This window comes from Pirellulales bacterium (genome assembly GCA_036267355.1).
Taxonomy (GTDB): domain Bacteria; phylum Planctomycetota; class Planctomycetia; order Pirellulales; family DATAWG01; genus DATAWG01.
The window spans coordinates 1-57,671 of record DATAWG010000130.1 but is presented as its reverse complement, the minus strand read 5'-3'; the positions used below and the strand labels follow the sequence as shown (position 1 = coordinate 57,671).

Genomic DNA, 57,671 nt, shown 5'->3' with positions numbered 1-57,671 from the left:
ATGGCCGATCGGGAAGGAAGATGCTTTCGAAGGCGTGATCGATCTGATCACGATGGAAGCTGTCTACTTCGACGGCTCGAATGGCCAGACGGTCCGCCGCGAAGCGATTCCCGCCGAACTGCTCGACGACGCCAAAACCGCTCGCCACGCCATGCTCGAATCGCTCGCCATGTATAGCGACGAGATGATGGAATTGATGCTGGCGGAGCAAGACGTTCCCGCGGACCTGATCCACACGGTGGTGAAGGAAGCCGTGCAGGGGCAGGATGTGACGCCCGTGTTCATGGGCTCGGCCTATAAGAACAAAGGTGTCCAGCCGCTGCTGGATGCGGTCGTCCGCTATTTGCCCTCGCCGCTCGAACGCCGCGTCGTGGCCAAGGCCTACAACAATCCGAGCGAAGAAGTGCCGCTGGTGCCCGACGTGAACAAGCCGCTCGTCGGCATGGCGTTCAAGATCGTCGACGATCCGCACGGCCAACTGACGTTCATGCGGATCTATCAAGGCCGGGCCGGGAAGGGCGAAATGTATTTCAACCAGCGCACCGGCCAAAAGCAGCGATTCAGCCGCATCGTGAAGATGCACGCCGATAAGCGAACCGAAGTGGATTCGGCCGATGCGGGCGATATCGTGGCCATCATGGGCATCGATGCCGCCAGCGGCGACACGTATGCCGCGACGCCGAAATTCTGCACGCTCGAAAGCATGTTCATTGCCGAACCGGTCATCAAGAAGGCCATCAACCCGGTCAGCCGCGACGGGGCCGACCGCTTGAGCAAGGCCCTGGCCCGGTTCATGCGCGAAGACCCGACGTTCCGCTGCACGGCCGATGAAGAAACCGGCGAAACCGTGATCGCCGGCATGGGCGAATTGCACTTGGAAATCTATGTCGAACGGATTCGCCGCGAATACAAAGTCGAGGTCGAAGTCGGCGCCCCGAAGGTCAGCTACCGCGAAGCCCCGACCGCCAAGGCCGAATACAACTATCGCCACAAGAAGCAAACGGGCGGTTCCGGCCAGTTCGCCCATATCGTCGGCTATCTCGAGCCGCTGCCCGAGGATGCGGAAGAAAACTTCGAGTTCGAAAGCACGGTCGTGCAGGGCCGCATCCCGAAGGAATACATTCCCTCGGTGGAAAAGGGCTTTGCGGCCTCGGTCGCCAAGGGGCCGATCGCCGGGTATCCGATCGTCGGCGTCAAGGGCGTGCTCGAAGACGGCTCATACCACGATGTCGATAGCTCCGATATGGCGTTCCAAACGTGCGCCCGCAACTGCTTCCGTGAAACATTCTTGCAAACCAAGCCGGTGTTGCTCGAACCGATCATGAAAGTGGAAATTGAAGTGCCGGCGAATTATCAGGGCCCCGTGGCCGGCGAATTGACCAGCCGCCGCGGGCTGATCGTTTCGACCGAAGTGCAGGGGGTCAACGCGGTGATCGAAGGGGAAGTGCCGCTGGCCGAAACGTTCGGCTACTCGACCGATCTGCGCAGCATGACGCAGGGGCAGGGCACCTTCACGATGGAATTCCTCAAATATCGCCGCGTTCCCAACGCGATCCAGCAAGAAATCATCGCCGAGAAAAAGAAGCGCGAGCTCGTCGGGGCGAAATGACGAAAAGCCATTTCAAACCGTCGGGGAGTGCCCCCTTTTGCGGAGTCTTCGGAGCAAAAGGGGCCTGTCCACTTCTCCGCGGACGGTTCTGAGACTGGCTCGAGAAGGCCGTGAGGACGCGCAAGCGTCCGCCACGGGCTCGCGTGTTTTTCGGCGCCGCCCGCTTGCATCCGTTTCCTTCTCGCCCTTCGTCTTCTCCGCATCCCCCGCGTCTCCGCGTGAGCCATCTGCCGTTTCAGACCGCGCGGCCTCCCGCCACCGCGTCCTTCGTCTCTCAAAGCCGCACAGCCTTTTTTTGCCGCTTGTCGGCCCCGGGCGGGCTCGTTATATTGCACGATTCGCAACAACACCTGAACCCACGACCCCCCTGTTCCGCGGCGGATGAATCATGACCACGATGTCGACGAAAACGTATATGGCCAAGCCGGGCGAGGTCGAGCAGCATTGGTGGCTGGTCGATGGCTCCGGCAAAGTGGTCGGCCGGCTCGCGAGCCAGTTGGCAATGGTGCTGATGGGCAAGCATCGCCCGACCTACACTCCGCATGTCGACACCGGCGATTTCGTCGTCGTTTTGAATGCGGAAAAGGTGGTCCTGTCGGGCAAGAAATGGGATCAGAAGGAATACACCTGGTACACCGGCTATCCCGGCTTGCGGCGTGAAACCGCCGGCAAGCGGCTTGCCCGCCGTCCGGAATTGATCCTCCGCGAGGCCGTGCGCCGCATGCTTCCGAAAAATAAACTGGCGGTCCACATGCTCGACAAGCTGAAAATCTATGTCGGCGATAAGCATCCGCACCAAGCCCAGCAGCCCGAGCCGCTGGAGATCAAGGCGAAGTGATTGGTAGGTCAGGCCTTCCAGCCTGACGCGAACCGCCGCCCGGGCTCGACCGCCGCCAAAAAACTCTAAACCAAACGCAACGCAATTCCACGCAAGGTCAACGAAATGTCCAGCGACGCAACGCCCGAAACGGAACATGCAATCGCCCCCGCCACCGCCGAGCCGCCAGCCCACGCTCCAGAAGCTGTGAAGCCTGCCGCCGAGCACGCCGCTCCGGAGCGGCCGAAGCCGGCCGCCGAGCGTAGCAAGCCACGTGGCGATGACGAAGAAGTGTTGGGCACCGGGCGGCGCAAGACCGCCGTCGCCCGCGTCCGGCTCCGCGCCGGCAATGGCACGATCACGGTCAATGGCCGTGAGTTAGAACGCTATTTCCCGTCGGAAAAAGATCGCGGCCAATTGCTCGAAGCGCTGGTGAAGGCCGATCGGCGGCAATCGGTCGACGTGATTATTCGCGTCAACGGCGGCGGTCCAGCCGGCCAGGCCGGCGCGTGCAAACATGGCATCGCCCGTGCTTTGCGGAAATACGATGCGTCGCTCGACGAACTGTTGCGCCACTCTGGCATGCTAACGCGCGATGGCCGCATGAAAGAGCGCAAGCACTACGGCCTCCGCGGTGCCCGCCGTGGAACGCAGTTCTCGAAGCGTTAAACTCGCACGCAATCGTCCCCAAGCCCAGGGAAGGCTGGCAAACCGCATTGCCTCTGGGCAAGTTCGTTGCCAGCCTTCCCTGGGTTTGCCCGCCGCCCGCGCCTGCAATTTCCGTTGCATCCACTCCCACCCCAGCCACTTGCCATGACAAAGCGCGTCTATAATTTCTCCCCCGGCCCGGCTGTTCTGCCATTGCCCGTGTTGGAGCAAATCCAAAGCGAGATGCTGTCGCTGCCCGGCATGGGTGCTTCGGTGCTCGAGATCAGCCACCGCAGCGCTGCATTTGACGCGATTCTGGCCGAGGCCCAGGCGCTCCTTCGGCAACTGCTCGGCGTGCCTGAGAACTATCGCATCGTGTTCATGCAGGGCGGCGCCCATCTGCAATTCACCACCGTCGCGCAGAATTTTCTCCGCGGCGCCGGCAAGACGGCCGAATACATCATCACCGGCACCTGGGGCAACGCGGCCCTCAAGGAGGCCCAAAAGGAAGGGCCGACGCGAGTCGTCTGGGACGGCAAGGAACACAACTATTCGTATCTTCCAGAGTTCGGCGAATTGAAATTGAGCCCCGAGGCTGCGTATGTCCACATGACGTCGAACGAGACGATCCAGGGCGTGCAATTCGTCGGCCAGCCCGACGCCGGCTCGGTTGCGCTCGTCTGCGATTCGTCATCCGATTTTCTGTCGCGACCGATCGACGTCGCCCGATACGGTCTGATCTATGCCTGTGCCCAAAAAAATGCCGGCATCTCGGGCGTGACGGCGGTCGTGGTGCGCGACGATTTGCTCGAGCGCGTGCCCAAGAATCTTTCGGCAAGCCTCGACTACGCGAATTTCGCCAAGAACGATTCGCGGCCCAACACTCCGCCCACGTTTGCTATTTATGTGTTGATGCTCGTCGGCCGCTGGATTCGCGACACGATCGGCGGCCTCGACCAGATGGCGGCTCACAACGAGCGCAAAGCCAAGCTGCTCTACGATGCGATCGACACCAGCGGCGGTTTTTATCGACCCCACGCCCGCACGGACTGCCGCTCGAAGATGAATATCACGTTCCGGCTGCCCAGCGAAGACTTGGAAAAATCGTTCGTCAAGGAAGCGGCAAAGCTCGAACTGACCGAGCTGAAGGGCCATCGCTCCGTCGGCGGCATCCGCGCATCGATCTACAACGCGATGCCGATGCCGGGCGTCGAAACGCTCGCCGAATTCATGGCCGACTTCGCGAAGCAAAGCGGTTAGGCATTTGTCTCACGCCGCGGCGCGGCGAACGCGGAGACGAAGAAGGAGGAATTCAGCTTAGAAAGCGGACGCTCGACAACATGGACAGGCGCTTTTCGACAAAATCGAAGAGCGACGCGTAGCATCAAGGCCAATTCACAACCGGGGCCGTTTCCGCCTGCGTCATGCCTCCGCTTCCTCCGCGACTCCGCGTGAGAACTCTTCGTCTTGCACGTCTTCGTCTTGGCCTGAGAACAACTGGCAGCCTGCGGCGGCGGGGCTTAGAATTGGGTTTTGGTCCAACGTGCGCTTTCCGCGACGATTTGGCCATTCTGTCAGGCTCGAAAGCCTGACCTACGGAGCGCGACCATGGGATCTGCTTTGCTGATGATTCTCGCGCTGGCCGCTGGGGCGGACGGCTCGCAGGCGGAATTGAAGGCCGAGGTGAGGCATTGGGTGTTGCAACTCGATGCGCCCCAATTGAGCCGCCGCTCTGAGGCCGAGGCTAAGCTCTTGAACCTCGGCCCGAAAATTCTCGATCTGCTGCCGCAATACGACGAAAAATCGCCGGCCACCGAAGCACAGCGCCGCGAAGCCGTTGGGCGGATTCGCGACCAGCTTGAACACCGCGCCGCCGAAGAATCGACGGCCGCGACAACCGTAACCCTCAAAGCCGCCAATCGCCCGCTGTCGGAAATCCTCGCCGAGATCACCAAGCAAACCGGCAACAAATTCAAAGACGTCCGGGCGCAGATGGGCCAGGAGGCCGACGATCCTCAGCTCTCGGTGGACTTCGACAAAACGCCGTTCTGGCAAGCCCTCGATCAAACGCTCGACCAAGCCAAGCTGACGGTCTATCCATACGCTGGCAACGACGAACTGGGAATCATGGCCCGCGAACCCGGCGCGCTGCCGCGCGCGGATCGAGCGAGCTATGCCGGTCCGCTGCGGGTGGGAGCGACGCAATTGATCGCCCAGCGAAATCTGACCGCCACCGGTCCTGGTTCGCTGCGGCTCGATTTGCAAGTGGCCTGGGAGCCGCGGCTGCGGCCGATCATGCTGCAGCTTCCGCTGGCAGGCGTGAAAGCCGTCGACGATCTCGGCTCGCCGATCGCCGTCGAAAATCCTGAAGGCGAACTCGAGCAATCCATCGACCAAGCCGGCTCGGCCATCGAATTTCAACTGCCGCTGGTGGATCCGCCGCGATCGGCCAAATCGATCGCCTCGATCAAGGGAAACCTGCGGGCCCTCTTGCCCGGCAGCATCGAAACGTTCGAATTCACGGGCTTGAAAGACGCCAAGAAACTCGAGCAGCATCGAGCCGGGGTCACCGTGTTTGTCGACGAAGTGCGCCAGGATGGAGATGTGTGGGAAGTGCGGATGCGGGTGCGATTCGAAAACGCCGCGAACGCGCTCGAGTCGTTCAGGGCGTGGGTCTACAACAACGCGGCGTATCTGACCGGTCCGAAGGGCAAAATCCCCAATGGCGGCTCTGAAACCACTTCGCAAGAAAAAAACGAAATCGGCATCGCCTACAAATTCGATCTGCCCGACGGTCCGGCCGGCCTGACGTTCGTTTACAAAACTCCGGCCGTGATTACAAGCGTGCCGCTGCCGTTCCAGTTCAAGAATCTTCCTCTTCCCTAGCGCGACCGAGCCGCAAACAGCAAAGCACACTTACGGCAGAGTAGTCGCCCTCCCGTGTGCCACTGGCTCTGCCAGTGTCAGCCGCGAGTTGACATCGCCGCAACGAAGACACTGGCAGAGCCAGTGGCACACTCGAAGAAGTCCCAAAAATTACCCGTATCTTACGGAGTAGTTCACAGGTAAGAAACGACGTCCACCCATGCGATTTTCATTGGTTTGCGGCCGAACGAGTCGAGTCTTCTTTTCGGGCATCGGCGGGTGCATCCTGGCGACGGTGCTTTTAGCCGCGGATCCGCCGGCGAAGCCGAATCCTGCGGCGCAGCGCGGCGATCCGTCGTCCGACACGGGCGCAATCGCGGCGACCGTCGGCGGCAAGCCGATCTTCGTGCGGCAAGTCGATCAGCTCGAGGCGGCGGCAGCCCATGGCCGGACGTTATCGGAAGGATCGGCCGAGCGCGTGAAAGCGGCCGTGTTGTTGGAATTGGTCGATCGCCAGTTGGTCGAGGAGTATCTTGAAAAGAACCACTGGGGAGCCACGCCCGAGGAAATCGACGCGGAACTGGCCCACCTCAAATCCGAACTCGAACACGCCAAGAAGACGCTGCCGGAATTTCTCGCCCGCAGCCATCAAAGCGAAGCCATGCTGAGGGCCGAACTCGGCTGGCGATTGAGCTGGCAAAAGTATCTCAAGCAGCAAGTGACCGACGAAACGCTGGAAGCCTATTTCAATGCCCATCATCGCGAATTCGACGGCACGGAACTGCGCGTGAGCCATATTCTGCTGCGGCCCACCGTGGCCGGCGACGACTCGGCCGTGGCTTCGCTCGTCAAAGAAGCCGAGCAGATTCGCAAGCAGATCGAATCGGGCGAAATCACCTTCGAGGCGGCAGCGGAAAAATATTCGGCCGGGCCCAGCCGGCACCGCGGCGGCGATCTCGGCTTCATCCCGCGGCATGGCCAGATGGTCGAACCGTTTGCCCGGACGGCGTTCGCACTCGAAAAGGGCCAGATCAGCCAGCCGGTGGCAACGGTGTTCGGGATTCATTTGATCCGCGTCACCGATGTAAAACCCGGCGACAAGAAGTGGACCGACGTGCGCGACGCGGTGCGAACGGCCCTGGCCGAGCATTTGTTCGGGCAACTGGTTGCCCGCGAGCGCGGCACGGTGGACGTGCGGTTCACGGGGAAGGCGCCCTATTTCAAGCCCGGCACGACGGAAGTTGTTGTGCCGAAATAGGCAGATTTCCGTCTACCGCAGACGCGCAAAACCGCAAGCGAGCATCCAACTCCGAACGCTGTCGAATCGCGCTTGCGGTTTCGCGCGTTGTTACTTCCCGGGCGCCTCGTTGCAACCGCCGCCGTCGCCCGTGTGAACGCGCCGCAGCGCAAGCGGATCGGAGGGATCACAACTTATCAGAAACGCCACGACCTCGGCCGCCAAATCCGTCTTGCCCAATTTCGACAAGCACCACGCCAGCCCCTTGCCCGACTCGTGAAATGCTTGGTTGCCCGGCAGGGCATACGGCACCGGCCGCGGATCGCCCGCCCGGCGAATCGCTCGCTGGCCGACGGTGAATGCCGCCCCGAAATGCCCTCGGGCAAGCGGCAGATCTTCGTCCGCAAGCGCCAGTTCGCCGAGCAGCCGATGAGCGTCGATATACGCGTGGCATCCGTCGAGCAGCCAAATCAGTTCGTCGCGGGCGATCTCGAGCTCACCGGCCGCCAGCATCGCGCGAATCTCGGCCATGTCGTCGTCGCGCTCGCGGGCGCAGCGCGGATGCGCGAGTTCCCAGCCCGCGTCGCCGGCGCGGCGCAATTGCACTTCTTGGATCGAGGGCCGTGGTGGTTCCGCTGCTCGCGGCGGCTTGCGGCCTGGTTTGCGCTGCGCCAAGTGATATGCCTCGAATACGACGGATGCCCGATTGCGACATGGCCGCGCGTCCCTCGCCGGCGCTTCGGGCTGCCATGCCCGATTCTCGATCGAACACTAGCCCGAAGCGTTAGCGAGGGAGGGCCTCGCCACGAAACGGATTTTTCATGCGGCCATCAGCAGATTATCGTATGGACCGCCGCACGGAAAGCGCTGATCGCCCGCCGCCGCTTTTAGCTTTGTCTCAAAACACCAGCCCGCAGCTCAAGCAACGCGGAGCAGGTCCGGTCTGTCAAGGATTCCCTCGCTAATGCTTTCGGGCTCGTGTGCCGCGCGGCGAGTTTTGAGGCAAAGCTTAGCGTTGAAAGATCGGCAGGTAGTTGTTCGGGATTTGCAAGATAATCAGCGCCATGCTCGTGCCGTATTCGGATCCGATGGGGTCGGACCAGGAGCCGTCGTCGTTTTGTCGCTTGAGGAGCGCATCGCGGATGGCGGGAAACCAATGCTTCCAGTAATCGCCCCCCGCTTGCCACATGGCTTGCACGGCATAGTAGTGGCCGTAGAAATAATGCCCTTCGCGGACAATGTCGTCGGTCTGCGGCGATTGGAGGATGTATTGCAGGCCCTTTTCGAGCTCCGGGCCCTCGTAGATTCCCGCGCTGTAGAGGGCCACGACCGCGGCCGCGGAGCGCGGGAAGGCGCTCGGCCCGCCGCCGCTGAGCATATACATGAAGCCGCCGTCTTCGTTTTGGCTCTTCTTGATATACGCCACGGCCCGGTCAACGGTGTCTTTCGGCACATGCAAACCGGCATTCCGCGCGGCCCGCAGCGCCATCACTTCGCAAACCGTAACCGAGATGTCGGCGAGTTGATCGCGCGTGGGCTGGTAGCGCCAGCCCCCTTCCTTGTTCTGCGTGTTGATGATGAGCTGGACGGCGCGAGTTAGTTTTTCGCGGAGGTCGGTGCGCTGCGTCATGCCATAACACTCGGCGAGAAACATCGTGGCGAAGCCATGCCCATACATCGGGCCGTGGCTCGACGCCGAGGAAACGTCGATGAAGCCGCTCTCTTCGGCGTGCGAAAGGATGTAGTCGACACAGCGATCGACCTGTTTGCCATAGGGTCCGCGGCTTGGCGTGCTCCCCGAGCCGATAAACGCCATGCCGGCCAGGCCCACCACGGCCACATTGCGGCCATAGCCGCCGGAGCCGAAAGCGCCGTCGTCGTGTTGCCGCGCGGCGAGAAAATCGAGCCCCTTTTGGGCCGCATCGACCGTTCGCGGCGTGATCATTTCCGCGCCCGATTTTTCGGTATCGCTTCCCGGATCGCGGGCCGGAGCAATTCGCAATCCCACCGCGACCAAGCCGCAAACTATCGCCGCGACGATGCCACGGCGAACAATGCGACCGATCGACCGCCTGCGTCTTGCGGAATGCCCCGATCTCTTGTCGCTGCCAGTAATCATGCTCGCCCCTCCTACCTCAAAGCCTCAAAGCCGCCTCATAGCCTTTTACCTCACGGCTTCTCTTCTTCTTGCTCCACCAGCCGCTTGAAATATTCCTCGATCGATGTTTCGTGACCGGGTAGAAATTCATCAGGCGCGCCCTGCAGCATTTCCTCGCGGTCCTTGGCCGGCAGATGCAAGCGATCAAGTTCCTTGGCCAACGCCTCGCGGGCCACCGCCGGGTCGGGCCGGTCCGAGTGGTTAGGCCGCACCTTATTCGAGCTATCCCGTGAAGGTTCTTTATTGGGATCGCCGGGCGGGGCCTTGCCGGCCTGGGCGTTGCCGGCCTTCGGATTGCCGCGCGACGATTGCTGCGAAGCCGACGGGTCGGCTTGCGATTGCTGCTGTCGCTGTTGCTCGGCAAGTTGGTCGACCAGCGACTTCAGTTCATCGGAGATTCGCTGCTGCTCGTGCTGCGTAAGTCCATCGGATTTGCTTTGGGCAAGCCGCTGCTGCACTTGCCGCATGTGCACCACGATTCGCGCCAGCGGATTCTTCGAGTCTTCGCCGGGGCTACCGATGTCTTCGCCGGCCGACAGCGAATTCTCCAATTCTTCGTCCAGCGGATCGAGCAGCGGCGACGGTTTTTTCAATGGTCTTTCCTTCGCCGGAGCGGCTTGATCGGCGGCCTTGCCGGCTGCCGGTTTTTGATCGGCGGGCGGTGTGGCGGCAGGTTTTGCCGGTTTGTCGATCGGCTTTTTGCCCTCGTCGCCGAGCAACTGGCCGTCGAGACTATTGTCCAAACCTTGAAGCAATTGGTCGTCGAGAGAACCCGCAGCGGGCTTGCTTGCCGCCGGTTTTTCCGAGGGAGACGCCGGGTCGGCGGCCTGGGCCACGCGCGAAACCGCAAGCGCGAGGCAGACCGCAAAGCAAGCGGCAAAGCAAAAAGCGATGACAGTGCGGGTCATGGCGTCGCGTCTTTCTTGTTCGGCGGAGCATCGTCGCTGCTGTCGCCGACCAACTTGATCGTGAGTTCGGCCAGGCGGCCTTGTTCGGTCGTCAGCGCGGCAAATTCTCGCCGCTGGTCGTCGGTCGGCGTTCGACCGCCGCCGACCGCTTCGTCGAGCCGGCGGGTGCGGCGATTCAAATCGTCTTGCATCAAGCGGATCAGGCGAACTTCGGCCAGGGAGCGGATTTGCTGCTTATCGGATTTTCCGCCGCCGCCGTTGGGCCCATTCTTGCCGCCGGGCCGTGGATTCGGCTGCGGCGGGTCTTGCTTCATGGCCGCGATCAATTCCTGCAATCGCTCGAGCACGTCTTGCTCGAGTTGCTGCGTGGCGGCACTCGTGTCGCGATCGGAAAGGCGGGCGGCCGTGCGCGTCATTTCCGCGGCAGATTCCTGCAGCACATACTGAAACGCTTCTGCTCCGACCAGTTTCGCGGCCAACTGCTCGGTCTCGCCGGCCAGCGATTGTTGCTGGCGGCCCAAATCGAGCACCGATTGCGCTTGAGCGCGAGTCAGCTCGCCTTCGGCATTGCGCAGCTTTTCCAATCGGATGGTGTCGTCGAGCGTGCGCTGCTGGATGTCAACCAATCCCTTCAAGGAATCGTCGAGCTTGGCAAGCTGCTGCCGGGCAAGATCGGTTTCTGCTTTGCGGCGGACCTCGGCCAATTGCCGTCGGGCGTCGTCGAGATCTTTTTGGGCCGCGGCGGCGTTGTCGCCCGCTTCGCCGGCCTCGCCCTGTTCAGCCGCTTGCCCGGCGCTTTTCATCGCTCCGCCGGCCCGGGCGGTGGCGTCGGCGGCACGCTGGGCTTGCAAACGCTGGAGCTGGCGGACCAGCCGCTCGGCCTGCTCTTGCAAATCGTGCTGCTGCCGGGCCAATCGCTGCAGCTCGGCCTTTCGCGCCGCGCCGCTCGATCCGGAATTGCGCGGATCGGAATTGCCCGAGTGCGAATCGTCTATTTTCCCGCTATCGGCGGCCAACTCTTTCAGTCGCTTTCGCAATCCGTCTTGTTGCTTTCGCAGGCCAGCGAGTTGCTGCTCGGCATCGCGAAGCTTCGCGACGAGATGCGAAAGCTCTTGATCGCGGCGATTGGCCAGGATGTCGAGCATTTCATCAATGGTGGCGCCGGCAGCCGCCTGTTGGGCGAGCGCTTTACCAAGCCGATTCTGGGCCACGTTGTCGGCCGCGCCGAGCATTTCGCTGCCTGGGGTTTTTTGCCGGGCCAGGTCGAGAGCGTCGGCGAGCGACTGAGCCGACAAGGGCTCGCTTTTCGACAATTGTCCGCCGACTTGTTCCATTCGTGACACCAGCTTGTCCAACTGCCGAGCCAGATCGGCCTGCCGATCACCGAGTTTCTTCAGATCGGCCTGTTGCTGCGGGCTCAGATCGTGGATGTCGTCGGTCAGCGTCGTTGCGCCGATGTCCTTGGTGCCCTTTTCGAGATCGGCCTGATCACGGCGAAGCTGAGCGAGTTGCCGCCCCAAGCCGCGGAAGCTATTCCATTCGGCGAGATCCCCCAACATCGCCTCGAGCGCCGCGGCGATCGATTCTTGCGACCGGCCCGCATCGGCCAGCGAGCGACGACCAGCGACGGGAAGCGGCGCGGGCTCGGGCGCGTCTTCGGCGTCCTTTAGCGCGGCGGTAAGCGATTGTTCGGCGGCCGGCAGCTCGTTCTGATCGAGCCGCGCCAAGCCGTCGGCGATCCCCTGCATGCGGCGTTGCAACACCGAATTGTCGACGTGATTGCTCGCCAGCTCTTCTAGCAGAGCAACGACCGACGACCGCACGCCCTCCGCCGAACCGACCAGTCCACGGCGAATCTGCCGCTGGTTCAATTCCTCGGCGCGAAGTTGATCGACGTCGGCCTTGGTCAGCCGGCCGACCTTGCTCGTCTGTGTTTCCAGCGCAGCCGTTTCCTGGCGCGACGATTGCTCGAGTTTGAGTAGCCGGGCTAATTCGTCGAGAATCACCGATTCGCGGGCCGACAGATGATCTTCGAAATCGTCGGCCGTGATGATCGAAATGCGCCGCGGCGAACTAGCGGTGATTTGCGCGGCGTAGTCGGAGGCGGTCGCGGTGAGCAACACGTTCGTGCCCGGCTTCAAGCCCAAGGGGCCCAATTGCCAGGCGAAATCCAGCGTGCGGCCGTCGCCGGGCAGCATGCCGACAGACACGGGCGCGGTCGCCGGTGGTATGGGTTCGGGCCCGGCGAAGAGGGCCGGCATCGCGACTTGTCCCAGGTCGGTCCGATCGGAGCGCGTGTACATCAGCGCGACGGCGTGGAGTGCCAAATCATCCTTCGCGGCGACCTTTATTTTCACCGTTGCGCCGGGCGTCACCAACAGATTTGCCGCCGGTTCGTTGATCGACACCGACGGCGGCCCATCGACGACCGCCTGAATGTCCCAGCGATCCGCATCACCGCCGGCAAGCCCTTCCCGATCGCGCAGCTCGAACCAATACGGCCCCGAGCGATCCACGACGAACGGCTGCGGCGAACCGGCTGCCGCGCTGCTTTCGCTTCGGGCCAACCTGCCCGATGGCTTGAGCGGGATGACGAACGTCGATCCATCGCCAGAAATCTCGGCTGCGATGGTCTGTCCGCCCGGCAGATTCAGCGTCGCGGATGCGAGCGGCTTACTGGCGCGGCCCGACATCCCGACCGCCGTGCCGCGGAGGGCGACGATCCGCCGCTGGCCGGGCTGATCGGGCCAGCCTGTATAGCGCGGCGGATGCAACGTGATGGCCAGCGAGTCGATGCGCGGCGGCTGCACCACGTCGACGTGAATCCAGGGCATTTGGCGATCGTCGCCCCCTTCCGCCCGATAGTCGAACGGCCGATCGACGCGCTCCCGCCGGGCCACCATCAGGTCGCCGATGCGCTGCATGGCGTGGGTTTCGATTTTCGGCGAGCCGTCGGCGGCACTTCGTTCTGCGGCGCTGCCGGTTCCAGCAATGCCTTCCGCGGGTGGAATGCGGTATTGGATTTTTACCACATCGGGCAAATTGCCTTTGCGATCTTTGAGCTCGACTTCGAACGGCTGGCCGTATGCGACCCGATCGACGCGGTGCGTAAATGCAAGATCGTTCGCCGACGGCCAAACCGCGTCGCTGAGCGGATTGAAGAGCCGAGCGATCGCGAGCCGGGCGTTGGCCGGGCTGGCGGCGCCCACGGCTCCAGCCACGATCGCGACCGCGCACAGCGCCGCCACGGCCCGGAATGCCGGTCGGCGATCGATGGCCCTTTGCCAATCGAGCGGCGCAATTTCGGCTTCGGCCTGGGCCACCGCCGCACGCCGCAACTCGGCCGAGCCGGCGAGCGGATCGTCTTCGCGCTGGTGGAGAAACTCGATCGTGCTGGAAAGCTGATCCCCGAGACCGGCAAAGCGGCGTTCGATCCGACCGGCCACGACCACATCGCGAAGCGGTTGGCGAATTGCCGGGACCAGATACCGCACAACGGCCCAAATCGCCGTTGCGATCAAGGCCAGCAAGCAGATCCAGCGCACTCCCCGATCGTCGAAGCGAAGCAGGAAATCGGCAATAGCAAGCAGCGCCGCGGCCGCGATCACGACGCTCCCCACCCGCGCAACTCCAAACAGCAGCAGCAGCCGGCGAATCCGCCGACGAGCCGCGGCAAGCTGCTGCTGAAGTGGATGCATCGGGGGAAGGGTGAGGGTGAGGGTGAGGGATTAGGAAGACGAACGCCGGTTCGTCATTCGGGCTTCGTCATTCATTAGACATTCGAGCTTCGGCATTCGTGATTTGCCCGCCCGATTATATCATTCCGCTTCGCTTTCGAAGCGTCCATTCGGCGACTAGCACCATGAGCAGCAACAGCAGGACCGGCCAGCGGTTCCAAAGTTCCATCGGCGGGCCCGTCGGCTTCATCGGCACATGCCGGCCGGCTGGCAAATCATCGAGCAGCGTGTGGACCGTTTGCCAGGTATAAAAGCGGCCCTTCGTTTTGTCGGCCGCTCCTTGCAGCTCCGCCGCATCCATCTGCGTGCGCTCGAATTCGACCTCCGACACGCGCACATGAAAACTGGCCGACGGCTCGCCGGCGAGTGCCGGATTGACCACCACGGCTTGATAGTTTCCGGCGGCCAACGGGTCGAGCGTCGCTTGGAAGAGATCGTGATTCGCCGGGCTGCGGGCCAGCTTCAACTGCCGCTCGGCCTGATCGGAGTGGCGCAGCAACACGGTGACATCGCGGCCATCGGCGGGCGACTGCCGCGGGTCGGTGAATTCGAGTCGCAAGCGGACCGGCTCGCCCTGATCGTATTGCTTGCGGTTGGTCGTAAGCCGGGCTACCTGATCTTTCCCCAGTAGTTTCGTGCGGCTGAGATAGCGAATCGTTTGAATCCAATACCGCGCAAAGAACACATCGCCGACCTGATAACGCCAGCGCCATGTTTCGTCGGTTGCGTGGAACAGCACCATGCCCGCCCCCGCGCGACGCTCGAGGATGACCGGCAGCGGCCGGCCATCGGGCGCATGGCGTGTCGGATGCTCGGCCAACACCTCGGCTGATTCTTTCGGTTGCGCTTCGAGCAGCCAGTAGAGAGGCGGCAGTTTTTGCCAGATTTGCACGGTATCGGCCGGCGTGTCGCCGAGCTGCATATTCGGCTCGTTGAGGCCGTCGGTCGTCGGCCGCATGACGAAACCATCGGTGATCGCTCGGCGCGGATCGGGAGCCACGGCGGTGCTCAAATCGATCGGCACCAGCGGCGCAAGCGGAGTGCCGCGGTAGGCGAGCGGATCGTAGGCCGGCCCGGCGATCATCACCAATCCGCCCCCTTTTTGCACGACGAAATCGGAGAGATTGCTTAGGGCGGTCGCGCTCAACAGGGCCGGATTCACGTCGCCGAAGATCACCACGTCGTAGTTGAATAAATCCTCGCGCCGCACCGGAAACACCGCAAGCGCCGACTTGTCGGCCGACGCGTATTCCACGTCGGCATCTTGCAGCAGCGAATGGAGCTCGATCGTGTTGTCGCGCTCCAAAAGATTCTTCAAATAGCGAAACTCGTAGTTCGGATAGGCCTGCACTAAAAGGACGCGAATCTGCGCCTTGCGAACCGTGACTTGACGTTCGAGCTGATTGTTGTCGTCGCGCACTTCGTCGGGCAGGCGATCGACTTCGACGACATAGTCGAACTGGCCGACCTTGTCGGGCCGATGCGACAGCGTCAGCTCCTGCGGCTTGTGGTCGACGGCGAGCGTCACGGTTTGGCGGGCCAATACGGCGCCCGATTTCTTGTCCATCAGCCGCACTTCGACCTGCTTGCCGGCGTAGCCCGTCGCTATGAGCGTGAAACGGAATGTGAGCATGTCGTCGACAAATGCGACATCGGAAACCCGCAGGTCGGAGAGTTCCAGATCGTGCAACGGCTGTTCGCTTCCCAGCCCGACGGCGAAGATCGGGACGCCTTTGGCCCGGGCGAGATCGGCGGCCCCCCCTTCGGCCGCGAGGCTATCGGCGGCGCTTGAATCTCCGCCGGCGGCCACCTGCCCGACTAGCCGCTGGCCGTCGGTCGTGATGCCGTCGGTCATGAGCACGACGGCTGCGACTCCGCTCAGGCCTTGATCGCCGAGGACGGTTCGCAGGCAATCGCCGAGGCGCGTCGCCTTGCCGTTCGGTTCGAGCCGGCGGATCGCGTCGCGAAGTTGGCCGACGTTGCCCGGCTGAAGCCGAGCGAGTTCGGAGCAGAAATAGACCCGCAATTTGTAGCGGCTATCGAGCGTTCGCAGCAGCGCGGCGTCGTCTTCCAACAGCAGCGTTTTCGCCTGATTCAGCCGCGTCAGGCCGTCGAGCCCCGCGGCCTTGATTCGGCGAGCCATGTCCGCGCGCAGCGAATCCTTGTCGTAGTGATCGGCGATCCGCATGCTTTCAGAATCGTCGACCAGCACGACCAGGTAAGGAAGCTGCGTCGGATTCATTTCCAACACCCACTGGCCAATCATCAGCAGCACCAAGCCGATTGCCGAGAGCCGCAGCGCCGCCAAAAAGATGCGGCGAAACCGGCCCGCCGGACCGATTTCAAACGCATACACGATCGCCACCAGCGCGATCATCGCCGCGATGGCCAGCAGCGTGACCCAAGCCTGCCACGGCCAAGAATGCCCGAGCCGCCACAGCGTGCCTTCTCCGCGCGCGCCGCTGTCGACGCCGAAGTAGGGCTCGAGCCAAGTTGGGAGCGTGCCGGACATGGGCTTAGGAGTGAGGGGCGAGGGGCGAGTGAAGGAGCAGGGCGGAGCCGAATTAAGATTGACGGTTTTCCTAAGCGGCTCGGTAGCCGAACCACCAGGCGACCACCGTTTCCAGGAGCAATAGGCTCAATGCGATATAGAGGAACAAACGCGATTCATTGCTTTGGGCGCCGAGTTGCGTGGTGGGCTGTTGTTGCGCGCCGTCGACGGCGGGGACAACGGTGAGTTGCTCCGGCAGCAGGGCGGGATCGATTTTCACCAGCGCGCTTTCCGTCGGATTGATGTTCACGGCATACAAGCGACCTTGGCTTGCGGCGGCAGGCACCTCGGCCCGATAGATGCCGCTTTGCCACGTGTCGGCATACGACCAGCGATTCGATGCGTCGCGTGCCGCAATGCGGATCTGTTCCTTGCGGCCCTCGGGGTTTTGCAACACGACCGCGGCGCTCGCGCCGCCGGTCGGCAGCGCCGATTCGAGCGGCTGGCCGACCGACACAGTGCGGTCCGCACCTTGGGGACCGATCGCACCCAGCAGGAGATTTTGCATCAGCGGTTGAAAGCTGGCCTTCAACGGCCAGTTCGACCAGGGTTCCTTCGTTGCCGGATCGACCGATGCGAACGATGCCGGCAATGCGACGAGGATCGATCGGCCGCCGGATGGCGGATGCTTGGCGGCAACGGAAGACGGGGCGGCGGCAGGAGGAGGGGAGGATTCGGCAGCGACTCCCTTGACTTGCGACGCAGGCTCCGAGGCTTGCCTGTTGTCGCCATTGATTCGCGCGGCGACGATCGCCGGATCGCCGGTCGGGCGAAACGCCATTGCTACGTGGGAGGAAGGGCCGGGCTTTTTCAGGCGGAAATAACGGCTCACGATCGTGCTCAGCAAGCCGGCCCGTTCGTTGCCGGCGAATTCATGAACCAGCGGATCGGCGTAGTCGAGCGGATCGAAATGGTAGGCGCCCGGCTCCGATCGCCCATCCAGCAGCGCCGGCAGCAGGCGCGGCCACCCCGGCCGAAGGCCACCAAGTTGGTCGTTGTAAAGCGAGGCATCGACGCGATCGCCGAGAAAGAACACCAAGCCGCCGCCGCCGCCAACGTAGGTCGCCAGATCGTGGGCCTCGCCGGCGGTAAATTGAGCCACGTTGCTCAGGAAAATGCAATCGAAGCGCCGCAGATCCAAATCCAACAAGCCGCCATCCGGCACTTGCTCGACCTGCACAGGCATCGATTCCGAACCGTCGCGATACGGATTCAATGCATCGACCAAATAGCGGGCATGCTGGGCCGCGCCTTCGCCGTTGACCACCAGCGCCGAAATCGAATCCTTCACCGGCAGCACCAGCCAGCGATGATTGTCGACATCCAAGGCGTCCGACGGATCCCCGACCAAGCGTACCTCGAGCGAATGATCGCCGGGGGAAGTGAATCGATAGGCGAAATCGACGCTTTGCTCATTGCCGGCCGCCAGGTTGAGCGATCGATCTTGCACTCGCAGCGAATCGACCAACAGTTCGGCACGAACCGAATGCGACTGGCTGCCGAAATCGTGCACTTCGGCGGCAATATCGATCGGTCCTTTGGTCGTGTAGATCGATTGCCCGGCTTGGGTCGCTCGCAGGCTGGTGACGGCGAGATTTTCGCAATGCTGCTGGCCCAGGTCGGCGACCGACAGCCGCGCCGATGCGGCGAGGCGCACGAGCCGCTGCCGAACTGGTCCGCCGGCCGCGAGGCCGGGCTCCCATTTCGTGCGGCCCAGATCGGAAAGAAAATAGACTTCCGTGTTGCTGAGCCGCGGAAATTCGCGTTTGGCGCGGGCGATGATGTCGTCTACGCGGTCGATGGCGCCCGCCAGATCGCCGCCTCCTTGCGGCAGCTTCAGATCGCGCAATTCCTTGAGAAAATCGTCTTCGTCGACGAGCCGTTGGGCCGCGGCGACATCGGATGCCGAGGAGTTTTTGAGCCGCCGCAGCGCATCGCGAACTTCGTCGGAAACGAATGCCGGCGTGCCCACCACGGTCCGGGCCGGGGCGCTCATCAGCACAAGCGTGAACCCATCGCCTTGCACGCTGCGGGCGACGATATCGCGAATCAAATCCTTGGCTTGTTCGAAGCGGCTGCGGTCGCCGGGCTTGTAGGCCATCGAGTACGATCCATCGAGCACCAGCACGCGATGCACCGAATTGCCGGCGGCAACGGTTCCACCGATTCGCTCGACATACGGCCCGGCGACGGCGATCACGACCGCCACGATCAGAGCCGTGCGAATCGCCAGCAGCAACCACTGCTCGAATCGCAGCCGCCGCGATCGCTTCTGCAGCGCGGCGAGCAAATATTCCATCGCCGCCCAGCTCATCTCGCGATAGCGCCGCCGGCTCAGCAGATGGATCACGAGCGGCGCAGCCGCCGCCGCCAACCACCAGAGCATGCCGATGTGGGAGAACATGGGGATTAGGGGCGAGGGGCGAGGGGCGAGGGGCGAGGAACGAAGAGACGAAGCGGAGCCGTATGGTGGCAATGGCGCGGTTGGTAGAAACTGATTGTCGGTTGCACGATGGCTTTTCCTTACTCGCCCCTCGCCCTTCGCCCTTCGCCCCTCGCCCTTCGCCCCTAGCCCCTCGCCCCTAATCTCTGCGTCAAATACGCCGATAGGGCGAGGTCTACCGGTTGGTCGGTGCGGACTTGCACGTAGTCGATGCGGTGTTCGCGGCAGCCTTCGCGGACGCTCCGCAAAAACTCGCCAAATTGTTCGAGATAAGCGCGCCGCAGGCCTTGCGGATTGGCCAGCAGGTTCGGGAATTGTTCGAGCCCCTTGAAAAGCGTCATCTGCCGGAAGGGAAAATCCAATTCGGCCGGATCGAGCACGTGGAAGATCACCACTTCATGCCGCCGATGGCGAAAATGTTTCAATCCGGCAAGAATCGCCGGCACCCGGTCGAACAAATCGCTGAACACCAGCACGATGCCGCGTTTCTTGAGCCGCTCGGCCAGATCGTGGAAAATCGCTCCCGCCGCCGTTTTGCCCTCCGGCTTCATCTGCTCCATCACGTGCAGCAGTTGCTTCAAATGCGACGGATTGCTGCTCGGCCGCACAAGCGTGCGCACCTGCTCGTCGAACGTCACCAGCCCGACGCTATCCTGCTGGTTCAAAATCAAATATCCCAGCGCCGCCGCCAGGCATTGCGAATATTCGAGCTTCGAGAGCCCGGCCTCGTTGCTCCGATAGGCCATGCTCTGGCTGCCGTCGACGAGCAGATAGCTGATGAGATTGGTTTCTTCCTCGTATTGCTTGAGATAGTATTTGTCGGTTTTGCCGTAGACCTTCCAATCGACATAGCGCACGTCGTCGCCGGGAACGTATTCGCGATGCTCGGCGAATTCGATCGAAAACCCATGAAACGGGCTGCGATGCACGCCCGACACATAGCCTTCGACGATCAGCCGTGCGCGCAGCTCCAAGCCGCGCAGCTTAGCCAGCGTCTGCGGATCGAAATACTTGGGGAAGCTTTCCACCGGCGCTCTCGTCGTAGTCGTCGAAGGGAATGGTGGCGATCAGGCGGGCGACCAGATCGTCGGGCTTGATGCCCTCGGCCTCGGCGTTGAAATTGGTCAGGATGCGATGCCGCAACACGGGCGGGGCGACCGCTCGAATGTCGTCGCAATTGGCGAAATACCGGCCATGCAACACGGCCCGGGCTTTTGCCGCAAGTACCAGGTATTGGCTGGCTCGCGGCCCCGCGCCCCAACTGACGTATTTGCGAATGAACTCGGGCACGTCGCCTTTTTCCTTCCGCGTCAGCCGGGTGAATTGCAGGGCATAGCGGGTCACATGATCGGCAACGGGCACACGTCGGACGATCCGCGCGAGGTTCGCGATTTCGTCGGCATTGAGCGTCGGCGTGATCGAGGGCTGCACGTCGGCCGTCGTGCGCTTCACGATCTGGAACTCTTCCTCTTCGTTCGGATAATCGACGCGGATATTGAACATGAAGCGGTCCAACTGCGCTTCGGGGAGCGGATAGGTCCCTTCCTGCTCGATGGGATTCTGCGTGGCAAGCACGAAAAACGGCTCGATCAGCCGATGCCGCGTGCCGCCGACGGTGACTTGGTATTCCTGCATCGCCTCCAAGAGCGCGGCTTGCGTTTTCGGCGGCGTGCGATTGATTTCGTCGGCCAGGATCACGTTGGCGAAAATCGGACCGCGCAGAAATTTGAACGCCCGGCTCCCCGTCGATTTGTCTTCTTGAATCACTTCCGTGCCGGTGATGTCGCTCGGCATCAAGTCGGGCGTGAATTGGATGCGGTTGAAATCCAGCGACAGCGAATCCGCCAGCGAGCGGATCATCAGCGTCTTCGCCAATCCCGGCACGCCGACCAGCAAACAATGCCCGCGGGCAAACAGCGCCACGAGCAATTGCTCGATCACCTCGTGCTGGCCGACGACCACCTTCGCTAGCTCGGCAACAATGCGTCGATAGGCTTCGTTCAGCTTCTGAACGGCTTGCAGATCATCTTCGGGGGGCATGGGGGGAGGACGGGTGAGGGTGAGGGGAAGCGGGGTAGGCGAGACGCGCGAAACCGCTAGCGATGTACAGAGCCGATTGAGTTGGCGGCTCGCTTGCGGTTTCGCGCGTCAATATTGTTGGTTGCGCGGCGAGCGCGGATGGTTCATTGTTCGGCGGCGGGGTGGGTCGGTTCGGGGGGATCGGCGCGAGATTGCGCCCCCGCTTGGGTTACTTCGCGTTCGATCGGCGCGGCGGCGGCATGCGGGCCCAAAGCGAATAGCTTGTCGGGCGTGGCGATCAATAAATAGCCACCGGCGACGACAAGATTGCCGCCCGATTGCGGCGGGTTGCGGGTATCGAGCCGGATCGGTTCACGAACCTCGGCTTGGGTTGGATCAATTGCGGCCGAACCGTGCCCCTCGGCGTCGGCATGATGTCCGAGAGCTTGACGAAACACGTGGATTTCCGAGCGTGTCGGGAAATAAACTTCATCTCCCACGAGGGCTCCGCGGCCGTAGCCGTGGACGGTGGTTTGGTCGGGCCAGCGATAAATCACTTTGCCGCCATCGACGTTGAGCCACCACAGGCTCTGACCGCTGGCGATCAAGTTTCCGCCGCCGACGCCCAATAGATGTACTACGTCGCGCGGCAGGCTGCTGGCCCAAAGCAATTGGCCGGTCGAGCCATCGAGCGAAAAAATTTCCTCGCAATCGGTCGGCGCCGCCAGCACGCTGCCGCGATAAAAAACGCACGGATTTAGATCGCGGTAGAAATTGTCGCCATGGTCGCTGCCGCTGGAGTGCTTCGCCCGTGGATATTGGCTCAACCAGCGAATTTGTCCGTCGGTCGAGATCGCGGCGATGGCGCCGAGATTGGTGTTCAGATACAGCGTGTCGTGGTCAAGGGTGAGCAGGTTGTTGGTGATTTCGTCGGCCAGTCCGCGGGCGGGGGATTCGGCGGAGCAGACGAGCCGCCGCCAGCGCTCGACGCCGGTCTGAGCGTCGTAGCAAGCGACGTGTTCTTGCGGCGCGACGCTATCGTTGTATCGCAGGGCCACATACACATTGTCGCCATCGCAAACCGGCGAACCCTCGAATGCCCAGCGATCTTCTTCTTGCGAGGTTTGCGGAATTCGCCACACCAGTCGTCCTTGGGCCGAGAGGTCGAGGCACACCAAATAACTGCCACCGGTGGAAACGCCCGACCCGAGCTGCCGGCCGGTAATCGGCGAGCCAAGCCGGGCATACAACCGCTGGGCGACGACCGACATCGTAAACCGCGGCACTCCGAACGTGTGGAATTGATTGCCGGCAGTGTCGCCAACAAACGTATCCTGCCGCGCTCGGCCGGAATAAATCTCGCCCATTTCAGGCTTGGTCTTATCAGGCCAAGCCGGTTCGCCCGTCCTCAGATCGAACGCGTAAATCTTGTCGAGCGAATTCAGCAACACCAGATTGCCAACCACCAGCGGATGGAAGCACATCAGGCTTCGCTGATCTTCCGCCGGCCGCCGCTCAGGCAGGCCGAACGGCTCGCGGTTAATATTGACATCGGCACGAAACGGGCCGGCATGGTTCAACGGCAGATCGATGGGCCTCGACCAGGCCGTGTGCGGCCCGGGATCGGGTGCGGCACTCATGGTTCGGTCGAACGAATCGGCGAATGTCAGCCAATCGGTTGGCGGCTTTGGCGCGGGCCGCTGTTCGGCCGTCTTCAACATGCCAGCGAGCAAATCCGCATAGGCGCCTTCCCGGCCGGCGATCTTTCCGCGAGTTTCCGGATGGCGCCGCGCGAAGTCGGCCAACTCGATCCGCGCCCGAACAAGCGAACCTTCGAGAATCGACGCCAAGACAAGCCGCGCGCGCACCTCGGCAAGATTCAGTCGCGTGTCGGGATAAGCGAGCCATTGCGGCGCCGACGCGACACCCTTGGCTTGCGCCGCGGGCTCCGGCGGTTTCGCGGCAATCGCAGCGGCGCCCGTTTCGCGCGCCGCGCGCAAATCGAGCCAGAGTGGTCGGCCGTCGGGTGTGCGTAGGGCCGGACTGATCCGCTCCCAGCACCAGCGAGCCCGGGAAAAAGCTCCTTCCTCAAGGGCCATGTCGCCGAGCGCAAGCAGTGCCTTGTCGGTCCAACTGCTCAAAAACAATTGATCCACGACACGGCGGAGCGGTTCCGCATTGTGGGCGGCAAGTCCTTCGTCGTACCATTGCTTTGCCAGTGGATCGACTCGGCTGCGGTAGAGCGCTCGCGCCGAGTCGGGCAACTCGGCCAATCGGATTTGGCAATACTCGCGAACCGGGATAAACCGAGTTTCATCGAGGCGAATCAGCTTCGTCCCCTGCTGCTCCATCACCTGCCGGAGGGTGTCGACGGCCTCGTCCCACTGCTTCTCGGCCACGTTGGCTTTAACTCGCTCCAGCAGCGCCCTGGCGGCGGGATCGATCTCGTCGACCCGAATGGTCGGCGAAAGGTCGCCGGCGACGGTTTGCCCCCATTGAGCTCGTACTGGAGGCGCGATTTGGAAAAGCCAGATCGCCGACACACCGCATACCAATGCGGCAGTCCGCCGCCAAAAGCGAGACCAGCCGGAGCGCAAGGAAGGTTTTGACGGAAGTCGCTGCACTGGGCTGTCTTGAATGAGAACGATGTGTTGCAGCCCGATGCCGGGGCGGGACTGGCCGACCAAGTAAGTAGTTGAGGCACCCATGTGCGGACAGTTCAGTATAGGAACATGGTAAAGGTGCTGAAAAGATGGGTTATGCCAGGGAGGCCGGCTTGGTGCGGGATTGTCTGGGCGGTCGAGGTGCGGCAATCGGTCTACCTAGGGCCCTTCCGCTTGTCGCGGCTTCGAAACCGAACCATAATGGTTTGTAGCCTAAAGGGTGGCATTCTGTCGCCCGTTTTCGACCGCCGAGAAGCTGATCCATGTCACATGTTGGCGGGCTCACCACCGGAATTTCGCGAGAATCTTCCGGTGAGGAGAGCCAGGACGGCATCCAAAAGCTCGGCCGGATGACGCCGCGCCTTGGATCGATCTCGCAGTGCGGCAACGTTTTTGCGCAGCGATTGGGGCTCGGTCTGCGGTGGCTCGGCGGCGCTGTCAGGCCGGTGGGCTATCTCGCACGTCCCTTCGGCCTCGTTACTCGGCCGCTCCGAAGCTTCGCCGGCCAGCAGTTCGATCGGCATCCAGGGGCTCGGGATGCATTGTCCGACATGTGGGAGCAAACGCGGGAGCAAATTCATTGGTATGCCGCCAGCACAGTGGTTCACATGCTCGTGTTTGCCGCGGCGCTGTTGATCCTGGGGGCGATTCATTTTCCCGCCCCGGCGGCGCCGAGCGGCTTCGTGCCCGTCAACGACGATGTGCGCGTCAGGCCGCCGCTTGAGCCGATCGAATCGTTCGTCGCTCCGCTGGATACAAGCCAACTCAATACCGACGATCTGAACAATCCGCAATTCAAAGTGACAAGCCAGGGCAACGCCGGCAACGACGCGTTGAGCGATCGCGGCGGCGGAAGGCAAAATGCCGCCGGGCCGGATGGCGGCGGATTCGGCGGATTCAATGTGCAGGCCACCGGTCCCGGGCCAATTGTTCGCGGCGGCGGGGGCATCGGCGCGGGCCACGGCTTCGGAGATCAACCCGGCAGCGGCGGCGATGGAACCGGCTTCGGCGGCCGTGGCCGCAAGGGCGAAATGCTCGGCAAATACGGCGGCACGAAAAACACCGAAATGGCCGTGATCGCGGCGCTGAATTGGTTTGCCCGCCATCGCAATGCCAATGGCAGTTGGAGCCTGTCGCGCTTCGCCGCGCATTGCGTCGGCAATCCTTGCACGGGCCCCGGCAGCGCCGAATCGGATGTCGCTGCCACGTCGCTATCGCTGCTGACATTCCTCGCCGCCGGCCAGACGCACAAAAGCCAAGGCCCGTATCAGCCGGTCGTCAACCAGGGAATCTTTTGGCTGATCAAGCATCAGGCCCGCAATGGAAATCTCGCGGCCGATTCGCCAGTGGCCCAGATGTATGCCCATGCCCTTGCCACTCTGACGCTCTGCGAATGCTACGGCATGACGAAGGACCAAAAAGTCGGCGATGCGGCAGCGCTGGCTGTGGCATTCATCGAGGCAGCTCAAAACCAGGCCACGGGCGGCTGGCGCTACGTGCCGCAGGATCCCACCGGTGGCGACACATCGGTGCTCGGTTGGCAAGTCATGGCCTTGCACAGCGCTCAACTGGCCGGAGTGCCCGTGCGGCTGACCACGCTCGACAACGCAAAACGCTGGCTCGGCTCGGTCTGCAAGGGGAACTATCGCGGGCTCTATTCCTATCAAGAAGCGAACGAGCCAACGCCGACGATGACGGCCATCGGCATGCTGTCGTGGCAATATATGGGCATGCGGCCGGACGACCCGGCAATGGTCGAAGGAAAGCAGTATCTGCTCGAGCACCTGCCCGACAACGGCCGCCGCGACACATATTACTGGTACTACGCCACGCAGGTGATGCACAATCTGATGGGCCGCGATTGGGACGTTTGGAACCACCAGATGCGCAAGACGCTGATCGAGGCCCAATGCCACAGCGGTTGCGCGGCCGGGAGCTGGGATCCGGAATTCCCGACGCTCGACACGTGGGGCCCGCAAGGGGGTCGGATCGTGACCACCGCCTTCTCGACGCTGACGCTCGAGGTCTACTATCGCTACCTGCCGCTCTATCAAGAGGGCGGCAGCGCTTCGGACGCTTTGGCCCCGCGGTAGCTGATTGTAGTAGGCACACTCCGTGTGCCGGCGGCGACGCCGATTCGCTCTCGCGCGCAATCAGATCCCGCTAAAACGCTGCTCCTTCAATCCTCCGCTTTGCTTCATTCTTGCTCGCGCTCGAAACGCTCGACAGGATGGTGGCACGCGTTTCAAGTGGCCGACGGCATACGGAGTATGCCTGCTACGTAGTAGGCACACTCCGTGTGCCGGCGGCGATGCCGATTCGCTCTCGCGCGCAATCAGACGCCGCTAAAACGCTGCTCCTTCAATCCTCCGCTTTCGACGGCGATGAGCAGGCTCACGCACCAAGGGACCAAAGCAGAATCGGAAGCCGGCGTTGCCAATTCCAAATCGTGATCGGGCCATCGCCGGATTCACTGGAATTGTTTATTTCGACCTCCGCACTTTGCAGCGTGTCCGGGCCGCACTCACCGCCGCTCAATCACTTCCTTGCCCACCCATGTCCGCAACACCTCCGGCACCAGGATTGATCCGTCGGGCAATTGATAATTTTCCAAGATGGCGATCAGGCCGCGGCTGATGGCGATGGCGGTGCCGTTTAGGGTGTGGACGAAATGGGTGCCTTTTTCCGTGCCTTTGCGGTAGCGGATGCCGAGGCGGCGGGATTGGTAGTCGGTGCAGTTCGAGGTGCTCGTCACTTCGCCGAATTCGCCGGATTCGCCACGGCCCGGCATCCAGGCTTCTAAATCAAATTTGCGATAGGCTGGGCCGCCGAGATCGCCCGTTGCAGTATCGACCACGCGATACGGAATGCCGAGGCCGTCGAAAATTCGGCATTCCAGTTCGCAAAGGTAGTCGAGCATGGCGTCGCTTTTGTCGGGGAGCGTGAAGGCGAACATCTCGATCTTCGTGAACTGATGAACGCGGTATAGCCCGCGGGTCGCGCGGCCGTGGGCGCCGGCTTCGGTGCGGTAGCAATGGCTGATGCCGCAGAATTTCAGCGGCAGGCCCTCTTCCTCGAGCACCGTGTCGGCCAGCAGGCCGCCGAGCGTGATCTCGGCCGTGGCCACGAGGCTCAGGTCGGAATCGGCGATGCTATAGATTTGCGTTTCCGGGCCGCGCGGCGTGAAGCCGATGCCTTGCAAGATTTCGTTGCGGGCCAAGTCGGGCGTGATCGTGGGCGTGAAACCTTCGCGCATCAAGAGATCGACGGCGTAACGCTGCATCGCCAATTCGAGCAGCACCGTTTCGTTCTTGAGGAAATAAAAACCGTGGCCGGCGACTTTCGCGCCGGACTCGAAATCGATCAGATCCAGCTTTTCCGCAAGCTGCACATGGTCGAGCGGTTTGAAATTGAACGTTGGCAGCGGCGTCTTGCCGCGGCGGAGTTCGAGATTCGCCTGATCGTCGGCGCCGATCGGGGCAGCGGGATGCGTGAGGTTCGGAATGGCGCGCAGGATTGCGTCGGCCTCTTGGGCAATTTTGGCGAGCTCGGCCTCGGCGGCGGTGCATTGCTCGCGCAGGCGGCGGCCCTCGGCTTTGCGGGCCTCGCGCTCGGCGGGATCTTTGGTTTGCCCGATCGATTTGCTGACCTCGTTCGCTTTGCGATTCAGTTCGTCGGACTCGGTTTGCTTGGCCTTGCGTTGGGCTTCGAGCCCGACGAACCGCGCGACATCGGCTTTCGAGCCGCGCGTGGCGGTGTTGCGAGTCACGAGTTCGACGTTTTCGACGATAAAGCGGCGGTCGAGCATGGCGGGGAAAGGGAAAGGGTGAGGGGACAGAGGGAATGACGAATGTCTAATGACGAATGTCTATAAGAATGACGAAGCATGAATGACTAATGGCGAACGCAAAATGGCTGGGCAAGGGGGACAGACACATTTTGCTCACAAGGCATCGCAAAATGGCTGGGCAAGGGGGACAGGCACATTTTGCTCACAAGGCATCGCAAAATGAGCCAGTCCCCGGTTCAGCTCAACCCTAATCCGGCTTCTTCCGCCAGCGGGCAATCGCCGCGGGTTTTCGCTAGTTCGGCCCACAGGTAGGCGCTGGCGCGGATGCCGCGGTGGAAGTCGGCGAGGTTGAATTTTTCGTTGGGGCTGTGCGTGTTGTCGTCGTCCAGGCCCCAGCCCAAGAGCAGCGTATCGACTCCAAGCTGATCGTGGAAGGCGCCGACAACGGGAATCGAGCCCCCTTCGCGAATGAATACCGGCTTGGCTTCGAACGCCCGGCGAATCGCCTCCGCGGCTGCGGCCATGAACGGGCTTTCCAGCGGCACGACCACGCCCGGCGCGCCGTGCGTGTCGATCAATTCCATCCTCAATCCGGGCGGGAGCGTCGCGCGGAGCATTCTTTCCAGCGATGCCGAGATTCGCTGTGGATCTTGATTCGGCACCAAGCGGAAACTGAATTTCGCGCCGGCCCGAGCGGGTAGCACGGTCTTGGCCCCTTCGCCTTGATAGCCGCTCCATAGGCCATTGATGTCGCACGTCGGTCGAGCCCAGCGGCGCTCCAGCGTGGTGTAGCCGGCTTCGCCCGAGAGGCCCGAAACGCCGAGCTGATGCATGAACGCATTTTCGTCGAACGGCAGTTCGCGAAACTGATGGCGCTCGGCATCGGTCAGCGGCACGACGGAATCGTAAAATCCCGGCACCAGCACTCGACCGTCGGAATCAACGAGCGCGGCCAACATGCGGCACAGCACATTGGCCGGATTGGTCACGCCGCCGCCGAATGTGCCCGAGTGCAGATCTTGTTTCGGGCCGGTCAGACGCACTTCGTAGTAGGCAATACCGCGCAGGCCGTAGGTGATCGCCGGCTTGCCGGGTGCGAACTGGCTCGAATCGCTGATTACGACCACATCGCAGGCCAGCTTTTGTTTATTCGCAGCGATGAAGGGATCGAGATTGTTGCTGCCGACTTCCTCTTCCCCTTCGATCAGAAACTTGAGCTGGATCGGCAGCTTGCCGGTGGTCTTGAGCCACGCCTCGGTGCCTTTGATGTGGGTGAGCATCTGGCCTTTGTCGTCGGTCGCGCCGCGGGCATAGATATTGCCATTGCGGCGGGTCGGCTCGAACGGCGGCGTGGTCCATTCCGAAAGCGGATCGACCGGCTGAACATCGTAGTGGCCGTAGACGAGCGCCACCGGCATATCCTCGACCGGCGGCGATTCGGCATAGATCAACGGATTGCCGGCGGTTGGGATTTTTTCAGCGTGCAGGCCGAGCGATTGAAACTGCCCGAGCACCCAATCCGCTGCTCGATCGACGTCGCCGCGGCGGGCCGTGTCGGCGCTGATGCTCGGAATGCGAAGCAGTTGGCACAGATCGTCTTCGAATCGCGCGGCGTTTTGGTCGAGATAAGCGTCGAGATCGGGCATGGGGGTAGGGGGTAGTGTTAGGGGATAGGGTTAGGGGATAGGGTGAGGGGGTAGGGTGAGAGGTTTGGGTGGGGGCTGAAGATCTAGTACCTCGCGACGATCGTTCACCGGCGCTTGCGGTTTTCGCGTCGCCGTCCGTTGCACTGCTCTTCCTCCGACCTGTGGCCCTTGGCCTTTGTCTGCCTTCGTGCCTAACGCTCACCGCCGAGCTTTTTTCCGAGTGAGCCCGAATAGTGGGGCGGAGGGGGACGGTCCCCTTTTGCTCCGCGGATTCCGCAAAAAGGGACAGTCCCACTAACCCGTCACCCTAATCCCTCGCCCTAACCCCTCGCCCTTGCCTTCGCTATAATAGCGATGTCGTTTGGCGGCGACTATCATTCACTCGCGAATATCACTAGGGTTTGCCGTGGCGGATCAACAAGAAGCGGCCGTGGCCGAACCGCCGGTTCAAACGCAAGAGCCGGCCGTTCAGACCGAACGAACGACCAAGACGGACAAGCGCAGCAAGCCGAAGCGTCAGCCACCGTATCATGTCATCCTCTGGGACGACAACGACCACAGCTACAACTACGTCATCGCGATGCTCCAAAAGCTTTTCGGCCATCCGCCGGAGCGCGGCTTTCAGTTGGCGAAAGAAGTCGACACCCGAGGCAAGGCCATCGTTTTGACAACGACTCGCGAGCACGCCGAGTTGAAGCGCGACCAAATCCACGCCTTCGGTAAAGACGACCTCTCGGCCGGCTGCAAAGGATCCATGTCGGCAACAATCGAGCCGTCGGTGTGAGGCTATAGGCTTGAGGCTGCAGGCTGGAGGCTGCAGTCTAGAGGACGCGCGAAACCGCAAGCGAGCAGCAAGCCGCCGCCCAGGAATGAAGCTCGCTTGCGGTTTCGCGTGTCGCTGTCACCTCACCCTCACCCTCACCCTTTCCTCCCCCATGCCTGGCATTCTTCGCACCGTCACGCTCGGCTGCAAGGTGAATCAGTATGAGACGGAATACGTGCGGCAAGGGCTATTGCGGGCCGGTTTTCGCGATGCGGAACGCGACGAATCGGCCGACCTGTGCGTCGTGAACACGTGCACGGTGACCGTGGAGGGGGACGCCAAGAGCCGGCAGACGATTCGGCAACTCGCCAAGCACAATCCGCGGGCTCGGATCGTGGTGATGGGCTGCTACGCCACCCGCGCGGCCGAGGAAGTGGCCCGATTGCCGGGCGTCGCCGAAGTGGTGACGGACAAACGCGAACTGCCCGACCTGCTTGGGCGTTTCGGCGTGGTGGATATTCCAAGCGGCATCTCGACGTTCGCCAATCGACAGCGGGCGTATGTCAAGGTGCAAGATGGCTGCTTGCTTCGTTGCAGCTTTTGCATTATTCCGCAAATTCGGCCGCACTTCGCCAGCCGGCCGCCGCAGGAAATTGTCGACGAGGTCAGTCGGCTCGTGGCGGATGGTTTTCGCGAGATCGTGCTCACCGGAATTCATCTGGGGCATTACGGCGTCGAACAGAATCGCGGGCGAGCGAAATCGGAATGGCTGCGCCTCGCGAGTTTGGTTGAGCGGATTGCGAAGGGTCTAACCGGAGGCCGCCCGCAGCGCGGGGAACAGGCGCATTTTGCTCCCAGTGCATCGCAAAATGAGCCAGTCCGCGGTCCTCGCTCAGGCGCGGAATTTCGCTTGCGGCTTTCGAGCATCGAGGCCACGGAGGTGACGCGCGAGTTGCTCGCTGTGATGGCAGCGTGGCCGCAAAGGATTTGCCCACACTTGCATGTATCGATGCAAAGCGGCTCGGAAGCGATCTTGCGGCGGATGCGCCGGCGGTGGGGCCCGAAACGTTTTCTCGACCGTTGCCGGCTGGCGCAATCGATGCTGGACGCGCCGGCGCTGACGACCGATATCATTGTCGGCTTTCCGGGCGAAACGGAGGCCGATTTTCAAGCCACATGCGATTTGGCGCGCGAAGTCGGATTTTCGAAGCTTCACATTTTCCCGTTCAGCGCCCGGCCGGGAACGGCTGCGGCGGCGATGGTCGGGCAGGTGCCGCCGGAAGTGAAGGCCGAGCGCTGCCGGCGGCTGGCGGGGTTGGAAGTCGAGCTGCGCGATCGATATTTTCGACAACTCATCGGCCGGCGATTGCAAGTGCTGGTTGAATCGCCGGTGCCCGAGCGGCCCGGTCAAATGATCGGCACGGCATGCCGCTATGCGCCGGTGGAACTCGTCGGCACTCCGGCGCAACGGCGGCAGTTTCGCGAAGTGGTTGCCAGCGAGGTCCGCGGCGATCGGATCATCGGCGTGGCCGGATAGTTCAATGCGTGGCGATCAACGTGCTGCCGAAAAAGCGGATCAGGCCACAAGCCGCTTTTCTTCGACATCGCCATTCTGCAATCGCGCGAATTGCCAGATATTCAGCCCATCTCGCTCGATGAAGACTGGGCCGCCCTCGTGTCCGTTTCGCACCAACGCGTTTGCGATGCGAATTGCTTCGTCGAGATTGTCGGTCGCGTCGTACGTGTCTTCCGTGTCCTCGCCGGTGATAAGGTATTGAGACATCATCGCCCTCCAATAGTTCGACGGTTTAGCTGGCGGCAGAGACGTGTGCTTGGTCAATGTATACCCACAAGTGCTTTAGCGCGGCCAGTGCGTGAACCTCGGGAAACTGCTGAGGATTTGCGACTGCCTGTAATACTTGCGAACGCTGATTTGCTGCTTGAATCCGGTCAACCGCCGGGGATTCGAACGTGCCGGTGGCTGTGTTCTGAAGGCCGAGCGCAGCGAAGAAAGGCGCCACGTGGTTGTTCCGCAGTTGGGAACCGGCGTCGCGAAAATACGAAATCCGCACGATTACCCGCCACATCGACTGCCGCTTCGCAACGATGCTGCGCAAATTCGCGGACGCTACGAAATAATTATCCGTCCAGTGGGTCCAACGTCGCGCATCGGCAACTTTTTCCATCGTCCCATGCCAAGCAATATCGCGTCGATTTGAACTGGGGTGACATTTCTCAGGGTTTTGCTATTCTAATGCGCCGCTGGTCGTGCGTTTGTCGTGTCTTGAATTGGCAGATTGGAGTTGCGTCATGGCCGTTTCCAATGAATCGATGCTAACGTGGTGCCGCGCCCTTCTCGGGGCCGATTCTTCCGCTCCGCGAAAATCGCTCGAGCAATATCTCGCCGAAGTGCCGCGGCTCGAAACGCTCGGCAACTTACCCAGCGGGACGGCCGTGTTGGTCCGCGGCGACCTCGATGCAAAGCCGGGGGCGGAAATCGGACAAGGCGACCAGCGGCTCCGATCGATGGTCGATACTCTGCGCTTCGGAATTGATCACGGTTGGAGGCAAGTGATCTTCGGCCATATCGGCCGCAAACCGGAGGGCTCGTTGAAAGCCGTTGCCGCTCGAATTGGGCGGTTGCTCGATATGAAGGCGCCGCTGGTTTCCGATTGGCTCGACGACGAAGCGCTGGTGATCCGTGCTCCGGCGGCCGCGGCGGTGGCCGATTGCCCGCCGGGCGGGGTTGTCGTGTTCGACAATACACGTCGCTATAAGGTCGAACGTGTGCTTTGGGACGCGGCGCCCGACGATCTGCCGGCGCTCGTGCCTCATCTGGCCAAATTTGCGAACGAGTTTGCGACCAAGATCGCACGCGCTTATGTCAACGAAGCGCTTTCGGCCGGGAGTTTGGACAGTTCTTCGACCGTTGTTCCAGCGGCGATGGATCGGGTTGCGTTGGGACGCTATGTCGGATCAGAATTCGATGGCCCGATGCGCCGCTGCCTGAAAACGCAATTGGTCGTGTTCAGCGGCTTGAAAATCGATAAGCTCGACGATCTGCAAGCGATGATCGATCGCGGAACGATTCGTTGGGTGCTTGCGGCCGGTTCGCTCGCAATGGCATTGAAGAAAGCCGCCGCTCAGCTCGACGGCGCCACCTTTGGCCTCGGCTTGGCGGAGGAGGAAACGCAAAACGACAAGCCTTTTTACATCGGTCCGGAACGAATCGAGCAGGCCCGGCGAATGATTTCGGCCGGGCGAGAAAAGGGAATCCAATTCGTGCTGCCGGTCGATTTCGTGCTCGGCGACGGCCGGGTGTCGAAAACGATCGGCCCGGGCGAGCAGCAATTCGATGTCGGCCCGGAAACGAGCGCACTGTTCGAGCGGAAAATCGGCGAATTCCTCGAATCGGTGCGGCCGCAATTGGGCGGGGCGTCGGCGCCGGTCGCTTTTCACAACGGTGTGTTCGGGATGTTCGAAGACCCTCGATTCGAAAACGGGACTCGGCAATTCATCAATCAATTGAAGCGGATGAAAGACGCCGGTGTCGACGTGTACGTCGGTGGTGGCGAGGGGGGCACCGCGCTCGAAAAATATGGCAAGCCCGACTGGGTGACTCATTGCTTCACCGCCGGCGGCACGGTGCTCAACGCGCTCGGCAGCGCGCCGGTTCCGTATCTGCAATCGCTGTCGATGGCGGCGGCTCGCCCGAATTAAATTCTCTTTTTCTCGCCTCGATTGCGCTGCAAACGGAGCGCTGTTCGGAGAGAAAGGTCGGCCGACTTTAGCCGACCGGCAACCCTCGCCAATGGTAGCAGGCACACTCCGTGTGCCGTCTGCGCTCCGCGGCGGGTTGCGCATGGAGCGGGGCAGACGGCACACGGAGTGTGCCTGCTACGTTCGTTGATCGGTCTGCCCCGACCACGATCGCGGAGAAGCCTGACATCTCTGAGTTGAGGAATGTTCTTTATGTACCGGATAGTCACAGCCTACAGCCGGTCTCTCCGACCTGGGCAAGGTAGGACGCCGCTGGTTCTCTCGGTTTCTTCGTCAAAAGCGGAACAACCACCGGCGATTTGACCTCGCGGATGGGGGTGAATGGCGAATCTAGCTAAGGCGAGCGGTTCAGCGAACCGATACCACCTCATAGAAATGCCACCACCTTGCGAGCCTGGATCGCCACGACGGCCCTCATTGGGCATGCCGCGGTCGGGCGGCAGCGAGGGGCCGTACGGCGGGTGGCCCGTCCGGGATGTTTTGTATCCGTTTTTCTCAAGGAGAGTCGTCATGAGCCGTCGTCTCAGTATTGTTGTGCTGGCCCTGGTGGCCGCCTTGGCGCTGGTGTCCCGCGTCCAAGCTGACTGCGGATGTAGCGCCGAACCGTCGTGCAGTTGCGAACCGGCTTGCGGTGAGTGCTGCCATCACCACCACCACTGCTGCCGTGAGCGCTGCCATCGTTGCTGCGAGAAACTGTGCTGCTGCATGAAGTCGTGCTGCGAATCGAGCTGCGGTTGTGCTGCGGCCCCGAGCTGCGGTTGCGCTGCCGCCCCGAGCTGCGCCGCTGCCCCGGCCGAAGCGACCTGCTGCGCTGCCCCGGCTGAAGCGACCTGCTGCGCTGCCCCGGCCGCCCCGAGCTGCGGTTGCGGTTGCGAATCGGCCTGCGGCTGCTGCCACCACCACCACCACCACTGCTGCCACCACCGCTGCTGCCACGAGCGCTGCTGCCATGAAAGCTGCTGCCACCACGCTTGCCGTGAATGGCTGCACGCCTGCTGCCAGCACACCTGCTGCGCCCCGAGCTGCGGTTGCGCTGCGGCCCCGAGCTGCGGTTGCGCTGCCGCTCCGAGCTGCGGTTGCGGCGGCTAAGCGGTCCGGATGAGAAGAGCGGTCGATGAAACGGCCGACCTCTTCAAGCGAAGAATCGACGACGGCCTGCCCGGGTGAAACCAGGCAGGCCGTCTTTATTTTTTGGGCGATCGGCTTTCGATCGGCGACCGTTTGCGCGTTGAACAGCACGCTGAAGCGTGAACTCCAACCGTTGGAGTTCACGCTTCAGCGTGCTGCATCAAGGAAAGGCGGACAAGGCGGACAGCAGCTGAAACGGGAAATTGGCAACCCGAATTTGTTTCGACTATAATGCGTTTCGCCCGAACTCCGATCGGTCGTCCCGCCTTCCCCCAGTCCCACCTTGCAGCGATCTCGTCGCCGGAGAACTTCCCCATGCCCTCACGCATCGATCGTCGTTCGTTTCTGAAAACCGCTTCGCTTGGCGCCGGCGCCGTTTCGGCTGGAGTCCTTGGCGCGCCTGGGTTTCTGCATGCCGAAAACCGCAAGGAAAAAATCAATTGCGTGCTCGTCGGCTGCGGCGGACGCGGGCGTTCGCATCTCGATGCCGTCAAGAATGAAAACCTCATCGCAATCGTCGACGTCGATGAATCGCATTTCGGCGGCTACTTGTCCGACCGGGCAAAGCACGACCCGAACGCCGAAAAGATTCAAACGTTCACCGACTATCGGGCAATGTTCGACAAGATGCACAAACAGATCGATGCCGTGTTTGTCGCCACCCCGAACCATCAGCATGCCCTGCCGACGATGATCGCCATGCAGTTGGGCAAGGGCGTGTATTGCGAAAAGCCGCTGTGCCACGACGTGGCCGAGGCTCGCCGGCTGCGGGCCATGGCCGAGCAATACAAGGTGGCCACGCAGATGGGCAATCAAGGGCATTGCTCCGAGGGATACCGCCGGTTGTGCGAATACGTTTGGGCCGGCACGATCGGCGAAATTCGCGAGACGCACAGTTGGTGCGATCGCTCGAACGGCGGCGTGGGTCCGCGTCCGCCGTCCCGGCCGGCCCCGAAGGGAATGCACTGGGACAATTGGATCGGCCCGGCGCCGTATCGCGATTTCCACGCCGACCTGCATCCTCACGAATGGCACGGTTGGTATGACTTCGGCAACGGTTCGCTGGGCAACATGGCCTGCCACGTGCTCGACGGCGTCTTTTGGGCGCTGAAGCTCGAGCATCCGACAGGGTTCGAAATGGAATCGGTCGCCGGCGGCAGCGATGAGCGGTATCCGACCGGCAACCGGTTGCGTTGGGACTTTCCGGCGCGCGGCGATTTGCCGCCCGTCAAGGTTTATTGGTACGACGGCTACACGGACGCTCCAAACAAGAAAAAGGGGCACGGCCCGCACTACCTTCCGCCGCTATTGAGCGAGCTGAAGAAAAAATATCCCGACGAAAAATTCGACAGCAACGGCACACTGTACGTCGGTGAAAAGGGGATTCTCTACACCGGCACCTACGGCGGCGGCATGACGCTCGTGCCGCACAAGTTGATGGATGAAATTCCGGCCCCGCCAAAATCGCTGCCGCGGCCAAAGGGTTCGTTCGCCGATTTCATCCGCGCCGTGAAAGAAGGCAAAATCGACACGGCGACAAGCTTCGACTACGCCACCCGTCTCACCGAGTTTATCTTGTTGGGCAACCTGGCCCAGCACGCGGGCGTGGGCAACAAAGTCGAATGGAACGGGCCGGAAATGAAAATCACCAATCTGCCCGATCTGAACCGCTGGACGAAGCGCGAATATCGCAAAGGCTGGAACGTCTGATACGGAGCAGGCACACTCCGTGTGCCGCCTGCGATAACGTAGCAGGCACACTCCGTGTGCCGTCTGCCCCGCCGTGCGGCAGCCATCTATTCTGAGCGTCATCGCCAAACCCGCAAACCGCGCCGACGCCGTTTCGCGCGTTGTGCGGCGCCGGAAATCGACCAATTCGCGAAACGAGTCGCCTTAGCTCGCTGTGCTTGACTCCGACTCTCGCCGTTCCTTCAATGGAGGGCGGCCGCCCGTGGCTTTTCCCCACATCCGCTCGTTGCCCCGGTGAAACTGATGACCCGCTGCAATTTGTGCCGCGCTACTGGCTCCATCCTCGCGTGGCTTGCGCTCGTCACGGTTGCCCATGCAGCCGGCGATTTCGTCATTCTCGGCGACGGCAATGCATTTTGGACCAACAACACCGGCGCACACATCTCGAAGCAGCTCATAAAGCTGCAGAAAGCCAACACGTTTCACTCCGTTTCCTTCACGCCCAATGGCGATTGGGTCGTGCTGACGGAAGGCAACGGCTATTACACCAGCAACCTCGGCTTGCCCGGCTGCAAGAAACTTGCCGAGTTGCAAAAGGCCAAGAATACGACGTTCAAATGCGTCGCCTTCGCGCCGAGCGGCGGTTGGACGGTGCTGTGGAATCAGAATGGCAATTGGACGATCGGCAAAATTCCGGACGACGCCTTCAAAAAAATCGTCGAGGTCTCCCAAGGCGGCGGCACATTGCGATCGGTTTCCTTCGGCCCAAATGGGGCCTGGGTCGTGCTGTTCGGCAAGACCGGTGTTTGGTATGGCAGCGTGCCCTCCGATCTGGCCAAGGTGCTCGACAATGCGGTCAAGAAGAATCTCGCGGTGCGTTGCGTCTCGTTCACAACGCTCGGCACCTGGATCTGCCTGACCAATAACGGTTGGTGGACCAACGACCTGGATCATCCGGCTTGCAAGATGATCCAATCGCTCGAGCAGCAGCACAAGCAATTGCGTTGGGTCGCGGTCGCGCCGGAAATCGGCCCGCACGATTTCAGCAAATGGAGCGACTATCTCCACAAGCAATGCGACGGCAAGCTGGCGGGAGGCTACGCGTTCGAGGTGTTGCAGCACGGCGAGGTCGTGGCCAAGGGGGCCGAGGGTTGGGCTCGCGCCCCGTGGCAGCCCGATCATCCGTCGGTGAAATGGACGCTCGACAAGCCGATGGGCGTCGCCAGCGTTTCCAAAACGATCACCGCCGTCGCGCTATTGAAACTCTGGGAAGTGACCGGCCAAAAATTCTCGCTCGATGATCCATTTTGGCCCCACATCAAGGCCGTATGCCCCGCGGCCAGCAGCGACGTGAAAAAAGTGACCATTCGCCAGTTGCTCCAACATCGAAGCGGATTCAAGAAAATGTCGGATTTCAATACCCCGGCCGATCTCGAAAAGCTGCTCACCGAGCCCCTCGCCCACCCGCCCGGCACACACTACGCCTACGACAACAACAATTTCTACATCGCCCGGTTGATCATCGAGCAGATCGGCCACGTGCAATACATGCCGTTTGTGAAGGCACACGTGCTCAAGCCGATGGGCATCACCCAGATGGAAACCCACTTCCAGGCCGACGCTCCCACGTGCGGCTACAAGCAGCTTGGCAGCACGCGCCCCGGATTTCCGTTCGATTGGAATTGCGACGCGACGGCCGGAGCGGCCGGCTGGTATGCGTCGGTGTCTGATCTCGGCCGATTTCTCACCGGCCTGCGCGACCACAAAGTGCTCAGCCGCAGCACGACCGACATGATGTACCACGATCTGCTGGGTTGGGACACTTCCGAGCCCGGCTGGGAAAAAAACGGCGGCTGGTTTTGGGACGAAGGATCCGGGCCCGGTTCGCGGGCCGGCTCATTCCGCAGCTCGATCTTCCACTTTCCCGACGACGTCGATGCCGCGATGCTCATCAATTGCGACCCGCCGAAAGACCCCGAAGCATTGCTCGGCGAAGCCTGGCAAATCAGCATGCAGAAATGAACCGTCGAACTCGCACGATTCCGCCCCCGGTAAAATGGTTGAGGGCGATCAAGTCAGGAGAATCCGCCATGCGAGAACGCGTCAAAGTTTTTACGTTTGTCAGTGGTCAGGGCGAGACGGTCGTCGGCTCGTCGCAAGAAGAGCACATCAACGAATGGCTAGCCTCGATCGACGGCAAGGTGCTGCACGTGTCGCAATCGGAAAGCGAACGCTCCGGCGTCGGCCATCACGTTACGATCTGCATCTGGTATTGTTCGGAAGAAGACTGACGACAAGTTGACCGGTTGCTGAATGCATTCCGAGGCGTAGCCATTGCGTGCTATTCCTTCGTTTGCGGCTTGAATTCGAATAGGCCCCACAGTTGCGGCGTTAGTTCGGCTTCGCTGGGAATGTCGGACATGATGCCGGTGGCCTTGTTGCTCCAATAGGCGCGTTGGATGGTTTGAAAATCGGCGCCGCGCAAGATTCCGATATCGCCGCGGAGGATTTCGCCCGGCCGCGGCTTGAGGCCGAGCGTGGCCAGCGGAATTGAGAACCCGAAGACGCCGCGCTCCGCGTGAGCCTTGTAGTCTTTCTCAACCACCGACGCGAACCGGACCTGGTCGCTGACATCTTCGACCCGATCGAATCGGATCGTGCGCAGCGGCGAACTGAACGCCACGGGCTCAGCCTTGCCGCCCACTGCCGCTCGCGCTGGTCCGAACGCCACGGGCTGATACAGCACGGCGACGGTTTTATCGCGAACCTGCGTGACCAGCAGCCGCTCGTCGCCGGCCACGGCACGATTGCGATGCGGATCGGCCGCGGGGTTGGCGCCGATCATGAGATCGAGGGCCCCGCCCGTTTTGAAGAGATTTTGCAATAGCTCGCCCGAGTTGCTGAGCAATTTCGGATCGTCGACTCGATACATGGCATAGAGCCGATCTCCGGCGACGCAAAGCGCGGCGGTAACGTCGTGCGGCTTCGAATTGCTGTTGAAAAACGCAGCCACCCCGGCCTTATCGATGTCGACCCACGAAGCCCAGCCCCAGTTATCACCCTGGAATGCCGCATCGATCGCCGGCGCCTTCGATCGCATCGTCACGACGAGCCGATCGGCGCCGCGGGATTGTTGCCGCCGGAGCTCGGCTTGGAGTCGAAAATCGGTCGCTTCGCGCAACTGGTCGGCCGAGACATTCAACTCGCTGTCGGCGAGCCGGCGGATGCTGTCGAGGCCATCGACGCGGATCAGGCTCGTGCGCCCGCCGTCGACGAGATACACCTTGCCGTCGCTCGTCTGCGTGATCGACGGCCAGAAATTCTCGTCGTGCAATGTGAGGTCGTTCAGCAACATTTCGCGCCGGGCGATCGGCATTGCCCAAGGGCGGCCCAAGCGAGCATCGTGAAATAGCGTCGCGACAAACAATCCGTCGGCCGTGAAAAGATAAACGTTGCCCATGTTTCCGTTGAGCGCCCAGATTGGACCGGCGTCGCTCTTTTTCGGAGTGACGAACGGCCCGAGCAATCGCGTGGTGCCGATCAATTCGCCGGGCCGATCGGGGGGCGGCGATTCGTGCGACGCATGCAGGCCCGGCCAAAGATCCGGATACGACCATTTTGGCGTTCCGCGGAACACGCCGCCGACGGATTGGGGCGCAAACGGTTTCGGCGCCACGGTGAGGATTGTCCAACCCTCGGCGTTTGCTAGAGCTTGGTCGCCGCCCGAGCTCGTCGGCGCTTGCGCTCCCGTGGCGAGTGTTTCGCCATGTGCCATATCGTAGATCGGCACACCGGCGCCGCTGAACCGAACCGGCGCAAATCGCATCGCGCGGTCGTCGACTCGCGATGCGATGATCGACAGATCCGGCATTACGACAATGCCGCCCAGCGCGGCGCGTGTGAATTCAACTTCTTCTGGCTGAACCACTCCGTCGCCATTCCGATCCGACCACGCGAACCCCGCTTGGTTTCTCCACCGATCGCCGTTCAGATCGACGCCGGCCGGCCAGCGCGATCGGAATGCATCGCTCTTAAGCAGATTCCAGTCGTTGGCCCGGCCAAATGCCGCGACCGGCACTGCCACATCGCCACGTTGCTGCCAGATTGCGACGACTCCCGCGCCATTGGTCGGATTGCTATCGTAGGAATCGGAAAAGTATTTTCGCCCGCCGACGTAGATCGGCGATTCCGGCGCCCCGCCGGGAAAGCCGGCCCCGAACTGCGGATCGTTCGGATCGGGACGGAAAAGCACATCGACCAATTGCGAGCTGCCGCGCTGCCAATCGAGCTTGAATTCCATGCCGTGGAAATAGAATCGGCTTTTGTCCTGCGGATCGAGCTTGCCGCCGCCGCCATATTCGCTCGGGCCATAAAACGCGGTCACCAGTTTGCCATCGAGCGTCCACACGCTGACCCGCTTCGGTTGAAAATCGGTCTCCGCCACCCACAGCCGCCGGCGACTGTCGATCGCCAGTCCATTGGGATTGTTCATATGGCTGGAATCATACGGCCCGGCTTTCGGTTGCCCGGGCGTGCCGATCGAACGGAGCGGCTTGCCGTCGGCGGTGAAGACTTTCACTTGGTGGCTGGCGCCGCGATCGCTGATGTAGATATTGCCGCGATCGTCGAGGGCGAGCTGCTGCGGATCATCCAGGCCCGCCGCGACGACAGCTTCCGGCTTGCCGAGCGTCAGGTCTCCGTTCGTGTCGAGCAACCGATATCGCTGCAGCGATTTTCCGACCAAGGCGAGGAGTTGCCCATCGGCGGTGAAGGCCACTCCGCGCGGATCGTCGCAGGCCGCGCGTCCGCGAATCGCTCCGCTTTGCGCATCGACGAACAAAAATTCCTTCTGCTTCGGAAGACTGCAAACGATGAGTCCGTCGAAGGCGGCCAGGCCACGCACTTCGGAAGCAGATTTCCCTCCCGGAAGATCGTATTTCACGACTGCCCGGTCGCCCTTTGCGGTCAACGCGGTGATGCGAAGTTCGCCTTCCCAGGCGGATGCCGCATAGCCAAACGCGGCGGAGGGCGCATGCGGGCCGGCATCGCGCGCCAGCAGCGGCGCTCCGGTCCAATTCCCGCCGACCCACGTTTCGCCCCCGCGCTTGTGGCCGGAGAGATCGACCCAGGCCAAGCCGTCGGTTCCTTCGCTCACGTAGCTACCCAAAAACATGAGCGGCTCGCCGCCGGGAGCTTTGTCCCCCGGCACGAACAGTACACTGCTGGGAGGCGAATGGTTGGCCAGCCATGCGCCGCGATGATCGGCCGTCGCCCAGGCCGGATCGCCGGCCGTGTAGATCGAGAATTCGAACCGCAGATCGATCGCTTTGCGCGCGAGCCCGCGCAACCGGTATTTGCCGGGCGCGACGAGTTGCGCCGGGATTCGATAAATCCCATGCCGCGGAGCATCGAGATCGCGGAGCAGGTCGTTCGTCCCATCCCACCAGACGACATGATCGCCCGCCGGATATTCCGTTTCTGACACAAGGTTGCGCACGCGCCGGCCATCCAGATCGTCGATCACCAGCGTCACGCAACTTGCTTCGTCGAGATGGAACCGAATGGGAATCGGCGGGTGCAGCGCGTCGGCCAAGGGGCTCGGCGGCGCGACTGCGGATTGCAACGCGGCGTTGCCGAGCGGCGAGAGCGCCATGAATTCGCCGAGCCAAATGCGCCGGCCAGCATGCGTATTGCCTCGCATGTGCGGATGGGATTTCGTCTCGTCGATCGCACGGGTAATCCGCAGCCGAAGGGCGCGGGTCGTGATCGGTTGGCTGAATCCGAGCCAGTTCACGCCCAACGGCAACGGATACGCGTTTTCGATCTTGTCGGATCGTGCCACGGTTTGCCAGTCGGCCTCCGTGGCCTCGCGAGGATGCCGGTCGGCCGGACCGACGTATGTTTGAACGTCGGCCGCGCTAAAACCGGCCCATAGCAGATTGACTCCCAGCAAGCGCTCGTCGTGGGGCCATGTGATCAGCACCGATTCGGGATGCTCTTGAGAGACAACCGAGGCCGTGCCGCTCGCGCCGTTGTCCCAAGCGCTCCAAGTGCCGTTGTTGCTTTCGTCGTTTAACCGCGAGGCGGCTTCGTTGCGGGAGCCAGTCGTGATCGTCGCACGCGGGGCGACGTTGATCATCCGTTGGCCGAGCACGAAAGCGCCGCCGAGCCAGCCGTGATAGGTTGTTTCGGTCGGTGCGGCAACGTGGGTGAAGCGAATCGCGCGGGCCACGGTTTTCGGCGGCAAAACCCACACGGCAAACTCTTCTCGCTCGACTTCATCTCGCGAAACTTGGCCCCCCTTGAGCCGCTCGGCCGGCAGCCATTGGCTTTCGTCGGCCAGACTGCCGGGATAGGCGACCGTCGGCCGCAAGACGCTCAGCTTGCCGCCGCCGCGCACCAAGACGGCGCCGATTTCGAGCGGTTTTTTGAAGCCGATCCGCAAATGGCGAACTCCCGGCTGCTTCGATTCGCCGTAGTCGGCGCCGTCCCATTCCGGGCGACTCGATTGCGTCCATACACAATGCCGCGGCCCATCCTTGAGCGAAATCGACGTTTCCGATCCATCGACCCACACGGCAAACGCCGCCGGATCGAGATTGTCGGCGGCGAGCGGTGTCGTAAATTCGCTCGCGAAATTGCCGGCGGCCGAATTGCCGACGCCGCCGTCGGCGCCGCGCGCGGCAACCGCCCGCCCGCCAGCCGCGACAAGGATGCAGGCGAGCGATACGCCGAATGTCTTCAAAGGAGTTCGCTGCATTTTTTCAATTCGTGTGTCAGGCAGTTAGGTGGGAGCCAAGGTTTTGACGCCTGCTTGGCATTCAGTTTACACTACGCATGCCTCGCTGGGCTCCGCTCGCATGTTCCGAAAATCGAACACCGCATGCCAAGCATCATGGACGAACCCGTCAATCCCTACGCCGCGCCGGCATCGCTTGCCCCGGCAGTCGTCGTGCCGGCATGGCATGCCGCGCCGGACGAATCGTTGCGCCAACTTGCCACGGGGTTGGGCGTCGTGCGGATCGCAACGTTCGTGATGCTGGTCGAGACCGTGGCACTGTTTGCTCTCGGCTGGTTTCCTGTTCTCGGCCGAATGGGCCGGGATACGTCGCATCTGGTGCATGTCTGCATCCCATACATCTTACTCGTCGCACAAGGCCTGGGGCTCATCGGGGTGCTGCATTGTCTTTCCGCGCCGGCAGCAACGCGGCCACGCGGATGGGTTGGGGCGACCGCTCTGGCGGCCATGTTGAACATCATCCTTTCCGTCGGCGCCCTGGTCCATGTCGGCGCGACTGGGGCCTGGTACACGCGCGATCTGTTCGGAATCTTCGGGCCCATGACATTCCTCATGTTCCTGCTCGCTCTGGCTCGATTCCTTGGTCGCAAGCACCTGGCTCAACTGGCATTCCTGCAGCTCGTTCTCAGCGGCTTGCTCGTCGCAGTGCTGCTGGCATACATGGCGATCGCAGGCGTCTTCACTTCGCACGGAATAGAACACCTCCCCGTGCCGGCTCCGCTCGAAATGATGTTCTACCGGTCGGTCGCCTCGCTGATGTATGTTTTGCCGATCGTGTTGGACCTGCTGTTGCTGATCTTATTGGCCAACCTGAGATCCGCGATTCTAGCGGGGCAACCGCTTTCGCAGCCGCAATCCGAGCATACAACTGTCAATCATTGAAAGGCATTCTGACATGATCGCAACCTTCCGAGTCTTTGTTCGTACGTTGCTCCTTGTCGCGGCCGTGCAATTCGCCTTTGCCGCTTCCGCTTGGGCGCAAACCGGCCAAACGGCTTCATCGCCCGACACCAAATTGCTCGAGCCGCAGCCGATCCTCAAGGGAGACAAGGTCGTCGCGCTCTTTCCGCCCGGGCATCCCGCGCTCAAGACGCTTAACGGCTACGATCAGCCCGAGAAGTTCAACTATTCCAAAGGCGCGGATTCGCATGTGCTCAATATCACGAACATCCACAATCCGTCGATCGAGTTGCAACTTCCGCCGGCAGGCAAGGCCAATGGAACGGCGATCATCGTAGCGGCCGGCGGCGGCAACACGACGCTTTGGGTCGGCCCCGAGGGAGCCGAGGTCGGCAAATGGCTGAACGGGCTGGGCGTCGCTGCGTTCAACCTCCGCTACCGGCTCAAGCCCTACGATTCGGCCGTCGACGCGCTGGCCGACACGCAGCGCGCGGTGCGCATGGTCCGGGCCCATGCCAAGCAGTGGGGTGTCGATCCGAAGAAAATCGGCGTGATGGGTTTTTCGGCCGGCGGCGAGCAGGCCGCCCGAATCGCGCTCAACTTCGACAAGGGCAAACCCGATGCAGCCGATCCGGTCGACCGCGAAAGCTGCCGGCCGGATTTCGTCGTGTTGGTGTATGCGGGCTGGCGGCAACTCGATTTGAGCCATGTGCCGCACGACGCTCCGCCCGCATTCTGCGTGTGCGCCGGCGTTGGCGACGCATTTCACGCCAAGGAAACCATCGACTTTTTCAATGCCTACTTCGACGCCAAGATTCCCGCCGAATTGCACATCTACGCCCGCGGCGGGCACGGCGGCGGCATCAGTTCTCGCGGTGGCAGCCCGTTCGGCGCTTGGCCAAGCCGCTTCGTGGAATGGACGGCCGACATCGGCATGCTTCCAAAGGCGGAACAAGCCGGCGAACACAAATAGCGGGCGTATCCCTGGATCGGCGTCCGAGCTTTTGCGTTCCCAAGCGAAAATATCGGCGTGAGAATAGCGTGGCCGGCGGCAGGGATGCAAACTTCCCGCCGGCGATTTTTCAGGACTGTATCGTGCGGACGACTGGTGAAATCTTCGATCCGTGGGGTTTTCTCTGCCGCATAATCGACACGATCGGTCTCGCTTATTTCATTCTCAGCCGAGATTGAACGTGCGGAAGCGTACCCGGCAAATGGCCGTGACCTAGAATTGCTGCGTCGAACGTAGCCGAATGCCCGGCGAGGCGTGAATCCTCGGTGCGGAACGGGCAGGGGGCAGCGCGGCATTTTTCGCTTCATTCGCCATCCATCTCGCCGGAAGCGGGGTTGCGCCTTGATATGGTGCATCCCCTGCACGAAAGTACTGAAATGCCTTCCGAACTTAAAACGCCGTCGTCCGTCGCCCCCCTGCCGCCAGGTGCGAAGCAAGCGTCCGCCGGCGCGACGGTGCTGATGATCGACGACGAGAAACTGAACAGCTTTGTCGTCGCCGTGTATCTGAAAGCCGCGGGCTACCGTGAATTGGTCCACACGACCGATCCGATGAACGCGATTTCGCTGGCGACCAAGCTTCGCCCCGACATAATCCTGCTCGACATTGAAATGCCGCGGCTAAGCGGTATCGAATTGCTGCGCCGCATCCGCGCCGATGAATCGCTTGCCGACACTGTCGTCGTGATCCTTTCTGCCACCGACGACGAGCAAATCAAGTCACAAGCCATCGCTTTGCAAGTGTCAGGATTTTTGCGGAAACCAATTCGAAAAAACGAATTGCTTGCGGCGCTAGAATCCGCCTCGGCGGCCGCTCGCGCGCCTGCTTGCCAAGGCCACTAAATCCCGTCGTCGCCACGCCGCGCACGACGGCCGTTTTGACCGCCAATTGGCGTCGGTTGGCGAGGCATGGCCGGCACCGCACCCGCTGCTTGCGAAGCCCAGGGAAGGCCAGGAGAACGTTGTCCAATGGACGACGCGTTGCGGGCCTTCCCTGGGCTTGAGGCGCGAACTCGCGCTGGGCTTGCGGCGCGAACTCGCGCTCGCAAACCTTCTTAGTGTCCGCTTTCCTTGAAGTGGTAGGCCGGATTGTGGATGTCGAAATCGGCGTCCGTGAGGCCGACGTTCACCTTCATGTTGATGTAGGTGTATTCTTCGTCGAGCACCGGCGCGCCCCCGGGAACCTTCGGCCAGCTATAGGCCTCGTAGCGAATTGGCACATTGAGTTGGTCGTCGACATACACAACCGCTTTGTGGAACAGGAAATTCCGCCGCGGGATCGGGTGCGTCACCTCGATGATCGTGCAAACCCGATCATTCACTTTCGCGCCCTTGCGGAATTGCACGTCGCACTCGCCGTATTTCTTGTCGTGCTCGGCCACTTCGATCAAGCGATGCGTGAGATTGGCCACGCCAATCTGCGTGATCGGATAGCGGTTGCCTTCCATCGCGATGGCGCTGGTCGGGTTGAACGAGAAGGTGCCCAATCGAGCCCGCAGCCCTTTTCCCTCGTGGGCCTGCAGTTCGTTTTTGTTGGCCCCTTCGACGTAGATCACTTCGCGGCCGGCGACATCGTCGGGCTTGAGAAAATTGAGGTAAACGCTGAACGGATGGTTGCGGATCTTGAGGGCCATATACACGTGTTCGCCCAGCTTGCCGTCGATCCGTTCACGCTTGACCAGCAGGCAAGTGTAGTCGGGAATGTTCTTGTTGATATTGTCCATTCCGGAATAGGCGATCCGCAGCGCGGGCACGAGCGGATGCTCGGCCGGCGTGGCGGGGCCCCCGGAATATTGGCCGGTGGGAAGCGATGCCACAGAGCCCACGGGGCCCTGATCGTTTGGCCCGACATTGGCGTCGCTAGCATAGCTGGGAGTGCCGGGCCCCGGCTGCGAAGATTGGCCGCGCGACAGCGACAGGCCCACAGTGCAAGCGGCGGCAGCAATGCCAACCGTGAGAAATCGGTGCAATCGGCCAAAGCCGGTCCAACGCATGGGTCATCCTCCGTGATTGAATTTGACGACGTTGCACGGGGCATTTTCCCCCATGCTGCACGGCTCGCTCCTGCAGCCGTGCGGCGGCTTTCCGCAATCGTTCCGGCCGAGAGGCTGTCGGGGCCAATACTCCTTTTTATCGCCGCCGCTGTCGGAAATAATGATGGTGCCTCGGCCGGGACGCGATTGTTTACCCAACCCGCCCGGCCGAGTCCAGACCAAACCGCAACATCGGACGATCCTGTTTCACCGTCGCAGCTGCAAGCGTCGCGTGGCAGGGGATCGCGGAGAACCTATTTTGCCCTATTGTCAATATGCGCCGATCGTTTCACGGCCTTACCAGGAAATCAGCTATATCGCTTGGCTCGAGGGGCGCAGCGATTGCCTCGTGGTCGATCCTGGCCTGGAGCCTAACCTGATTCTCGAATATCTGGACGACCAGCGGCTCGCGCCGGTGGCCATATTGATTACGCACGGCCATTGCGACCACATCGCCGGCAATGGGGCGCTGAAGCATCGCTGGCCCGATTGCCCGATCGTCGTCGGCGCGAACGAGGCGGAAAAGCTGACGGATGCGAAACTGAATTTGTCGGCGGCATTTGGTTTTCCGATCACCAGTCCGCCGGCCGACGTGTTGGTTCGCGAGGGCGATGAGTATTCCGCCGCCGGTTTCGATTTGTTGGTGCGCGAGATACCCGGCCATTCGACGGGCCACGTCGTGTATGTGTGGAAGGCGGGCACGCCGCCGGTCGTGTTCGGCGGCGATGTGCTGTTTGCGGGAAGCGTCGGCCGAACCGACATCCTCGTCGGCGGCGATTTCGGCACGCTCGCCGCCGGCATTCGCGAGAAGCTCTATTCGCTTCCCGAGGAGACGCTGGTTTTGCCGGGCCACGGTCCGGCAACGACGATCGGCACGGAGCAGCGCAGCAATCCGTTCGTGTCATCGTCGCGGCAGCCCGGAATCTGACGGCACTGGCAGCCGGTTGAAGTAGTTCGACACGAGCATATCTTCGTGTGGCACTGGCCAGCCCAGTCGGCCAGTGTCGGCCGGCAAGTTGACGTTCCGGTTCGGAGGCGTCTGACGCGAGAACACGCGCCAAACGGCAACGTCAGGAGAGCATCGCCGAGTCCAACGGCGCTCGCACTGGCCGACTACGCTGGCCAGTGGCACACGGCCCACCCTTCGACAATCGTTGACTGATGTGGCACTTGTTCGTTGGTGTGGCGCTGGCGGGTTGGGGCAGAGCCAGTGGCACAAGAGCAACCACCCGTAGGCAATAGTTCAACGGGCTGGGAGTGCGGCGCCATGCGCGACGATCCGCGCGGCGCTGTGAACCAAAGTTTTTTCTTGAATGCGCCGCGAACTGCTTGCATTGCGAACTCGCGACCCTATAATCGTTTGCGTTATGTTGAGCGTGATGGATCGAATGTCCAACGAAGAAGGGATTCGGCATGAGCCGCGCCGCGAGTTCGGCGGTTGTCTCTCAAGAAAAGTCTCGAGCGGCCCGAGAAGCCGCCCCCAGCAAGCGTTTCGAAAGTTCGAAACGCGGTCCGATAGCGGACCCGATTAACAAACGATTGCCGGCTGCCGAGCATTCTCGCTCGAGCCGGCAAGGCATCGCCCCGTCGAGCCAGATTGGCCCCACGAGCGGCATTCTCCCCACGAGCGGCAATGGCTCCACGAATGGCGCCGCCGATGCCGCCGAACCATCGGCCAAATCGGCCTTCTCGCCGCCGAGGCTAACTGCGGCCACCTCGAGCGCTCGCCGAATTTCTGCCGCGCCGCCTTCCGAGCGAAGGTTCGCCGCGATCGGGCCGCCGATGTCGATCGCGGCGCGCCACGCCGCGATGGGGCCAGTCGTCTGCGGGCGGGCCGGCGATCACCCCGATGTTTACCAGTTGCTGCTGGCCGTCTTCCAAGGGCCCTCGCGCGAGGAGTTCTACGCCAGCCAAGACGAACCGAGCTACGATCCCGGCAACCGTCTGCTGATACGGCACAACGGACGCCTCGTCGCGCATTTGCAATTGATTCGCCGCACGATGGGCTTCGGTCCGCTGCGCCTGCCGGTCGATCGCCTGGCGTGGCTGGCAACGTTGCCGGAGTTCCGCTCGCAGGGCGTTGCCAGAGCTTTGCTCAATGTTGCTGCTACAGGCGCCGCCGCGAACGGCGCCGCCTCGCGCAATGCTGGAGATTGCGGCGATGGCGCATTCGGCGCCGATGCGGGAGAACCGATCGCCCGCGAAAAAGCAGGACCGCCGTGGGGCCTGCTTCGCACGCGCATTCCCCGGTTTTTCCACCGCTGGGGTTGGGCCGTTTGCGGTCGGCACAGCCGCTCGCGCGCTCGCGCCCGCAATATTCTCGCCCGCTATTGGGCCGATCCGGCGCTGCGGACAACGCCGCTCAATATCCGCTTGTGGCGGCATGTCGAATTGTCGGCCCTGATGCGAATCTACGCCCGGAACACGATCGCGGCGTTCGGTCCGCCCCTGCGCAGCGAAGCATATTGGCGATGGCTGATCAGCCGCAAGGCGTTCGACCACATCGTCGTGGCGATCGCGGGCCCCGACAAACTCGAGCTCGACGAAGCCAGTGCGCCGATCGTCGGCTATGCGGTGGTGCGGCAAAAGCGCATTGTCGAATTGCTGACCGATCCGGCCTATCCGCACGCGGGTCCGCAACTTTTGGCCCGTGCTTGTTCCGACGCGATCGAACGCGATCAGCAAGAGATCGAGTTGGAAGCGCCGCCCAGCGACCCGTTGCATCGATTTGTCGCCGCCGCCGATGGTCAGTTCTTTCATCGCGAAATGGAAGAGCAAGAGGTTTTTATGGTGCGGCGGCCCGCGGTGGCGGCGCTCGTGCGTTGCGTGGCTCCGCTCTGGGAATCGCGGTTGCGCGAAAGCGGGATGTCGCGCGCTTGCGAACTCGGGCTGTTGGTGGGGCAGGAAAAGCACTTGTTAACGGTCGCTCGCCGCGGCACGCGTTCGATTCCCGGCCGGCTGTCGCGAAACTACATCGCCTGCAGCTCCACCGAATTCACCCGCTTGGTGATGGGGCACTCCAACCCGACCGAGGCGGCCGACGGCGGCCGGCTGACCGCTTCCACGCAAGTCGCGCTCGAGCTGGCGGGGATTCTCTTCCCACGCATCGAAACCTGGCACCCCGCCTGGGACGATCTAGCCTGCTGATAACGCAGATTATACCGCCCGCGCGGCCCGTTTCGAAATCGGCGCCCCGTTGGAGTTCACGCTGGAGCGTTTTGGCCCCGCACGCTAAAGCGCGAACTCCAACATTGCTACCGGCGACCCCTGCGCAGCGCCGCGCGCTTTGCTTGACACCCCAATTTGCCCTATCTAGTATGAATTCATCGCCGCAAGTCAGACTCCTCACAAGAATTCCGCCATGCGCGGCTTTGAACGCGCATCGGCAGTCGGCGATATATTTGCGGCTGCTTGCGTTTCGCTGCTCGCCTTCGATCACACATCCAATTCGCGGCGGCCACCACAGGGCTGATCTTCCATGGAAATGCTGATACCGGGGCTTTGCGGATTGGTCGTGATTTTGGGCCTCGTGGCCGTTTTCATGAGCCGCATCAACTGGTCGATCCCGCAGATGATCCTGGTCGGGTTCATCTTGCTCGCTTCGCTCGTGTTCTTCTACTTCTCCGCCCGAACGTTCGTGCTGGCGAAGAATTGGAACGAGGAGTTGAAGAGCTACGTCGCCGCCATCGACCAGGTCGAAAACGGCAAGACACAAGGCAATCAGATCATCGAAAAGGGGATCGAGCAGCTGAAGCAGGATCGCGACCGCGCTCAACATCAGGTCGAGGTGGCTTTAGCCGGCCGCGGCCGAGTGTGGCACGAGGCCAGCGTGGTTCGGGCAAACGCCGATACGGGCGAAATCAGCGCCACGGTCGACGATCCGACGCCGCATGGCATCGACGTGAAAACGACCCTATTCGTCTTCGAGCAAGACCCCAAGGCGAACGGCGGCAAGTATCTCGGCGAATTCACCGTCACCGCGGCCAAAGAAGGCGACAAGCTGATCAAGATGGCTCCGTCGTTGGCCCTCTCCCAGGGCGAACTGACGCAAATCTCCCGGGCCCGCGGCCATCTGGACTTGTACGAGATCATGCCGGCCGACAGCCATGCGCTGTTTGCGCAGCTCGACAATCGCGACGACGTGGTGAAGGCGTCGTTTCCCGCCGATGTCCAGTCCGACTACATCCGGGATTTCACGGCCGCCAACGAGAACGATCCGCCCGACCGGGTTTACCGCTGGGTGAAGTTCACGAAGGAATGGTCGTCGGACAAAGTGCCGGCCGATAAGAGTGCCGTTGCTCCGCCGGCGGCGCCCGCCGCGCAGCCTGGACCGCCCGCTGCCGCGCCCGCCCCTGGTGCTCCCGCGGCCGCCGCCGGCGGCCATGTGTTCAAGCCGGGCGATGTGGCGCTTTTTGATCCGCAAACGGCTGCCGAACTCGTCGACACGAAGATGGTCGCCGTCTACGACACCGATCGCAAAGACAAGGGCAAGGTGTTCGTCCGCGAACTGCAAGACTTTGCCCAAATGTTTCGCGAGTCCGTCCGCCAGCGGAGCGAGTTGCTCGCCGAAATCGCCGACATCGCCGCGCAAGCCAATCGGCTGGATGCGGCTCAGACGGAAGTGCTCGCCGACGTCGAGGCGATCACCAAGGAGCGCGAAGGGTTGAAGAAAGACTTGGCCAAATTTCAAGCCGAACGTGATGCCGCCACCGCCTACGTTGCGGCGCTCGGCAAGCGCAACGAAGAACTTCGGGCCGATCTTTCGAAAACGTTCCGCGACAACATCCGCATGGCGGCCCAGCTCGACGAAATGAATCACCGCTTGCTGGAAGAAATCAACCGTCGTAACCCACCCGTTCAAGCCCAAGCCAGCCTCGGCCCGGCCCGCTAACCTGCGGCCGTCTATCTCGTAGCAGCCGAGCGCCGCGCTTGCGGTTTCGCGCGTTTGCATTTCGCCGCCGCCTCACGGCGCCGGCACGTCTCTTTGCCGCTCGCCCTCGCTAACGCTTCGCGCCTAGTGTGCGATTCCGATACAAGCCCGAAGCGTCAGCGAGGAAGCCGCCTGTCAGACGCCGAACCGCCGATCGGCATTCTTCGCAGCGCCGTTCATCGCCGATTGAATTGCATCGAGTTCATCGGCATTTCCCCTTGCATCCATCGCGCCGGCCGATCGTACCAAGCGCGCGTCAGCAGGATCCATCCGATCGCGGCCAGTAGCACAAGGGCGGTCCACCCCCATCGCAGCCCTTGCTTTTTTCCTCGGTGCGGCCGATTTCGCCGTGAGTCGATCATCAGCCACACGAAGGTTGCCGTCAGGCCCACGAGCACGGCCCCTTGCCAGCCGAAAAAAGTCCCCACGCAGGCCAGCGTCGCTGCATCGGGCCGGCCGACTTCCGTCAGCCGCTGCTGTAGCGCCGGTAGATTCTTGCTCGACGGGGTGGCCACCAGTCCAAAAATCCATCCGGCCAAAAGACCCGTCAACCCGCCGGCTCCCGACGCCGCGAAACCCGACCACCGCGCAGCCACGTTCCAAGTGAGCGGCAACACATGGCCAAACTCGGGCTGCACCGCCGGCCAACCAATCGCGACCGCCAGCCCGACAACCGCGCCGAGAAACACCATCCGCCGCGGTACCGCATGGCCATCGCGCTCGATCAACGCCGCGCCCAAAAGCGTCGCCAGCAGCCAAAGGTGGTAACAATAGCGGGCGACGATGTCGGCTCCGCTGGCGTGCGGCATGAATGCGGGCAACCCGGCAGCCTTCGCCGCGGCCGGCCAAACCTCGACCGCCGCCAGGCCGACGAACAACAATCCGCCGGCAAGTTCCACCAGCGGATAGCGAGCCGAAATCTTTGTTCCACAATCGTAGCACCGCCCGCGAAGCACGAGCCAACTGAGGATCGGGATATTGTGATACCAGCGGATCGGATGGCCGCAAGCCGGGCAACTCGATCCCGGCCGCACGAGACTTTTCCCGGCCGGCAGCCGATACACGACGACATTCAAAAAACTCCCCACCGCCGCCCCGAACGCAAACAGCCACACCCCGAGCAGCCAACCCAATCGCAAGATCCAGTGGATGATTTCGTCCATCGTCGTATGATTTTATGTGCTGCCGGCGTGTGCCACCGGCAAGCGCAGTCTGCCGGTTCTTGTTCGTGGTCGAAACGTTCGAATGGCGGTGGCACGCGTTTCAAGTGGCCGACGGCATACGGAGTATGCCTACTACGTAGCAGGCACACTCCGTGTGCCGTCCGCCGTCCAACGGGTGCGTCACGACGCGGAGCGCTGGCGGCATACGGAGTATGCCTACTACTTACTTTATCAAATGACCCCATGCAGCGGGCCGCCGCTGGCCGCGAGCTGATCCACGCGGCGGCTCACGGCCGGGTCCTCCACCAGCGGCGGCGCATGATGCGGCTTCGTTCGCGCGTCGATCACCAGCGATCCCCGGCAACCCCAATGCTTCTGCTGCGTGAATTCACCGATGCCATAAACATCCGCCGCTGGATTGCTGCGCGTGAACGTCACCCACAGAAAATTCGCCAGCGACGCGGCGGTGAATTCGCTATCGTCGACGATCACCACCAGCGGGAAGCGATTGATCGCGTCGTCGGGCGTAAATGCGGTGCAAAATCGTTGGAGCGCCAACCGCGTGTCGCCCGTCTCGACGGAAAATTTCGGCCCTTCCATCGCCAGCACTCCCGGCAAGCAGAGCCGCGGGTTGCGGAATCCCGAGGCACTTGAAACCGCACCGCCGCGCGAGCCATCTCCGCGCCCCCCATCTTTGCTCGCCGACACGCGCAAATCGGCCGGCAGCTCGGTCGGAAGCGTGCGCACGGCCGGCCCCGCCGCCGCGATCACCAGCTTCGAGCCTTCGTTCAGCGCCGTGCCGGAATAGTCGAGCGTGTCGATGGTCGTGCAGGTTTGAAAATGCAAATCGCGGCGCCAATCGACCCGGGCCAGCGCGTGGCACAAGAATTTGCCGACATCGCGAATATCCAACTGCGGATCGTCGCCGCCCGACACGATCCACAAGTATTTGGCGAGCGACATCTGCCCTTGCCCCAAAATCGCGTTGGCTTGCGTGAGCAATTCTTGCGGCCGGCGGCGCTCGTCGTACGGCGTGTAGCGTTCGCTGCCGATGGCCAATAGGAGCGGATGCACACCGGCCGCATCGACCGCCTGCACGGCCCGAACGCCCGGCAATAGCGTCGGCACGATCGAGCCGGTCAGTTCGTGGATGAATTGGCCGAACACCGTGTCTTCCTGCGGCGGCCGGCCGACGACCGTGAACGGCCAAATCGCATCCGGCCGATGATAAACCCGTTCGACCCGCAGCACGGGAAAATCGTGCTCGAGGCTGTAGTAGCCCAAATGATCGCCAAATGGTCCCTCAGGCAAACGGCGATTCGGCTCGACGGTGCCGGTGATGCAGAAATCGGCCTGCGCATAGATCGGCAGCCCGCCGGGCCGGCGGATCATCGGCACGCGCCGCCCGCCGAGCGCCCCGGCAAAGCCGAGCTCCGACAATCCTTCCGGCAGCGGCATCACGGCCGCCACGGTCATCGCCGGCGCCCCGCCGACGAAGATATTCGCGCGCAGCGGCTCGCCGCGTCGAATCGCCGCGGCATGGTGTATGCCGATGCCGCGATGGATTTGATAGTGCAGCCCGACTTCGGCATTCGGCTGATATTGCCCGCCGGAAAGCTGCACACGATACACGCCCAGATTCGACCGCGGAAAGCCGGGCCGATCAGGATCTTCGGTGTAAACCAGCGGCCAGGTGATAAACGCTCCGCCGTCGCAAGGCCAAGAGCGCAACTGCGGCAATTCGCCGATTGTGGTCGTGCCGGAAAGCACCGGCCCGCGCCGCACTGAGCGCGGCAACATCCGCCGCGCGGTCCACATCGTCGCCAATGCCGAGAAGGGCCGGCGCATTGCCGCGGCGGGATCGATTTTCATTTCGATCAGCCGCTGCACCGAATCGAGCGTATCGCGAAACAGGTAGCGCATCCGTTCGATCGTGCCGAACAGATTGCCGACCATCGGAAACCGGCAGCCTTTGACGCGGGCGAAATAAATCGCCGGCCCCCCGGCCCGATATACGCGCCGCTGAATCTCGGCCGCTTCGAGCTCGGCGTCGATTTCTTGCTCGATGCGCACGAGCCGCCCCGTCGCCGCAAGATCGTCGATGCACTGGCGCAGCGTGCGGTAGGACATGCTGAAGGGGCGAGGGGCGAGGGGCGAGGAAGGAAGAGGGTTAGGGGCTAGGGTTAGGTGTTAGGGGAGCCACTGCTGGCTTGACCGAGCCGAGCATTCTTCGCGGTCGGGTTTAATTAACTCGGCGTTCAATCTCTCGAAATCATAGCGGCTCCCGCTACAATGTGGCAGTCGGCTCGTAGTTCCCGTCGTTTGACCCTGTCGTTTCTCGCCCCTTGCCCCTCGCCCCTGTTCTCACCCCTCACCCCCACCCATGCCCTCTCCCATTACCACTCCGCTTGCCACAACCGCCGCCGATGCAATTGTCGTCGGCATCTTTTCCGATTCGCCGCTCGCCGGCCCAGCCGCCGAGGCCGATCGTGCCATCGGTGGATTGCTTTCCAAGCTCATCGAGCGGAAGGAGATCACCGGCAAGCGATTCGAGTTGACGACGCTGTTGGCCCCCTCCGGCATCGCCGCACGGCAATTGCTCGTGGTCGGCACCGGTGATCGCGCGAAATTCGACGCCGGCACGGCCCATCGTGTCGCCGCCGCCGCCGCCCGGCATCTCGCCGGCAAAGCTCGCGCGCGGGTCGCATTCTTTTTCGGAGACGGCGGCGCCGATTGTTCGCAGCCCGCCGCCATGGCGATCACCGAAGCCGCCGTGGCCGGGGCGATCGTCGGCAGCCAAGGGCAAGATCTATACAAGGCCGAGAAGAAACGCACGCCGCCGGGCGAATTGCTTTGGTCGGGCGGCGATGAAGAGGCCGTTCGCCGCGGGCAGATTTTGGGCGAAAGCGTGAACCTCACGCGCCGGCTCGTGAACGAACCGCCGCACGATATGTATCCCGAATCGTTCGCCGCCGAAGCCGAAAAGGTGGCAAAAGAGTCCGGCCTCGCGATCGAAGTCTGGGACCAGCCGCGATTGGAGCGCGAGCGATGCGGCTCGCTGCTGGCGGTCGCCCGCGGTTCATATCGCCCGCCGCGATTGGTGATTCTGCGCTACAACGGCGCGGCGAAAGACGCGCCGCTGTTGGCGTGGGTCGGGAAGGGTGTGACGTTCGATTCCGGCGGCCTGTCGCTGAAAACGCCCGACGGCATGCTCACCATGAAGTGCGACATGGCCGGCGCGGCCACGGTGCTCGGCGCGATGCGAGCCGTGGCCAAGTTGAAATTGCCCGTAAACATCGTCGGCCTGATGGGCCTGGTCGAAAACATGACCGGCTCAGCCGCTTATAAGCTGGGCGACGTGCTCACCGCCCGCAACGGCCGCACGATCGAAGTACACAACACCGACGCCGAGGGCCGGCTCGTGCTGGCCGACGTGCTGTGTGTGACGGTCGAAACCGGCGCGGCGAAGATCATCGATCTGGCGACGCTCACCGGCGCGTGCGTCGTGGCCCTGGGCACGGATGTGGCCGGCCTGATGACGAACGATCAGCCTTGGTGCGACGCGATTCTGGCCGCGGCCCGCACGGCAGGCGAACCGGCCTGGCAATTGCCGATGTTTCCGGAGTTCGACGAGCAGATCAAGGGCGAGGTGGCCGACATCAAAAACGTCGGCGAAGGCCGCTGGGGCGGCGCGATCACGGCCGCGAAATTCCTGGAACAATTCGTCGAAAAAAAGTCCTGGACGCACATGGACATCGCCGGCCCGGCCTACAACGACAAACCGAAACCCTGGACCGACGGCGGCGGCAGCGGCGCAATGCTAAGAACACTGGTGGAAGTGGCGCGGGACTGGACGGGCTGAACTACGCGGCTTCGGCCTTCAGCGATCGCGATGCCGCTCGATCGATCCATCGCCGGTATTCGACCAATCGGCAACGTAGCAGGCACACTCCGTGTGCCGTTAACAACGTAGCAGGCACACTCCGTGTGCCGTCTGCCCCGCCCTGTGCGCAGAGCACCGAGAAGCGCCGACGGCACACGGAGTGTGCCTGCTACGTTGGCAGCCGTATTGCTTTTCGCCGTGGAATGCTGAATGATCCATGACAGGCATCCGATTCGCCGTGTGATTTGAAAGCCTCGGCCGGCGACGAATCTGTATTGCAGTCGGCACACTCCGTGTGCGTTGACAACGTAGCAGGCACACTCCGTGTGCCGTCTGCCCCGCCCAGTGCGCAGAGCACCGAGAAGCGCAGACGGCACACGGAGTGTGCCTGCTACGTTGCCGCGAACCCTCTGGCCCTGTGCGCAGAGCACCAAGAAGCGCCGACGGCACACGGAGTGTGCCTGCTACATAGGAAATTGAGTGGCTGGGGCGTCGGCGGAG

40 protein-coding genes (1 of these 40 running past the window's edge) are annotated in these 57,671 nt (G+C 62.3%); 21 read left to right on the top strand and 19 right to left on the bottom strand.

Annotated features, from left to right (window positions below; translation table 11 throughout):
* The 6 genes from fusA to VHX65_20410 form a co-directional block, all read left to right on the top strand.
* Positions 1 to 1,609, top strand: the 3' portion of a protein-coding gene (gene fusA, locus VHX65_20435) for an elongation factor G (protein ID HEX4000925.1). 479 nt of this gene lie to the left of the window's left edge; the window shows 1,609 of its 2,088 coding nt (coding positions 480-2,088); its start codon lies off the left edge, out of view; its stop codon occupies positions 1,607 to 1,609.
* A gap of 397 nt (positions 1,610 to 2,006) precedes the next feature.
* Positions 2,007 to 2,447, top strand: a complete 441-nt coding sequence (gene rplM / locus VHX65_20430; protein HEX4000924.1) for a 50S ribosomal protein L13 — start codon at positions 2,007 to 2,009, stop codon at positions 2,445 to 2,447.
* Positions 2,448 to 2,717: 270 nt separating this feature from the next.
* Positions 2,718 to 3,095 carry a 30S ribosomal protein S9 gene (gene rpsI / locus VHX65_20425; protein HEX4000923.1) on the top strand — a complete coding sequence of 126 codons (378 nt, stop codon included), beginning with the start codon at positions 2,718 to 2,720 and terminating at the stop codon, positions 3,093 to 3,095.
* Between the two features lie 144 nt (positions 3,096 to 3,239).
* Positions 3,240 to 4,334, top strand: a complete 1,095-nt coding sequence (gene serC, locus VHX65_20420) for a 3-phosphoserine/phosphohydroxythreonine transaminase (GenBank protein HEX4000922.1) — start codon at positions 3,240 to 3,242, stop codon at positions 4,332 to 4,334.
* Between the two features lie 348 nt (positions 4,335 to 4,682).
* The gene (locus VHX65_20415; protein HEX4000921.1) at positions 4,683 to 5,960 is read left to right on the top strand and encodes a hypothetical protein; all 1,278 of its coding nucleotides are present in this window, start codon (positions 4,683 to 4,685) and stop codon (positions 5,958 to 5,960) included.
* A gap of 199 nt (positions 5,961 to 6,159) precedes the next feature.
* Positions 6,160 to 7,197 (top strand): peptidylprolyl isomerase, encoded by a 1,038-nt coding sequence (locus VHX65_20410; GenBank protein HEX4000920.1) that lies wholly within the window; start codon positions 6,160 to 6,162, stop codon positions 7,195 to 7,197.
* 90 nt (positions 7,198 to 7,287) lie between these two features.
* Here the strand turns inward: VHX65_20410 and VHX65_20405 are convergent, their stop codons facing one another.
* The 10 genes from VHX65_20405 to VHX65_20360 form a co-directional block, all read right to left on the bottom strand.
* A complete protein-coding gene (locus VHX65_20405) occupies positions 7,288 to 7,851 on the bottom strand; it encodes a hypothetical protein (GenBank protein ID HEX4000919.1) in 564 nt (187 codons plus the stop codon).
* 334 nt (positions 7,852 to 8,185) lie between these two features.
* Entirely contained in the window at positions 8,186 to 9,295 is a 1,110-nt protein-coding gene (locus VHX65_20400) for a prenyltransferase/squalene oxidase repeat-containing protein (protein ID HEX4000918.1), read from the bottom strand.
* A 50-nt stretch (positions 9,296 to 9,345) separates the two neighbouring features.
* A complete protein-coding gene (locus VHX65_20395; GenBank protein HEX4000917.1) occupies positions 9,346 to 10,242 on the bottom strand; it encodes a hypothetical protein in 897 nt (298 codons plus the stop codon).
* Complete coding sequence (locus VHX65_20390; protein HEX4000916.1) at positions 10,239 to 13,940, bottom strand: hypothetical protein; 3,702 nt, start codon at positions 13,938 to 13,940, stop codon at positions 10,239 to 10,241. Before VHX65_20390 ends, VHX65_20395 begins: the two co-directional genes overlap by 4 nt.
* A 115-nt stretch (positions 13,941 to 14,055) precedes the next feature.
* Positions 14,056 to 16,491: a hypothetical protein gene (locus VHX65_20385; protein HEX4000915.1), complete on the bottom strand. Its 2,436-nt coding sequence runs from the start codon at positions 16,489 to 16,491 to the stop codon at positions 14,056 to 14,058.
* 70 nt (positions 16,492 to 16,561) lie between these two features.
* Complete coding sequence (locus tag VHX65_20380; protein ID HEX4000914.1) at positions 16,562 to 18,934, bottom strand: BatA domain-containing protein; 2,373 nt, start codon at positions 18,932 to 18,934, stop codon at positions 16,562 to 16,564.
* Between the two features lie 164 nt (positions 18,935 to 19,098).
* Positions 19,099 to 20,001, bottom strand: coding sequence for a DUF58 domain-containing protein (locus tag VHX65_20375; GenBank protein HEX4000913.1), 903 nt, complete (start codon positions 19,999 to 20,001; stop codon positions 19,099 to 19,101).
* Positions 19,958 to 21,013, bottom strand: coding sequence for a MoxR family ATPase (locus VHX65_20370; GenBank protein ID HEX4000912.1), 1,056 nt, complete (start codon positions 21,011 to 21,013; stop codon positions 19,958 to 19,960). The genes VHX65_20375 and VHX65_20370 overlap by 44 nt, the downstream gene beginning before the upstream one ends.
* Before the next feature lie 143 nt (positions 21,014 to 21,156).
* Positions 21,157 to 23,535 (bottom strand): PQQ-binding-like beta-propeller repeat protein, encoded by a 2,379-nt coding sequence (locus VHX65_20365; GenBank protein ID HEX4000911.1) that lies wholly within the window; start codon positions 23,533 to 23,535, stop codon positions 21,157 to 21,159.
* Positions 23,536 to 23,921: 386 nt separating this feature from the next.
* A complete protein-coding gene (locus tag VHX65_20360; protein ID HEX4000910.1) occupies positions 23,922 to 24,179 on the bottom strand; it encodes a hypothetical protein in 258 nt (85 codons plus the stop codon).
* Positions 24,180 to 24,206: 27 nt separating this feature from the next.
* Between VHX65_20360 and VHX65_20355 the strand changes: the two genes are divergently transcribed.
* On the top strand, positions 24,207 to 25,748 hold the full coding sequence (locus VHX65_20355; GenBank protein HEX4000909.1) for a prenyltransferase/squalene oxidase repeat-containing protein: 1,542 nt from the start codon (positions 24,207 to 24,209) through the stop codon (positions 25,746 to 25,748).
* A 431-nt stretch (positions 25,749 to 26,179) separates the two neighbouring features.
* On the opposite strand, the gene serS is transcribed toward VHX65_20355, so the two are convergent.
* Both serS and VHX65_20345 read right to left on the bottom strand, forming a co-directional pair.
* Positions 26,180 to 27,463: a serine--tRNA ligase gene (serS, locus tag VHX65_20350; protein HEX4000908.1), complete on the bottom strand. Its 1,284-nt coding sequence runs from the start codon at positions 27,461 to 27,463 to the stop codon at positions 26,180 to 26,182.
* A 218-nt stretch (positions 27,464 to 27,681) separates the two neighbouring features.
* On the bottom strand, positions 27,682 to 29,091 hold the full coding sequence (locus VHX65_20345; protein ID HEX4000907.1) for a dipeptidase: 1,410 nt from the start codon (positions 29,089 to 29,091) through the stop codon (positions 27,682 to 27,684).
* 406 nt (positions 29,092 to 29,497) lie between these two features.
* Here VHX65_20345 and VHX65_20340 point away from each other — a divergent pair, with 406 nt between their 5' ends.
* Both VHX65_20340 and VHX65_20335 read left to right on the top strand, forming a co-directional pair.
* The gene (locus tag VHX65_20340; protein ID HEX4000906.1) at positions 29,498 to 29,875 is read left to right on the top strand and encodes an ATP-dependent Clp protease adaptor ClpS; all 378 of its coding nucleotides are present in this window, start codon (positions 29,498 to 29,500) and stop codon (positions 29,873 to 29,875) included.
* A 151-nt stretch (positions 29,876 to 30,026) separates the two neighbouring features.
* A complete protein-coding gene (locus tag VHX65_20335) occupies positions 30,027 to 31,391 on the top strand; it encodes a MiaB/RimO family radical SAM methylthiotransferase (protein ID HEX4000905.1) in 1,365 nt (454 codons plus the stop codon).
* Positions 31,392 to 31,430: 39 nt separating this feature from the next.
* Here the strand turns inward: VHX65_20335 and VHX65_20330 are convergent, their stop codons facing one another.
* Positions 31,431 to 31,637: a hypothetical protein gene (locus VHX65_20330; GenBank protein ID HEX4000904.1), complete on the bottom strand. Its 207-nt coding sequence runs from the start codon at positions 31,635 to 31,637 to the stop codon at positions 31,431 to 31,433.
* Between the two features lie 25 nt (positions 31,638 to 31,662).
* Positions 31,663 to 32,040, bottom strand: coding sequence for a hypothetical protein (locus VHX65_20325; protein HEX4000903.1), 378 nt, complete (start codon positions 32,038 to 32,040; stop codon positions 31,663 to 31,665).
* Positions 32,041 to 32,164: 124 nt separating this feature from the next.
* Here VHX65_20325 and pgk point away from each other — a divergent pair, with 124 nt between their 5' ends.
* Entirely contained in the window at positions 32,165 to 33,574 is a 1,410-nt protein-coding gene (gene pgk / locus VHX65_20320) for a phosphoglycerate kinase (GenBank protein ID HEX4000902.1), read from the top strand.
* 704 nt (positions 33,575 to 34,278) lie between these two features.
* On the opposite strand, the gene VHX65_20315 is transcribed toward pgk, so the two are convergent.
* Complete coding sequence (locus tag VHX65_20315; protein ID HEX4000901.1) at positions 34,279 to 34,641, bottom strand: hypothetical protein; 363 nt, start codon at positions 34,639 to 34,641, stop codon at positions 34,279 to 34,281.
* A gap of 107 nt (positions 34,642 to 34,748) precedes the next feature.
* On the opposite strand from VHX65_20315, the gene VHX65_20310 reads away from it, so the two are divergent.
* The 4 genes from VHX65_20310 to VHX65_20295 all read left to right on the top strand — a co-directional run bounded on the left by VHX65_20310 (position 34,749) and on the right by VHX65_20295 (position 38,742).
* Positions 34,749 to 34,994: a hypothetical protein gene (locus VHX65_20310; protein HEX4000900.1), complete on the top strand. Its 246-nt coding sequence runs from the start codon at positions 34,749 to 34,751 to the stop codon at positions 34,992 to 34,994.
* A gap of 83 nt (positions 34,995 to 35,077) precedes the next feature.
* Positions 35,078 to 36,472, top strand: coding sequence for a Gfo/Idh/MocA family oxidoreductase (locus VHX65_20305; protein HEX4000899.1), 1,395 nt, complete (start codon positions 35,078 to 35,080; stop codon positions 36,470 to 36,472).
* A 282-nt stretch (positions 36,473 to 36,754) separates the two neighbouring features.
* Complete coding sequence (locus tag VHX65_20300; protein HEX4000898.1) at positions 36,755 to 38,473, top strand: serine hydrolase domain-containing protein; 1,719 nt, start codon at positions 36,755 to 36,757, stop codon at positions 38,471 to 38,473.
* Positions 38,474 to 38,541: 68 nt separating this feature from the next.
* A complete protein-coding gene (locus VHX65_20295) occupies positions 38,542 to 38,742 on the top strand; it encodes a hypothetical protein (GenBank protein HEX4000897.1) in 201 nt (66 codons plus the stop codon).
* Positions 38,743 to 38,792: 50 nt separating this feature from the next.
* On the opposite strand, the gene VHX65_20290 is transcribed toward VHX65_20295, so the two are convergent.
* Positions 38,793 to 43,211 (bottom strand): hypothetical protein, encoded by a 4,419-nt coding sequence (locus VHX65_20290; GenBank protein HEX4000896.1) that lies wholly within the window; start codon positions 43,209 to 43,211, stop codon positions 38,793 to 38,795.
* A gap of 135 nt (positions 43,212 to 43,346) precedes the next feature.
* On the opposite strand from VHX65_20290, the gene VHX65_20285 reads away from it, so the two are divergent.
* From VHX65_20285 to VHX65_20275, 3 genes are all read left to right on the top strand, one after another.
* Positions 43,347 to 44,132 (top strand): hypothetical protein, encoded by a 786-nt coding sequence (locus tag VHX65_20285; GenBank protein HEX4000895.1) that lies wholly within the window; start codon positions 43,347 to 43,349, stop codon positions 44,130 to 44,132.
* Between the two features lie 13 nt (positions 44,133 to 44,145).
* Positions 44,146 to 45,123, top strand: coding sequence for an alpha/beta hydrolase (locus VHX65_20280; GenBank protein HEX4000894.1), 978 nt, complete (start codon positions 44,146 to 44,148; stop codon positions 45,121 to 45,123).
* A gap of 416 nt (positions 45,124 to 45,539) precedes the next feature.
* Positions 45,540 to 46,004, top strand: a complete 465-nt coding sequence (locus VHX65_20275) for a response regulator (GenBank protein ID HEX4000893.1) — start codon at positions 45,540 to 45,542, stop codon at positions 46,002 to 46,004.
* Positions 46,005 to 46,216: 212 nt separating this feature from the next.
* On the opposite strand, the gene VHX65_20270 is transcribed toward VHX65_20275, so the two are convergent.
* Entirely contained in the window at positions 46,217 to 47,155 is a 939-nt protein-coding gene (locus tag VHX65_20270) for a DUF1571 domain-containing protein (protein HEX4000892.1), read from the bottom strand.
* Between the two features lie 298 nt (positions 47,156 to 47,453).
* Here VHX65_20270 and VHX65_20265 point away from each other — a divergent pair, with 298 nt between their 5' ends.
* From VHX65_20265 to VHX65_20255, 3 genes are all read left to right on the top strand, one after another.
* Positions 47,454 to 48,122, top strand: coding sequence for an MBL fold metallo-hydrolase (locus tag VHX65_20265; protein HEX4000891.1), 669 nt, complete (start codon positions 47,454 to 47,456; stop codon positions 48,120 to 48,122).
* A 611-nt stretch (positions 48,123 to 48,733) separates the two neighbouring features.
* Positions 48,734 to 50,341 (top strand): GNAT family N-acetyltransferase, encoded by a 1,608-nt coding sequence (locus tag VHX65_20260; GenBank protein ID HEX4000890.1) that lies wholly within the window; start codon positions 48,734 to 48,736, stop codon positions 50,339 to 50,341.
* A gap of 331 nt (positions 50,342 to 50,672) precedes the next feature.
* On the top strand, positions 50,673 to 52,085 hold the full coding sequence (locus tag VHX65_20255) for a hypothetical protein (protein ID HEX4000889.1): 1,413 nt from the start codon (positions 50,673 to 50,675) through the stop codon (positions 52,083 to 52,085).
* A 215-nt stretch (positions 52,086 to 52,300) separates the two neighbouring features.
* Here VHX65_20255 and VHX65_20250 read toward each other — a convergent pair whose 3' ends face one another.
* On the bottom strand, positions 52,301 to 53,287 hold the full coding sequence (locus VHX65_20250) for a prepilin peptidase (GenBank protein ID HEX4000888.1): 987 nt from the start codon (positions 53,285 to 53,287) through the stop codon (positions 52,301 to 52,303).
* A 231-nt stretch (positions 53,288 to 53,518) separates the two neighbouring features.
* Positions 53,519 to 55,417 carry a UbiD family decarboxylase gene (locus VHX65_20245; protein HEX4000887.1) on the bottom strand — a complete coding sequence of 633 codons (1,899 nt, stop codon included), beginning with the start codon at positions 55,415 to 55,417 and terminating at the stop codon, positions 53,519 to 53,521.
* Positions 55,418 to 55,670: 253 nt separating this feature from the next.
* Between VHX65_20245 and VHX65_20240 the strand changes: the two genes are divergently transcribed.
* Positions 55,671 to 57,149, top strand: coding sequence for a leucyl aminopeptidase (locus tag VHX65_20240; protein HEX4000886.1), 1,479 nt, complete (start codon positions 55,671 to 55,673; stop codon positions 57,147 to 57,149).
* Positions 57,150 to 57,671: the final 522 nt, after the last annotated feature.

Bases quoted from the DNA above. Each gene is read 5' to 3' on its own strand.
- VHX65_20275 (HEX4000893.1), top strand. From the start codon at position 45,540: ATGCCTTCCGAACTTAAAACGCCGTCGTCCGTCGCCCCCCTGCCGCCA.
- VHX65_20335 (HEX4000905.1), top strand. From the start codon at position 30,027: ATGCCTGGCATTCTTCGCACCGTCACGCTCGGCTGCAAGGTGAATCAG.
- VHX65_20250 (HEX4000888.1), bottom strand. From the start codon at position 53,287: ATGGACGAAATCATCCACTGGATCTTGCGATTGGGTTGGCTGCTCGGG.
- VHX65_20280 (HEX4000894.1), top strand. From the start codon at position 44,146: ATGATCGCAACCTTCCGAGTCTTTGTTCGTACGTTGCTCCTTGTCGCG.
- VHX65_20390 (HEX4000916.1), bottom strand. From the start codon at position 13,940: ATGCATCCACTTCAGCAGCAGCTTGCCGCGGCTCGTCGGCGGATTCGC.
- VHX65_20330 (HEX4000904.1), bottom strand. From the start codon at position 31,637: ATGTCTCAATACCTTATCACCGGCGAGGACACGGAAGACACGTACGAC.
- VHX65_20395 (HEX4000917.1), bottom strand. From the start codon at position 10,242: ATGACCCGCACTGTCATCGCTTTTTGCTTTGCCGCTTGCTTTGCGGTC.
- VHX65_20345 (HEX4000907.1), bottom strand. From the start codon at position 29,091: ATGCCCGATCTCGACGCTTATCTCGACCAAAACGCCGCGCGATTCGAA.
- VHX65_20370 (HEX4000912.1), bottom strand. From the start codon at position 21,013: ATGCCCCCCGAAGATGATCTGCAAGCCGTTCAGAAGCTGAACGAAGCC.
- rplM (HEX4000924.1), top strand. From the start codon at position 2,007: ATGTCGACGAAAACGTATATGGCCAAGCCGGGCGAGGTCGAGCAGCAT.
- VHX65_20240 (HEX4000886.1), top strand. From the start codon at position 55,671: ATGCCCTCTCCCATTACCACTCCGCTTGCCACAACCGCCGCCGATGCA.
- VHX65_20355 (HEX4000909.1), top strand. From the start codon at position 24,207: ATGTGGGAGCAAACGCGGGAGCAAATTCATTGGTATGCCGCCAGCACA.
- serC (HEX4000922.1), top strand. From the start codon at position 3,240: ATGACAAAGCGCGTCTATAATTTCTCCCCCGGCCCGGCTGTTCTGCCA.
- VHX65_20385 (HEX4000915.1), bottom strand. From the start codon at position 16,491: ATGTCCGGCACGCTCCCAACTTGGCTCGAGCCCTACTTCGGCGTCGAC.
- VHX65_20360 (HEX4000910.1), bottom strand. From the start codon at position 24,179: ATGCCGATCGAACTGCTGGCCGGCGAAGCTTCGGAGCGGCCGAGTAAC.
- VHX65_20310 (HEX4000900.1), top strand. From the start codon at position 34,749: ATGAAACGGCCGACCTCTTCAAGCGAAGAATCGACGACGGCCTGCCCG.
- serS (HEX4000908.1), bottom strand. From the start codon at position 27,463: ATGCTCGACCGCCGCTTTATCGTCGAAAACGTCGAACTCGTGACTCGC.
- VHX65_20295 (HEX4000897.1), top strand. From the start codon at position 38,542: ATGCGAGAACGCGTCAAAGTTTTTACGTTTGTCAGTGGTCAGGGCGAG.
- VHX65_20410 (HEX4000920.1), top strand. From the start codon at position 6,160: ATGCGATTTTCATTGGTTTGCGGCCGAACGAGTCGAGTCTTCTTTTCG.
- VHX65_20285 (HEX4000895.1), top strand. From the start codon at position 43,347: ATGGACGAACCCGTCAATCCCTACGCCGCGCCGGCATCGCTTGCCCCG.
- VHX65_20290 (HEX4000896.1), bottom strand. From the start codon at position 43,211: ATGCAGCGAACTCCTTTGAAGACATTCGGCGTATCGCTCGCCTGCATC.
- VHX65_20270 (HEX4000892.1), bottom strand. From the start codon at position 47,155: ATGCGTTGGACCGGCTTTGGCCGATTGCACCGATTTCTCACGGTTGGC.
- pgk (HEX4000902.1), top strand. From the start codon at position 32,165: ATGGCCGTTTCCAATGAATCGATGCTAACGTGGTGCCGCGCCCTTCTC.
- VHX65_20325 (HEX4000903.1), bottom strand. From the start codon at position 32,040: ATGGAAAAAGTTGCCGATGCGCGACGTTGGACCCACTGGACGGATAAT.
- VHX65_20245 (HEX4000887.1), bottom strand. From the start codon at position 55,417: ATGTCCTACCGCACGCTGCGCCAGTGCATCGACGATCTTGCGGCGACG.
- VHX65_20300 (HEX4000898.1), top strand. From the start codon at position 36,755: ATGACCCGCTGCAATTTGTGCCGCGCTACTGGCTCCATCCTCGCGTGG.
- VHX65_20380 (HEX4000914.1), bottom strand. From the start codon at position 18,934: ATGTTCTCCCACATCGGCATGCTCTGGTGGTTGGCGGCGGCGGCTGCG.
- VHX65_20255 (HEX4000889.1), top strand. From the start codon at position 50,673: ATGGAAATGCTGATACCGGGGCTTTGCGGATTGGTCGTGATTTTGGGC.
- VHX65_20400 (HEX4000918.1), bottom strand. From the start codon at position 9,295: ATGATTACTGGCAGCGACAAGAGATCGGGGCATTCCGCAAGACGCAGG.
- VHX65_20305 (HEX4000899.1), top strand. From the start codon at position 35,078: ATGCCCTCACGCATCGATCGTCGTTCGTTTCTGAAAACCGCTTCGCTT.
- VHX65_20415 (HEX4000921.1), top strand. From the start codon at position 4,683: ATGGGATCTGCTTTGCTGATGATTCTCGCGCTGGCCGCTGGGGCGGAC.